The 57,671-nt window shown below is 52.0% G+C and carries 52 protein-coding genes, 6 pseudogenes and 1 CRISPR repeat array (2 of these 59 only partly in view); of the genes and pseudogenes, 50 read left to right on the plus strand and 8 right to left on the minus strand.

The features are described from left to right. The 6 genes in view from cas7i to cas2 are tightly spaced (at most 22 nt apart) and all read left to right on the plus strand, a layout consistent with a single transcriptional unit that may run on beyond the window. Positions 1-362, plus strand: the end of a protein-coding gene (gene cas7i / locus BJQ97_RS07425) for a type I-B CRISPR-associated protein Cas7/Cst2/DevR (RefSeq protein WP_044737285.1). It extends 526 nt beyond the left edge of the window; 362 of the gene's 888 nt are visible here — the last part of the coding sequence; its start codon lies beyond the left edge, outside the window; its stop codon occupies positions 360-362. Positions 363-364: 2 nt separating this feature from the next. Next, complete coding sequence (gene cas5b, locus BJQ97_RS07430; protein WP_160156087.1) at positions 365-1,066, plus strand: type I-B CRISPR-associated protein Cas5b; 702 nt, start codon at positions 365-367, stop codon at positions 1,064-1,066. 22 nt (positions 1,067-1,088) lie between these two features. Beyond that, positions 1,089-3,266, plus strand: coding sequence for a CRISPR-associated helicase Cas3' (gene cas3 / locus BJQ97_RS07435; protein WP_160156088.1), 2,178 nt, complete (start codon positions 1,089-1,091; stop codon positions 3,264-3,266). A 14-nt stretch (positions 3,267-3,280) separates the two neighbouring features. Beyond that, positions 3,281-3,778, plus strand: coding sequence for a CRISPR-associated protein Cas4 (cas4, locus tag BJQ97_RS07440; RefSeq protein ID WP_160156089.1), 498 nt, complete (start codon positions 3,281-3,283; stop codon positions 3,776-3,778). Continuing rightward, positions 3,778-4,761 carry a type I-B CRISPR-associated endonuclease Cas1b gene (cas1b, locus tag BJQ97_RS07445; protein ID WP_160156090.1) on the plus strand — a complete coding sequence of 328 codons (984 nt, stop codon included), beginning with the start codon at positions 3,778-3,780 and terminating at the stop codon, positions 4,759-4,761. Before cas4 ends, cas1b begins: the two co-directional genes overlap by 1 nt. 3 nt (positions 4,762-4,764) lie before the next feature. After that, positions 4,765-5,028 carry a CRISPR-associated endonuclease Cas2 gene (gene cas2, locus BJQ97_RS07450; RefSeq protein ID WP_013144995.1) on the plus strand — a complete coding sequence of 88 codons (264 nt, stop codon included), beginning with the start codon at positions 4,765-4,767 and terminating at the stop codon, positions 5,026-5,028. Between the two features lie 196 nt (positions 5,029-5,224). Beyond that, a CRISPR array of direct repeats spans positions 5,225-9,575; the repeat unit is 29 nt; unit sequence GTTTTATCTGAACGGAGAGGGATTTAAAG. 87 nt (positions 9,576-9,662) lie between these two features. Here cas2 and istB read toward each other — a convergent pair. Next, a complete protein-coding gene (gene istB, locus BJQ97_RS07455; RefSeq protein WP_021322668.1) occupies positions 9,663-10,415 on the minus strand; it encodes an IS21-like element helper ATPase IstB in 753 nt (250 codons plus the stop codon). Continuing rightward, positions 10,412-11,251: pseudogene (locus BJQ97_RS07460) on the minus strand (transposase); the annotation flags it as partial. The pseudogene BJQ97_RS07460 and the gene istB, both read right to left, overlap by 4 nt. Before the next feature lie 153 nt (positions 11,252-11,404). Between BJQ97_RS07460 and BJQ97_RS17645 the strand changes: the two are divergent. The 3 genes and pseudogenes from BJQ97_RS17645 (at position 11,405) to BJQ97_RS07475 (ending at position 14,148) form a co-directional block, all read left to right on the plus strand. Beyond that, positions 11,405-11,950: a DUF6431 domain-containing protein gene (locus BJQ97_RS17645; protein WP_079935676.1), complete on the plus strand. Its 546-nt coding sequence runs from the start codon at positions 11,405-11,407 to the stop codon at positions 11,948-11,950. A 152-nt stretch (positions 11,951-12,102) separates the two neighbouring features. Next, a pseudogene (locus BJQ97_RS07470) lies at positions 12,103-13,355 on the plus strand (IS481 family transposase). Next, complete coding sequence (locus tag BJQ97_RS07475) at positions 13,348-14,148, plus strand: ExeA family protein (protein WP_160155462.1); 801 nt, start codon at positions 13,348-13,350, stop codon at positions 14,146-14,148. Before BJQ97_RS07470 ends, BJQ97_RS07475 begins: the two are co-directional and overlap by 8 nt. 205 nt (positions 14,149-14,353) lie before the next feature. Here the strand turns inward: BJQ97_RS07475 and istA are convergent. Then, positions 14,354-15,021, minus strand: a pseudogene (gene istA, locus BJQ97_RS07480) (IS21 family transposase); the annotation flags it as partial. Between the two features lie 139 nt (positions 15,022-15,160). On the opposite strand from istA, the pseudogene BJQ97_RS07485 reads away from it, so the two are divergent. From BJQ97_RS07485 to BJQ97_RS07585, 20 genes and pseudogenes are all read left to right on the plus strand, one after another. Continuing rightward, positions 15,161-15,364 (plus strand): annotated as a pseudogene (locus BJQ97_RS07485) (ABC-2 family transporter protein); the annotation flags it as partial. 356 nt (positions 15,365-15,720) lie between these two features. After that, positions 15,721-16,110, plus strand: coding sequence for a MerR family transcriptional regulator (locus tag BJQ97_RS07490; protein WP_160156091.1), 390 nt, complete (start codon positions 15,721-15,723; stop codon positions 16,108-16,110). Beyond that, on the plus strand, positions 16,107-17,390 hold the full coding sequence (locus tag BJQ97_RS07495; protein ID WP_236567169.1) for a class I adenylate-forming enzyme family protein: 1,284 nt from the start codon (positions 16,107-16,109) through the stop codon (positions 17,388-17,390). The genes BJQ97_RS07490 and BJQ97_RS07495 overlap by 4 nt, the downstream gene beginning before the upstream one ends. Before the next feature lie 111 nt (positions 17,391-17,501). Then, the gene (locus BJQ97_RS07500; RefSeq protein ID WP_160156092.1) at positions 17,502-18,542 is read left to right on the plus strand and encodes an RNA-guided endonuclease TnpB family protein; all 1,041 of its coding nucleotides are present in this window, start codon (positions 17,502-17,504) and stop codon (positions 18,540-18,542) included. 162 nt (positions 18,543-18,704) lie between these two features. Next, positions 18,705-20,017 (plus strand): annotated as a pseudogene (locus BJQ97_RS07505) (acyl-CoA dehydrogenase family protein); the annotation flags it as partial. A gap of 132 nt (positions 20,018-20,149) precedes the next feature. Beyond that, entirely contained in the window at positions 20,150-21,091 is a 942-nt protein-coding gene (locus BJQ97_RS07510) for an alpha/beta hydrolase (RefSeq protein ID WP_160156093.1), read from the plus strand. A gap of 135 nt (positions 21,092-21,226) precedes the next feature. Continuing rightward, positions 21,227-22,843, plus strand: a complete 1,617-nt coding sequence (locus tag BJQ97_RS07515) for a response regulator (protein ID WP_160156094.1) — start codon at positions 21,227-21,229, stop codon at positions 22,841-22,843. 251 nt (positions 22,844-23,094) lie between these two features. After that, positions 23,095-23,433: a hypothetical protein gene (locus BJQ97_RS07520; RefSeq protein WP_160156095.1), complete on the plus strand. Its 339-nt coding sequence runs from the start codon at positions 23,095-23,097 to the stop codon at positions 23,431-23,433. Between the two features lie 129 nt (positions 23,434-23,562). Further along, entirely contained in the window at positions 23,563-24,585 is a 1,023-nt protein-coding gene (locus tag BJQ97_RS07525; RefSeq protein ID WP_160156096.1) for a histidine kinase dimerization/phospho-acceptor domain-containing protein, read from the plus strand. Next, positions 24,519-25,001, plus strand: a complete 483-nt coding sequence (locus BJQ97_RS07530) for a sensor histidine kinase (RefSeq protein WP_160156097.1) — start codon at positions 24,519-24,521, stop codon at positions 24,999-25,001. Before BJQ97_RS07525 ends, BJQ97_RS07530 begins: the two co-directional genes overlap by 67 nt. Before the next feature lie 432 nt (positions 25,002-25,433). Then, positions 25,434-26,117, plus strand: coding sequence for an SOS response-associated peptidase (locus BJQ97_RS07535; protein ID WP_160156098.1), 684 nt, complete (start codon positions 25,434-25,436; stop codon positions 26,115-26,117). Next, complete coding sequence (locus BJQ97_RS07540; protein WP_160156099.1) at positions 26,117-26,521, plus strand: thiol-disulfide oxidoreductase DCC family protein; 405 nt, start codon at positions 26,117-26,119, stop codon at positions 26,519-26,521. Before BJQ97_RS07535 ends, BJQ97_RS07540 begins: the two co-directional genes overlap by 1 nt. 63 nt (positions 26,522-26,584) lie before the next feature. Continuing rightward, positions 26,585-26,980, plus strand: a complete 396-nt coding sequence (locus BJQ97_RS07545) for a hypothetical protein (protein WP_160156100.1) — start codon at positions 26,585-26,587, stop codon at positions 26,978-26,980. Between the two features lie 345 nt (positions 26,981-27,325). Continuing rightward, complete coding sequence (locus tag BJQ97_RS07555) at positions 27,326-28,846, plus strand: NAD(P)H-hydrate dehydratase (protein WP_160156101.1); 1,521 nt, start codon at positions 27,326-27,328, stop codon at positions 28,844-28,846. A 239-nt stretch (positions 28,847-29,085) separates the two neighbouring features. Beyond that, positions 29,086-29,529 carry a GNAT family N-acetyltransferase gene (locus BJQ97_RS07560; RefSeq protein ID WP_236567171.1) on the plus strand — a complete coding sequence of 148 codons (444 nt, stop codon included), beginning with the start codon at positions 29,086-29,088 and terminating at the stop codon, positions 29,527-29,529. Positions 29,530-29,660: 131 nt separating this feature from the next. Then, complete coding sequence (locus BJQ97_RS07565; protein ID WP_160156103.1) at positions 29,661-30,410, plus strand: IclR family transcriptional regulator; 750 nt, start codon at positions 29,661-29,663, stop codon at positions 30,408-30,410. Then, positions 30,407-31,103, plus strand: a pseudogene (pxpB, locus tag BJQ97_RS07570) (5-oxoprolinase subunit PxpB). The gene BJQ97_RS07565 and the pseudogene pxpB overlap by 4 nt, the downstream one beginning before the upstream one ends. Continuing rightward, positions 31,096-32,067 (plus strand): 5-oxoprolinase subunit C family protein, encoded by a 972-nt coding sequence (locus BJQ97_RS07575; RefSeq protein ID WP_160156104.1) that lies wholly within the window; start codon positions 31,096-31,098, stop codon positions 32,065-32,067. The pseudogene pxpB and the gene BJQ97_RS07575 overlap by 8 nt, the downstream one beginning before the upstream one ends. Next, complete coding sequence (locus BJQ97_RS07580; RefSeq protein ID WP_160156105.1) at positions 32,064-32,834, plus strand: 5-oxoprolinase subunit PxpA; 771 nt, start codon at positions 32,064-32,066, stop codon at positions 32,832-32,834. Before BJQ97_RS07575 ends, BJQ97_RS07580 begins: the two co-directional genes overlap by 4 nt. Before the next feature lie 282 nt (positions 32,835-33,116). Beyond that, the gene (locus tag BJQ97_RS07585; protein WP_160156106.1) at positions 33,117-34,088 is read left to right on the plus strand and encodes a YbgA family protein; all 972 of its coding nucleotides are present in this window, start codon (positions 33,117-33,119) and stop codon (positions 34,086-34,088) included. A gap of 89 nt (positions 34,089-34,177) precedes the next feature. Here BJQ97_RS07585 and BJQ97_RS07590 read toward each other — a convergent pair whose 3' ends face one another. Beyond that, positions 34,178-34,447 carry an excalibur calcium-binding domain-containing protein gene (locus tag BJQ97_RS07590; protein ID WP_044733113.1) on the minus strand — a complete coding sequence of 90 codons (270 nt, stop codon included), beginning with the start codon at positions 34,445-34,447 and terminating at the stop codon, positions 34,178-34,180. A gap of 127 nt (positions 34,448-34,574) precedes the next feature. Here BJQ97_RS07590 and BJQ97_RS17650 point away from each other — a divergent pair, with 127 nt between their 5' ends. From BJQ97_RS17650 to thiE, 8 genes are all read left to right on the plus strand, one after another. Further along, the gene (locus BJQ97_RS17650; RefSeq protein WP_236567174.1) at positions 34,575-34,913 is read left to right on the plus strand and encodes an HAD family hydrolase; all 339 of its coding nucleotides are present in this window, start codon (positions 34,575-34,577) and stop codon (positions 34,911-34,913) included. A 132-nt stretch (positions 34,914-35,045) separates the two neighbouring features. After that, on the plus strand, positions 35,046-36,728 hold the full coding sequence (locus BJQ97_RS07605; RefSeq protein WP_160156107.1) for a long-chain fatty acid--CoA ligase: 1,683 nt from the start codon (positions 35,046-35,048) through the stop codon (positions 36,726-36,728). Then, the gene (locus BJQ97_RS07610) at positions 36,728-37,708 is read left to right on the plus strand and encodes a phosphotriesterase family protein (RefSeq protein WP_160156108.1); all 981 of its coding nucleotides are present in this window, start codon (positions 36,728-36,730) and stop codon (positions 37,706-37,708) included. Before BJQ97_RS07605 ends, BJQ97_RS07610 begins: the two co-directional genes overlap by 1 nt. Before the next feature lie 383 nt (positions 37,709-38,091). Beyond that, entirely contained in the window at positions 38,092-39,771 is a 1,680-nt protein-coding gene (locus BJQ97_RS07615) for a DUF6044 family protein (RefSeq protein ID WP_160156109.1), read from the plus strand. A 1-nt stretch (position 39,772) separates the two neighbouring features. Next, positions 39,773-40,795, plus strand: coding sequence for a glycosyltransferase family 2 protein (locus tag BJQ97_RS07620; RefSeq protein ID WP_160156110.1), 1,023 nt, complete (start codon positions 39,773-39,775; stop codon positions 40,793-40,795). A 172-nt stretch (positions 40,796-40,967) separates the two neighbouring features. After that, a complete protein-coding gene (gene thiM / locus BJQ97_RS07625) occupies positions 40,968-41,777 on the plus strand; it encodes a hydroxyethylthiazole kinase (RefSeq protein WP_160156111.1) in 810 nt (269 codons plus the stop codon). 18 nt (positions 41,778-41,795) lie between these two features. After that, positions 41,796-42,596 (plus strand): bifunctional hydroxymethylpyrimidine kinase/phosphomethylpyrimidine kinase, encoded by an 801-nt coding sequence (thiD, locus tag BJQ97_RS07630; protein ID WP_160156112.1) that lies wholly within the window; start codon positions 41,796-41,798, stop codon positions 42,594-42,596. 5 nt (positions 42,597-42,601) lie between these two features. Next, on the plus strand, positions 42,602-43,267 hold the full coding sequence (gene thiE / locus BJQ97_RS07635; protein WP_160156113.1) for a thiamine phosphate synthase: 666 nt from the start codon (positions 42,602-42,604) through the stop codon (positions 43,265-43,267). Between the two features lie 89 nt (positions 43,268-43,356). Here thiE and BJQ97_RS07640 read toward each other — a convergent pair whose 3' ends face one another. Then, positions 43,357-44,352 (minus strand): acyltransferase family protein, encoded by a 996-nt coding sequence (locus tag BJQ97_RS07640; RefSeq protein WP_160156114.1) that lies wholly within the window; start codon positions 44,350-44,352, stop codon positions 43,357-43,359. Between the two features lie 126 nt (positions 44,353-44,478). Between BJQ97_RS07640 and BJQ97_RS07645 the strand changes: the two genes are divergently transcribed. The 4 genes from BJQ97_RS07645 (at position 44,479) to BJQ97_RS07660 (ending at position 45,842) form a co-directional block, all read left to right on the plus strand. Beyond that, on the plus strand, positions 44,479-44,640 hold the full coding sequence (locus BJQ97_RS07645; RefSeq protein WP_231584422.1) for a hypothetical protein: 162 nt from the start codon (positions 44,479-44,481) through the stop codon (positions 44,638-44,640). Beyond that, positions 44,641-44,820 carry an H-type small acid-soluble spore protein gene (locus BJQ97_RS07650; RefSeq protein ID WP_160156116.1) on the plus strand — a complete coding sequence of 60 codons (180 nt, stop codon included), beginning with the start codon at positions 44,641-44,643 and terminating at the stop codon, positions 44,818-44,820. It abuts the gene before it with no gap. A 108-nt stretch (positions 44,821-44,928) separates the two neighbouring features. Then, positions 44,929-45,099: a twin-arginine translocase TatA/TatE family subunit gene (locus BJQ97_RS07655; protein ID WP_011231011.1), complete on the plus strand. Its 171-nt coding sequence runs from the start codon at positions 44,929-44,931 to the stop codon at positions 45,097-45,099. A gap of 167 nt (positions 45,100-45,266) precedes the next feature. Beyond that, complete coding sequence (locus BJQ97_RS07660; RefSeq protein WP_160157567.1) at positions 45,267-45,842, plus strand: YitT family protein; 576 nt, start codon at positions 45,267-45,269, stop codon at positions 45,840-45,842. Between the two features lie 225 nt (positions 45,843-46,067). On the opposite strand, the gene BJQ97_RS07665 is transcribed toward BJQ97_RS07660, so the two are convergent. The 3 genes from BJQ97_RS07665 to BJQ97_RS07675 all read right to left on the minus strand — a co-directional run bounded on the left by BJQ97_RS07665 (position 46,068) and on the right by BJQ97_RS07675 (position 49,176). Continuing rightward, positions 46,068-47,429: a S8 family peptidase gene (locus BJQ97_RS07665; protein ID WP_160156117.1), complete on the minus strand. Its 1,362-nt coding sequence runs from the start codon at positions 47,427-47,429 to the stop codon at positions 46,068-46,070. Positions 47,430-47,671: 242 nt separating this feature from the next. After that, on the minus strand, positions 47,672-48,028 hold the full coding sequence (locus tag BJQ97_RS07670; RefSeq protein WP_201451669.1) for a hypothetical protein: 357 nt from the start codon (positions 48,026-48,028) through the stop codon (positions 47,672-47,674). Positions 48,029-48,072: 44 nt separating this feature from the next. Beyond that, positions 48,073-49,176, minus strand: coding sequence for a histidine kinase N-terminal domain-containing protein (locus tag BJQ97_RS07675; protein ID WP_160156118.1), 1,104 nt, complete (start codon positions 49,174-49,176; stop codon positions 48,073-48,075). 224 nt (positions 49,177-49,400) lie between these two features. Between BJQ97_RS07675 and cysK the strand changes: the two genes are divergently transcribed. The 9 genes from cysK to BJQ97_RS07720 form a co-directional block, all read left to right on the plus strand. After that, positions 49,401-50,324 carry a cysteine synthase A gene (gene cysK / locus BJQ97_RS07680; RefSeq protein WP_160156119.1) on the plus strand — a complete coding sequence of 308 codons (924 nt, stop codon included), beginning with the start codon at positions 49,401-49,403 and terminating at the stop codon, positions 50,322-50,324. 11 nt (positions 50,325-50,335) lie between these two features. Beyond that, entirely contained in the window at positions 50,336-50,608 is a 273-nt protein-coding gene (locus BJQ97_RS07685; RefSeq protein WP_160156120.1) for a hypothetical protein, read from the plus strand. Between the two features lie 76 nt (positions 50,609-50,684). Further along, on the plus strand, positions 50,685-51,785 hold the full coding sequence (locus BJQ97_RS07690; protein WP_407066451.1) for an AbrB family transcriptional regulator: 1,101 nt from the start codon (positions 50,685-50,687) through the stop codon (positions 51,783-51,785). 48 nt (positions 51,786-51,833) lie between these two features. Then, on the plus strand, positions 51,834-52,472 hold the full coding sequence (locus BJQ97_RS07695) for a Bax inhibitor-1/YccA family protein (RefSeq protein WP_160156121.1): 639 nt from the start codon (positions 51,834-51,836) through the stop codon (positions 52,470-52,472). 182 nt (positions 52,473-52,654) lie between these two features. Further along, positions 52,655-53,452, plus strand: coding sequence for a hydroxypyruvate isomerase (gene hyi, locus BJQ97_RS07700; protein ID WP_160157570.1), 798 nt, complete (start codon positions 52,655-52,657; stop codon positions 53,450-53,452). Further along, complete coding sequence (locus BJQ97_RS07705) at positions 53,452-54,357, plus strand: NAD(P)-dependent oxidoreductase (RefSeq protein ID WP_160157571.1); 906 nt, start codon at positions 53,452-53,454, stop codon at positions 54,355-54,357. Before hyi ends, BJQ97_RS07705 begins: the two co-directional genes overlap by 1 nt. Positions 54,358-54,596: 239 nt before the next feature. Beyond that, positions 54,597-55,919, plus strand: a complete 1,323-nt coding sequence (locus BJQ97_RS07710) for an FAD-binding oxidoreductase (protein ID WP_160156122.1) — start codon at positions 54,597-54,599, stop codon at positions 55,917-55,919. Beyond that, positions 55,919-57,280 carry a (Fe-S)-binding protein gene (locus BJQ97_RS07715; protein WP_160156123.1) on the plus strand — a complete coding sequence of 454 codons (1,362 nt, stop codon included), beginning with the start codon at positions 55,919-55,921 and terminating at the stop codon, positions 57,278-57,280. The genes BJQ97_RS07710 and BJQ97_RS07715 overlap by 1 nt, the downstream gene beginning before the upstream one ends. Further along, positions 57,277-57,671, plus strand: partial view of an FAD-linked oxidase C-terminal domain-containing protein gene (locus BJQ97_RS07720; RefSeq protein WP_160156124.1) — the 5' end (the start) only. The gene runs 1,051 nt beyond the window's last position; the window shows 395 of its 1,446 coding nt (coding positions 1-395); the start codon lies at positions 57,277-57,279; its stop codon lies beyond the right edge, outside the window. Before BJQ97_RS07715 ends, BJQ97_RS07720 begins: the two co-directional genes overlap by 4 nt.

Below are 57,671 nucleotides of genomic sequence, written 5' to 3' on the forward strand. Positions count from 1 at the left end.
GCGTCCAGCAATTGCTTGACATTGTGAAACTGCTCAATCGGAATATTCGCGGTCGCCGTGAAAACTTATCCCCGTTATTCGTCATCGGCGGAGTATATGATGTGGCGAATCCGTTTTTCCTTGGAAAAATTCGCTTAGCCTCTTCGCCGCGAGGGTGGGAAATTGAACTTGCTCCTATTGCGGATACCATGGCGCAAACGTTCGCAGGCAAGCCAGTTGCTGACGAGACGCGCGTCGGCTTAGTAAGCGGAATGTTTGCAAATGAAGAGGAGTTTACCCAACGATTTGCCGAAAAGACCGGATCAGTGGAGCAATTCTTCCGTCATATTGCTGAACAAGTTCAAGCATACTACGGTGAATGACAATGAAAGCGTTGCGTTTAAAGCTATTCCAGGAAACGGCGTGCTATAAAAAACCGTTTGCTTCCAAGGTGGCAGAAACATATCCGCTTCCGCCCTATTCCACAGTTAAGGGAATGATCCACGCGTTGCTTCGCGCGGATCATTTCATCCCCATGCGCTTAAGCGTTCAAGGGGAATATGAGGCGAAACTGCTCGACTATCAGCGGCATTACTTCTTTAAAAAACGCGATGTCGCTGCTTTTCCGTTGATCCTTGATGGGATTCAAGGTGAGTCGTTTTCATACGATGCTAACGAAATTACGACAATGCCCATTTATACTCATTTGTTATACCGAGTTGATTTGTTGATCCACGTCGAGGCAGAAGAAGAAGTTCTTGAACGGGTGATTCATGCCATCGAAACCGGCGAAAGCCATTATAGCTTAGGCAGATGGGAAGATTTAGTCCGAATCGATGAGTATAAACTCGTTCATGTCGATGAATTGGATGAAGAGAAAGATTTACGTTACTACGCTTACATTCCCCGTCACTTGCTCGATATAGACATAAAGCATATCCCATATGAACTCCCTTGGAAATACGAAATCATGAACGGAGTAAGAAAGTGGGAGAAAGTGAATGTGGGATACGTGCGGAAAGGGACGACAGCTCCAGAGGGAGCGTGCGTTGATGAAGATGGGGAACTCGTATTTTTTCATGTATAGGCCTGGGGGGGATAAAACGGCCATGTTTTATGCAAAGTCCGAAACGAAAGAGACGATCCGTGAACATACGGATCGTCTTCTTGATAATTGGAAGTTGTTAAAAGATAGTTATGGAGATCGGTTTGTTCGTGTCAGTGAACGAATGTGGGAATTGCTTCGATTGGCGATCGAGTACCATGACATTGGGAAAGCGAATACGGTGTTTCAAAACAAAATCCGCCGTGCCATTCAAGAAGAACTGCTCGAAACCGATTGCGACGCCAATGTACCGCATAACTATTTGTCCGTCGGCCTTGTTCCATTTGATCAATTTAATTTGACGAAAGAAGAAAGACGACTGTTAACTCATGCCATCGGCTACCATCATGAGCGGGACAAACTTCCTGACAAGGAAGCGATTCGTCATGTATTAGAAAGTGATTTATATGTGCAAAGGGAAGCGATTGCAAAACATATGAATCTGCCTTTGGTGGAGAAGCTATCCTTTCGATTTGTCGATCGTTTATTGCGTCGATACACTATCCATGACGGAGAACCATTTTGGGATTATGTGTTGCTAAAAGGTCTTCTTCAGCGAATCGACCATGCAGCCTCGGCACACCTTCCCGTCGAGTCCGACATTCATCAAAATGTTGGCGTCTATGTACGGCGGTATATGGAGAATAAGTCATTTCATCTAAATGGCCTACAGCGTTTTACAGCAAGTCATACTCATAAAAATGTGATTGTGATTGCGCAAACAGGGATGGGAAAAACGGAATCTGCCTTATTGTGGATCGATCGAGATAAGGCATTTTTCACCTTGCCTCTTCGCGTCAGCATCAACGCGATTTACGAACGGATTCGGCATCAAATGGGGTACGAAGCTGTGGGCCTTTTACATTCCACGAGCGCTTTCTATTTAGCAGAACAAGGAGAAGAAAATTGGGAAGCGATCAAGCAACAATCGCAACAGTTGTCCATGAAATTGCTTTTCACAACAGTTGACCAAATTTTAAAATTTCCCTTTTATTACCGAGGATTTGAAAAAGAATTGGCGAGCATGGCAAACGCCAAAGTGGTGATCGATGAAATCCAAGCGTATGATCCAAAAATTGCTGCGATGCTGATTAAATCATTAGAAATGATTAAAAAAGTAGGCGGTCGATTTATGATTATGACGGCTACATTGCCAACTTTATATTTAGATGAACTCAAGCGACGAAGCATCATCGATGAGGAAGACGCCGTTTTCGGCGAATTTATTGACGACCGAAATCATCGCCATCGCATTCAGTTTCATGATCAGGAAATAACGGAAGGAATAGATGCATTTATAAGGCTGGCGCGTTCATCCCAAGTGTTAGTCATTGTGAACACGGTTCGTCGGGCAATGGAACTGTACGAGCGGTTATCCGAGAAGGCCAGCGATGTACCTGTTCATTTGTTGCACTCACAATTTACGCAGGAAGATCGCCAATGGCTCGAGCGGCAAATTAAAGAGTTCAATGAGGCAAAGACAAATGGGATATGGATTACGACTCAGCTTGTCGAAGCAAGCATTGATATCGATTTTGACTATTTATTCACGGAAATGTCCCCATTAGATAGTTTGTTTCAACGTCTTGGGCGTTGTTATCGCAGAAGGTTTATTGAAGGAGAACAATGCAATATCCATATTTTTACACAAAACGTTTCCGGAGTTCCATCGGTATATGACGAGCATCTCGTTTATGAAAGCATTTGTTTGCTGAATCCATATGATGGAAAAATTCTTGATGAACGAGCGAAAATTGAACTGGTTAGAAAGCTATATGAACGTGAGAGATTAAAAGGAACCTGGTTTTTGCGGGAGTTTGAGGATGCATTATCTATGTTTGATCATTTAGATCCGTATGAAATGAGCAAAAAAGAGGCACAGCGGAAACTGCGCGACATTCAGACCGTTCCAGTTATTCCGCGGCGAATTTACGATGGAATCGCAGAGGTAATAGATGAATACCGCCATTGCCGAGATGGAAGAGAACGGCTTCGCTTGCGGATGGAGATTGAAAAGAAGACGATCAGCGTCCATCGTTTTCTTGCGGAGAAATGTGTCTCAGAACGATTGCCGAAACCGTTTGACCATATATACATTGCAGATGCTGAATATGATTTTGACCGAGAAATGGGGAAAGGAACAGGAATTCGATTCGACACATCATTGTCTGTATTCTATTGAGGAGAGTGCGGCCAATGGCAAGCGGCGTTCAAATTCATTATTACAAAGTGTGCAAGCGGAAATTATGGTTGTTTTCCAAAGGGATTGGAATGGAAGAAGAGCATGAACGAGTGATCGAAGGAAAAATTCTCCATGAAAGGGCGTATCCACGTTTGGATGAGAGGGAAATTCTCATTGATGACACGTTTAAACTAGATGCATTAGAGGAGGAGTACGTTCGCGAAATCAAAATCTCAAGCAAAATGGCCGAAGCAGACCGTTTTCAAATGTTGTACTATCTTTATGAACTGAAAAAACGAGATATTCATAAAAAAGGATTGATCAGCTATACGAAGGAAAGAAAAACAGAAGAAGTCATTTTAACAGAAGAAGATGAACAAAAGATTGAAAAGGCTCTAAAAGACATGTATCAAATTTTGCAACGCCCCTCTCCTCCACCCCTTAAAAAACTATCATATTGCCCAAAGTGTGCATATTACGAATTTTGTTATGCACTGGAAGGTGAAGAGTGATGTTGAAAGATCATTATATTTTTTCAAACGGGCGTCTCAAGCGAAAGGATAATACGATTTATTTTTTGGATGAAAAAGAAAACAAGAGATCGCTTCCTGTGCATCAAATCGAGAATTTATATGTATTTGGAGAAGTGGATTTCAACTCCTCGTTGCTCAATTTGTTAAGCCAGCATGAGGTCCATTTGCATATTTTCAACTATTATGGGTTTTATGCCGGAACGTTCTGTCCTCGAAACAGAAAAGTGTCTGGTTTTACGGTTGTGCAACAGAGCGCTCATTATCTCGATAAAGGAAAACGGTTGTATATAGCAAAAATGTTCTTGGAAAGTGCAGTGCATCATATGTTGCGGAATATCCGCAGACATAAGGAAAAAGCAGAAGTATACATTCAACAAATACAAGAGGAAGAAAGGAAACTAGAAGCAGCAAATACTGTTCAAGAGTTAATGGGGATTGAAGGTCGGATTCGTCAACATTATTATCAATCATTTAATCATATTTTGAGACAGGACTTTACGTTTGAAAAGCGGACAAAGCAGCCTCCGCGTGATCCGCTTAATGCCTTGATCTCATTTGGAAATTCGTTATGTTATACAACTGTTTTGGGAGAAATCTACAAAACACCGCTCGATCCTACGATTAGCTTTTTGCATGAACCATCGACAAGGCGATTTTCGTTAAGTTTGGATTTAGCCGAAATCTTTAAGCCGTTGATCGTCGATCCGGTCATTATCGCTTCCATTAACAATCGGGTCATTACCAATAAACATTTTGATGATATAGATGGAATGATATTTTTAAATGAGGAAGGAAAGAAAAAGTTTATTATTGAGTGGGAGAATAAGTTGGCCACATCTGTCCAGCACCGCAAATTGAAAAGAAAAGTGAGTTATCGGCACTTTATACGATTGGAATGCTACAAGTTAATTAAACATTTCATCGGTGATGAAATATATAAACCATTGAAGGCATGGTGGTGAAACATGTTTGTCATCATTACGTATGATGTTGCTGAAAAACGAGTCAACAAAGTTTGTAAAAAGTTAAAGGAATACCTCACTTGGACGCAAAATAGTGTATTTGAAGGGGAAATTTCGAAAAGTTTGCTGATGAAGTGCATGTATGAATTGGAGATGATTATTGATAAAGAAGAAGACTCCATTTACTTGTATGAAGTAGGAAATCCCAAGAATATAAAAAAGCGGGTATTTGGTCAGGAAAAGAATTTTGATGAGTTGTTCCTTTAAGTTTAAGAATTTGCAGTGAACCGCATTTTAGCGGACAAATGGGAAAAAGCTTGATTTATCAAGGGCAGTGCTTCATTATTTGCGTAACATTAAAAACACGATTACCACTTTACTGCAAAATACGGTATAATTGATGCGTAGGCATTAGCGTAAATTGCTTGCTACATCAATAAATATTATTTTGTAACTGATAGGGGTTTTATCTGAACGGAGAGGGATTTAAAGGAATAAACAAGTGGTGCTATCTTGTCCTCCAGATAATAGTTTTATCTGAACGGAGAGGGATTTAAAGGATATGGATGGAACATTTGGATTGACTGATATGTTTGTTTTATCTGAACGGAGAGGGATTTAAAGTTGTCTTGAATGTGGGTATGCAAGCGGGAATATGCGGTTTTATCTGAACGGAGAGGGATTTAAAGCCCGATCCGGCAGGAGGAACCGCGTGTGGTTGGCTGTTTTATCTGAACGGAGAGGGATTTAAAGTTATGTCACTGAATCCAAGCTGATTTTGCTGAATCGTTTTATCTGAACGGAGAGGGATTTAAAGGGACTTATCGGACATTGCTACTTGGTGCCGTTTAAGGTTTTATCTGAACGGAGAGGGATTTAAAGTATAATTGTGTAAAAAGATCAAGTCCGGGAATTTGTGTGTTTTATCTGAACGGAGAGGGATTTAAAGAGTCTGGAAACGTTCGGCGAAACATGATTATGCGGCAAGTTTTATCTGAACGGAGAGGGATTTAAAGTCCAAGAGGGTCAAGGGGTGCTGGTACAGCACGAAGCGTTTTATCTGAACGGAGAGGGATTTAAAGTACATCGCCTTTCCGTCATAGCATCTTAAAATTTGAGGGTTTTATCTGAACGGAGAGGGATTTAAAGGTTAAAATAGCGATAGCACGGCTGGCTTCATCGACGTTTTATCTGAACGGAGAGGGATTTAAAGGTCGAGGCGTTCAACTTGACCAGACCAATACCAGGTTTTATCTGAACGGAGAGGGATTTAAAGCTCTCCGTCTGCAAGGGAATAATGCGTGGGAACATGGTTTTATCTGAACGGAGAGGGATTTAAAGAGAGCTGTTCAACCATTCCAGCCCTCACATTACGCGTTTTATCTGAACGGAGAGGGATTTAAAGCGTCTTTGGTTTGTTGATAAAAATGATAACCAAACGGTTTTATCTGAACGGAGAGGGATTTAAAGGCGAATCGGTGACCGGAATTAAACTCCGCTCATCGTTTTATCTGAACGGAGAGGGATTTAAAGTATATGGTGACATATATGGAAAAACCTCGTGAACCCTAGTTTTATCTGAACGGAGAGGGATTTAAAGAAACGGGCAAGTGCTTACTGACAGTCTAACGGTTGCGGGTTTTATCTGAACGGAGAGGGATTTAAAGTCGCTTTAAAAATTGAAGTGTACCGTGAGGAGGTGGCTTGTTTTATCTGAACGGAGAGGGATTTAAAGTTGCTTTGATTTGTAGAAACTCAATGGCTATCACTGTTTTATCTGAACGGAGAGGGATTTAAAGCTGTCGTGAGCTTCCGCTTCCCGATCCGGTATCCCTTGTTTTATCTGAACGGAGAGGGATTTAAAGTCGCATTGGCGACCTCGAGTGAAATGACATCATCGCGTTTTATCTGAACGGAGAGGGATTTAAAGCGCAACATACCCGATTTCCTTCAACAGCAACAATCGTTTTATCTGAACGGAGAGGGATTTAAAGTGATTTGATCCAAGAGCATATTTTCCGCTTGTTCCAGGTTTTATCTGAACGGAGAGGGATTTAAAGCGATCGTGATGAACATTCTGCCCATTGCCGTTGTGGGTTTTATCTGAACGGAGAGGGATTTAAAGCTTTCATCGCCCTCCCAGTTTTGTTGTCGTGTGAAACAGGTTTTATCTGAACGGAGAGGGATTTAAAGCTTTCATCGCCCTCCCAGTTTTGTTGTCGTGTGAAACAGGTTTTATCTGAACGGAGAGGGATTTAAAGAAAGGTGGCTTTTGTAATGGTTAATGTATCAGTAGAGCGTTTTATCTGAACGGAGAGGGATTTAAAGAAAGGGGAACGAGGGAACTCGGAAAACCCTAGAGCCACGTTTTATCTGAACGGAGAGGGATTTAAAGCCATTTCTACGAACAAAACTTCGGTCCTATGAGTCGTTTTATCTGAACGGAGAGGGATTTAAAGGTGAAATGCTTGCAAGTCGGGCATACAGCTGGATTGTTTTATCTGAACGGAGAGGGATTTAAAGGTGAAATGCTTGCAAGTCGGGCATACAGCTGGATTGTTTTATCTGAACGGAGAGGGATTTAAAGTTCATAATCAACGTTACGAATTGCGATGCTTTCCGTTGGTTTTATCTGAACGGAGAGGGATTTAAAGCGCTGCTGTCGTTGGATAAAACGGAATAGATACGCGTTTTATCTGAACGGAGAGGGATTTAAAGTTGTACCTGGCAAAGTGATTGTGATTGTCGTTGAGTTTTATCTGAACGGAGAGGGATTTAAAGTTCGGCGAGTGCATCAGTCTGTGAATTGAAGTGAACGTTTTATCTGAACGGAGAGGGATTTAAAGATCCGAGCGATTTCAGACAGCACACTTTGGCAATAGGAGTTTTATCTGAACGGAGAGGGATTTAAAGACGATTGGTAAAATAAAGGTAAAGGAGGGCCGAAAAGTTTTATCTGAACGGAGAGGGATTTAAAGAGGCTTTCATCGATTGGCTGCTAGAAAAAAAGTATATAGTTTTATCTGAACGGAGAGGGATTTAAAGACGATTGGTAAAATAAAGGTAAAGGAGGGCCGAAAGTTTTATCTGAACGGAGAGGGATTTAAAGAGAACAGCACAAGGCTTCTTCGGTCTGCTCGGCATAGTTTTATCTGAACGGAGAGGGATTTAAAGATGCCGTCATAGTCGTTGATAAGTTTCATGTCGTTCGTTTTATCTGAACGGAGAGGGATTTAAAGTGTTTCTCCGCATATACTAGTCCGACGAGCAACACGGTTTTATCTGAACGGAGAGGGATTTAAAGTACAATCAACATTGCAACAGCGTCTTGTTTGACCGATTGTTTTATCTGAACGGAGAGGGATTTAAAGTTAATAATTTTTCTTCCGACTCTGTCCACTTTCGTGTTTTATCTGAACGGAGAGGGATTTAAAGTGAGTTTTCTTTGCCTCTCCCGGTTGGGACTTATGTTTTATCTGAACGGAGAGGGATTTAAAGAAACTTAAAGCCGCGCCATTCTTGACAGAGCTCACCTAACGTTTTATCTGAACGGAGAGGGATTTAAAGGGAAATAAAGCCGTTCGTAAATTAGACGGAAATAAAGTTTTATCTGAACGGAGAGGGATTTAAAGATATTCAGATTTTCGATGGGGCCGGTCAAACGATTTCGTTTTATCTGAACGGAGAGGGATTTAAAGCTGGAAAGCGCCAATAATGTCCTGTTGAGGTTATTTCGTTTTATCTGAACGGAGAGGGATTTAAAGGTGATCGCCCTTTCCGGACAGGTAAAGATCATAAATAGTTTTATCTGAACGGAGAGGGATTTAAAGGAAAAAGTGTCGTAAAAAGACACGGAGGTGTACAAGTTTTATCTGAACGGAGAGGGATTTAAAGGTGGCTGTACGGGGCTGATAGACGACTTCACGAACGAGTTTTATCTGAACGGAGAGGGATTTAAAGTGATTTGGAAGAAATTTTACAGTATTTGGAAGAGATTGTTTTATCTGAACGGAGAGGGATTTAAAGACGAAAGAAAGGGGCGATTTTAGGTGACAGAAAACGTTTTATCTGAACGGAGAGGGATTTAAAGAGGCGACATGAAGCTGGCTGCTGAATTGTACGAATGGTTTTATCTGAACGGAGAGGGATTTAAAGTAAAAATGAGCAGGTCGGATGAGCGTGAGATAATCAATGTTTTATCTGAACGGAGAGGGATTTAAAGCTGCAGGGAACCGTTCTATTGCGAAGGACCGATGGTGGTTTTATCTGAACGGAGAGGGATTTAAAGCTGCAGGGAACCGTTCTATTGCGAAGGACCGATGGTGGTTTTATCTGAACGGAGAGGGATTTAAAGCCGGCAATGTCGGTCAAGGATTTCTGACACTTGCATGCGTTTTATCTGAACGGAGAGGGATTTAAAGTGGCGAAAGTATCGGCGGGGGGAGAAGCAATCTCCCGTTTTATCTGAACGGAGAGGGATTTAAAGTATAGCGTTCCTTCAAAAATTTCTCGGCTGCTGACGGTTTTATCTGAACGGAGAGGGATTTAAAGATGAAGGCGGAACATATAAAATCGAGAAGGAAGGAATGTTTTATCTGAACGGAGAGGGATTTAAAGTATCATAAGATTGTCAAAATCAATTTTGGAGATTGGCGTTTTATCTGAACGGAGAGGGATTTAAAGATCGGTGGATTGAAGAGTACCGACGTTGTCGTCGTGTTTTATCTGAACGGAGAGGGATTTAAAGTACGAATGGTTTGTGGAGCATTGCGAACTGGTGAAATCGTTTTATCTGAACGGAGAGGGATTTAAAGAGTCAATCATGAGCGTCAAGATGTTTTTTGCAAGCAAAAAATGCAGAGAAGTGCAAGAAAAAATACATAGGCTTGCCAGCTCAAGACTTAAGGTTCCAGACCGGGGGAAGAGGACGGCTGGATCGCGGAGAGAGCGTTCCGCAGTCGATAGCTCTCTCCCGTAAAGGCCAGGATGTGGGCATGGTGAACCAAGCGATCCACCAGCGCAGCTGTCAAGCGGTTGTCCCCAAACACCCGATTCCACTGTCCAAATTCCAGATTCGACGTCACGATGACGCTTTTTCGCTCATAACAGTCGGCGATAATATGAAACAACAGCTCCGATCCTTGCTTTTGAAACGGCACATAGCCGAGTTCATCCAATATCAACAGTTCGCACGCATCGATGCTTCGTTTCAGCCGCCCGAGCGTGCCATTTTTCAATGCCTCTTCCAGCTGGGCGACGAGATCCGCGACGCGGAAAAACCGAACCTCATGGCCTTGTTGGCACGCCTGGATGCCGAGCGCTGTGGCGAGATGGGTTTTTCCTGTCCCGGGCGAGCCTAAAAGCAGAACGTTTTGCTTTCGCTCCAAAAAGCGAAGGTCACACAATTCCTTCTTCGATGTCGTGGTCGGCCAGTGGATGTGATCCGACCATTCGTAATCCTTCAGCCATTTCAACTCCCGAAACTTGGCTTTCTTGATCAGCCGGGCCTGTTTCGCCTGCTGGCGGCACGACAGCTCCAGCGCCAATACATCCCGCAAAAACTGCTCTTTCGTTTCGAACATCACCTCCTCGAATCGATCCGCGATATAGGCCAAATGCAGCGCTTTACAAATCTCTTTCACCTCTGCTCTCATCCCTGGACACCCCCTTCCCGAACAGGATGAAGACGTTGATCATACACCGTTAAGTCCGTTTCATAGTCGATCAGGACGGAAGGGGTGTACGATTCTTCCCACTTGGCCGGGTAATGGGATTGCTCGGCTTCCATCAACACCCCGATTTCATGAGGAGCCAAGTCCCATCGCTGACTCTCCTCGAGCCACTGGGCGATTTCATAAAGCGTGCAACGATCCAACAGCGCTCGCAGCCCTTTCAAACGGGCCGCCACCTGGGGCGGGGTGCCAGCCAGATACGTTCGGATCGCTTCCGGCAAGTACGCCCGGTATCGGGAATGCCCGACAACCCGGGGTTTGGTCTCCCACTCAGCGAAAATCTCTTTCCAAGGGATCTCGCGTTTCACGTTCGTATACGGCCTTGGCATCTCAAGATGTATGCCTCCGTCAGGAGAGAGCACAAAGAAACGATCCCACTCTTTTTTCACCAATACCCGGTTGGGGACGGACAGGCCATGGACGACGAACGCCTTCCCATCCACCATCACTTCTCCGTACTTATTCACGTAAGCGTGATCGAGGGAGAAGATCGGAAGATCTTGTTCCGGCAACGCCAACAGCTCCGGCCGCTCTTCCTGCCATAGCTCCTCTATCAACCGCCCCTTTTCATAATGAGGGCGGTTTCGGTCCTCGACCATCTTGCGATGCAGCCACTCCACCAGCTCCGGATCCGACTCGATCAACGGAGCCGGGACGAAACAAAGGTTGCGAGTGTAATAGACTTTTCGCTCCGCATTTCCTTTCTCATGTCCGCTGTATGGATTGCACACTTGTACATCAAACCGATAGTAGAGTTGAATGTAAATTATCACTTTATTTCGGAACAAAAGAGCCATTTTTTTGCACATTCTTTCAGAAAGCCCTCTCCCCTTTTCTGAAAGAATGTGCTAAATTTTTTGTGAATTATTTCGGAAGAGAAAATCCATCGGTTCAGAGGAGGGGAGGAGGACGTGATTCAATTTCATGACTTTGGCATTGACGTCCAAACGTATGCAGAGCGTGGAAAAGAAAACGACTTCCCTCTTCTGACACAGTGTCCGCATTGCCGGGCCAAGCGCCCGTTGCACCGCCACGGTTACTATGAGCGAAACGCATTGACCCCACATGGTGATGATCGCATTTGGATTGTCCGGTATCGCTGTCGGGAATGCTTGAAGACGGTGAGTGTGCTGCCTTCCTTTCTCCTCCCGTATTTTCAGTATACGTTGTCCGCCGTATGGCAAGTTGTGAAAGAACAGTTGGGATTGACCGAGGGGACGAACCAGGCTCCGTTCCTCCCGACAAAGGACGGCATCATCTTTTATGTCCGACGGTTCTACCGAAACCTATCAAACCTTCATAGCTTTTTTGCGAGGCGGTGGAGGATCATAGGCCCTATCGTGAAAAAAGAAAAGGAACGGGCTTCTTGGTGGATCCGGACGTTGGAGGAACACGGTCTCTATTCGGTCATCAGAGAGATGTGGGAGGACGGATTCCGACACCCTTTTGCAAATTAAATGGGATCCTGATTTTACATATATATCCTAAATTGGAAATGATTGAGGTTCCCACAAACCTTTCCTATCGACGGAGAAAAAGCAATTCGGTACGATAAGGGCAGGAGGACCGGAACGGTCCTGATTCCAAGTGAGACCAGGAGGAGATTCGAATGGATGAGTCGATGAGACACGACATTGCCCTGTTTCGGTACGGGCTAATCGCTCCGTTGGTGAATGGGCAGGTGGAACCGAAGACGTATCTGAAAGAGGTGAGCGAGCGAGTGCACCATGTTCCCCACCAGGGCGACAAGCGAATCGCAGCCAAGACGATCCTCGATTGGTGCACCCGATACAAAAAGGGGGCTTTGACGCCTTAAAGCCGAAGCGCCGTTCGGACCGCGGCCACTCAAGGCGTCTGTCGCCCGATGATGAGGATCATATTTTAGCCCTAAGAAAAGAACATCCCACCATGCCCGTGACGGTGTTCTACGAACACCTAATCGAGCAGGGGGAAATCCCAGAAAACCATACCTCTTACTTTACTATATACCGATTATTGAAAAAACACAACCTTGTCGGGAAAGAAATTTTGCCCATGCCGGAGCGAAAACGCTTTGCGTATGACCAGATCAATGAGCTTTGGCAAGGGGACTTATCCCATGGACCAACGATTCGAGTCAATGGGAAAGCCCAGAAAACGTTTTTGATCGCCTATATCGATGACTGCTCGCGGTTGGTGCCGTACGCGCAGTTTTTCCCTTCGGAGAAGTTTGACGGGCTGCGGATCGTCACGAAGGAAGCGGTGCTTCGTTGCGGGAAGCCGAAGCGCATTTACTCGGACAACGGGAAAATTTATCGATCCGAGGTGCTGCAGTATGCGTGCGCCGAGATGGGGATTACGCTCATCCACACCCAGCCGTATGATCCGCAAAGCAAAGGGAAAATCGAACGGTTCTTCCGCACCGTACAGACGCGGTTTTATCCGCTGCTGGAGTTGGATCCCCCGAAGTCGCTCGAAGAGCTGAACGAGCGCTTTTGGAGGTGGCTTGAAGAGGAGTATCATCGAAAACCGCACGCCTCACTGGACGGAAAAACGCCGCATGAGGTGTTTCAATCGCAAGTGCATCTCGTGTCGTTCATCGAAGATGGCGATTGGCTGGATGCGATTTTTCTGAAACGGGAGCACCGCAAGGTCAAAGCCGATGGAACGATCACCTTGAACAAGCAGCTGTATGAAGTGCCGCCCCAGTTCATTGGGCAATCGATTGAACTCCGCTATGATGAACGGGGCGTCTATGTGTACGAAGATGGAAGGAAGGTGGCGGAGGCCGTTCGAGTTCGTTTGGAGGACAACGCCTATGTAAAACGCCATCGGTCCCCGTTTGCGGCGATTCCGGCGAAGGAGGGAGAACACGGTGTATAAATCGTTTTACTCCCTTTCGCGGGAGCCGTTTGCGAAAGAAACAGACCCGTCCAAGGCGTATCAAGGGGCGCCATTTCAGGAAGCGTTGCGGGCGCTGGAGTACGTGAAACGAACCCGGGGGATCGGGCTGTTGATCGGAGAGCCGGGGGCGGGCAAGACGTTCGCCCTTCGGGCGCTGAAAGAGTCATTGAATCCATCATTGTATCATGTCGTCTACTTTCCGTTATCCACCGGAGGCGTGATGGATTTTTACCGTGGACTGGCCTTGGGATTAGGAGAGGAACCGAAGTACCGCAAGGTAGACCTCTTCCGCCAAATCCAGCAGGCGATCGAGCGATTGTATCATGAACGACGGATCACGCCGGTGTTCATTTTGGACGAGATGCATTTAGCAAAGGATGCATTTTTACAGGACATCGCCATCTTGTTCAACTTTGAGATGGATTCGACCAACCCATTTGTCTTGATTTTGGCCGGGCTGCCCCATTTACAGGGGAAGCTGCGGCTCAATCAGCACCGCCCTCTCGATCAGCGGATCATCATGCGATACCGGATGGGGCCGCTGGAGAAGGAAGAGGTGGCGGGCTACATCGAGCATCGGATGAAACAGGCCGGGGCGAAGCATCCGATCTTCACTCCATCGGCGTTAGAGGCGATTGCCCTGCAGTCGCGGGGATGGCCTCGGGTGATCAACACGTTGGCCACGACGTGCCTGTTATACGGGTATCAGCTGAAAAAGGACGCCATTGACGAAGAAGTGGTGCGCATGGCCGCAGAGGAAATGGGGTATTAGCACGAAAGGGGCCGAATCGGCCTCTTTTGTGCTTTCTCTTTTCCATCGGTCCATCAGGCGCGCTGGAAATCTTCATCTGAAAGAGCGTGCAAACGTTCCGAAAGAATGTGCAAAATCCGGAACAATCCGCAAAAATTTTGCACATTATTTCCGAATCCGCCTGAAATAATTTGAAAAAGGGATTCTGAAATAATGTGCTAATTTACAGTTGAAATTTCTCAAAAGCCTCGGTGAATTGGCGTTCTCCCCCTTTTCGAATCGACACGATGGCCGCGGACAAATTGTCAATGCGCAATGCCTTTGGCACTCCCCCAGCCTGACGAAACAGCTGCGTCAACCCATGGAGGAAGCATTCACTGTTTTCCGCCGGCAGCGGATAAGCAAACGCAGCGTTGCTATACGGGAAGCTTACGATCAAAACCGATCGTTCTTCTTCCTTCCCCTCCTTCGTCACCACCGTCATCTTCCCGAAATCCACCTGCGCCTCGCCTGGCGGGTGCTCAAGTCGTTCATAGCGCTGTTCTTTCTCGAGTTTGAGCTGCGGTCTTCGTTTTTGCACGTACGCGCAAACGGTGCGATACGAGCCTTGAAATCCATGGTCACGACAAAGCGCTTCAAACATCGTCTTGTTCGTTCGCCGTTGTTTTCTCGGCAGCTTGGCATCCTCCTCCAACCAGTCATCAATGATTTGCCCGTATCCTTCTTCCTCCATCATCCCCTTTTTGCGTTTGATGGTTGGTTGGACAGAAATGCCGCCGCGTATTTCTTGACCGTTCTCCAGTTATATCCCGTTTCGCGGGAAATTTCCGCAATCGATAACCCTTTCTTTTCACGCAGTTTTCTGATACGATTCATTTCGGGCATTGCCAGCATCCTTTCGCTCCTCCACTGTTTGGTTTATGTGTTCACAACTTCCACAGTAGAGGAAATGTTAGGGGCTGGCAAGCCTTTTTTCTTTGCCTTAGGCTCTGCACGTTTCGTTGCAGAACTCTGTATTTTTATTTTGCACTAAACAATGTACCGCGGCGCCGTGCGCTTCGTCATTACATACGTCCTGCCGGCGGTGTTGATCACGAACACGCCGGCTTTGGCGCTGCTTGGGAAATGGAGCGTTCCGGCGGCGCTTGCGGCTTTGGCTGTGGCCATGTTCTTTTTATGGCTTGCCCGGCGCTTTTGGCGGTTTGCCTTGCGCTTTTACACCGGGGCGGGCGGGTGAGGAAACGGCTCCTTAGACAGGAGCTTTTTTCTTTTGTCATGGTGATTTTAGCCAAGAAATCAGCGGCGCGTATATCGTCCCATGCCGTCCGATTCGCTTCTGGCCGCCATGAATAATGGAAAAGCGTTTCAGTGCTGATGACATGTGCGTTCGGTCGACTGTCTCTTTCTTTGCATTGGCTTAGTCTCCTTTTGCTGACGGCTCCCACCGTCATTTTTTATGTTGATGGTTGGGCGTCGGAAAGAATGGAACAGAGAAGAGGGGATGATGGTTTCTTTACGTTCCTGCTCGTTGACTTTTACGTCAACGTCAATTAAAATAAAATTCAGAATATTACTTCTAGAAAAGGGATGGCTATGCACTATTTCACCATTTCCGATTTGGCGCACGAGTTTGATGTGAGCACACGGACGATCCGCTATTATGAAGAACGCGGATTGCTCTCCCCGATTCGGACCGAGTCAGGGCAGCGGCTGTATACGAAAAAGGAGCGGGCGAAGCTCAAGCTCATTTTGCGCGGCAAACGGTTCGGCTTTTCGCTTGACGAAATCCATGAGATGATTTCGCTGTTTGATGAGGACCGAACGGGGAAGAAACAGCTGGAAAAAACGGTCGAATACGGGCGGCGGAAATTGAAGGAGGTGAACGAGCGGATTGAGGATTTGCAGCAGCTGAAGGCGGAGATGGAAGCGATGCTTTCTGACTTTGAGAGGCGATTGCGAGAATGGGAGGAATCAGACGGATGAACATTTCAGAACTGCTCGCCCGCAATGCGAGGAAATTTCCCGACAAGACGGCGATTATCGATGGGGAAACGGAGCTTTCTTACGCCGAAGTCAACCGAACGGTCAACCGTCTGGCGTCAGCGCTCGCGCGGCTTGGCGTCGGACGCGGCGATAAAGTCGCGCTGTATATGCCCAATACCAAGGAGTTTGCCGTTTCGTACTTTGCCGTTTTGCGCCTTGGCGCGGTTGTTGTGCCGATCAACGCCCGTCTTACGGCGTCGGAAGTGCAGTACATTCTCAGCCATAACGAGACGAAGGGGCTTATCGCTCATGATTCGGTGCATCAAGTGCTCGCCCCGCTTGTCGGTGGAAGCGATGGAATCTGGGTGAAGACGGGGAAGGCGGAAGGCGGCTGGCTGTCGCTCGAGGAGTTGATTGATTCGGGTGATCCAGAAGAGATCGTCTGCCGAGCCAAAGGAGATGATGAGGCGACGATTTTGTATACGTCGGGGACAACGGGGCGGCCGAAAGGAGTTTTGTTCACCCATCGCAATGTCATCACGGTCGCGGATATGATCGTGATCGAAACGAAAATCGACCGTCAAAGCCGCCTGCTGCATCTCATGCCGCTCAGCCACTCGGCGCCGCTTCATTTGTTTTTCATAGGCGGCACATATGTCGGTGCGACCCATGTCCTGGCTCCTTCCTTTTCTCCGGATGTCTTGCTTGAACTCGTTGAGCGCCATAAGATCACCCACTTTTTCGGCGCGCCAGTGGCATATTTATTGACGGCGAAGCACCCGCGTTTTGAGGACTACGACCTTTCTTCGGTCTGCTGTTGGATGTACGGCGGGGCGCCGTTGTCGCGCGAGGAAGTGCGGTTTGTCGCCAGCCGCTTTGGCGCTAGGCGGATGATGTGTTTATACGGTTTGACCGAAGCCGGCCCGAACGGCACGTACTTGGCTCCTGAGGAGCACGCTGAAAAAGCGGGAAGCGTCGGCAAATATGCCGCCCTCCATTGTGAGGTGGCCATTGTCGACGAGCAAGGAAATGAAGTCGCGCCCGGCGAGGTCGGGGAGATCGTGCTGCGCGGGGAGAGCGTGATGAAAGGATATTACAAAGACGAGGAAAAAACGAACGAAGCGATCAAAAATGGATGGCTATATACAGGCGATTTGGCGCGCCGCGATGAAGACGGCTACATTTGGATCGTCGACCGAAAAAAAGATGTCATTATTTCCGGCGGCGTGAATATTTACAGAAATCCCGCGCGAAAGCCCACTCCTTTAGGGGTGGGATGAAGCGCGTTGCAGTTCATTCATCGAACTGATATAGTCATGAGTACAGCAGGAAATGTATCAAGCGAAACCATCAAACGTTATGTGGAATCTCAAAAGAAAAGGGGTGAATCCATGCCCACGATCACACTAAGGCTGGAACTGCACAACCCAACGAAAGTCAAACAAGACATGTATGAACGGATGACAGAAGTGAATACCGCCTTTGCGAATTGGCTGTTGAATCAAGCGACGAGCAAACTGTTTAAAGAGTTTTCGTCGCAGCGGTTCCCTTCCGCCGTCGTGAATCAAACGATTCGAGAAGTGAAGTCCCAAAAGAAAAAACAAAAGGCAAAGAAGTTCCGAACATTTTGGTGTTGCTTTAACAATCAAAACATAAAGGTGGAAAAGAAAGGAGCGTTCTACACGGTTTCCTTCCCCACACTGGAGAAACGAATTGGCGTGCCTGTCGTCACGCGTCCCTATCAAGAGGCATGGCTGGATCGGCTGATCCATGGAACCGCCAAACAAGGGGCGGCCAAGCTCTACAAAAAGCGAAAGAAATGGTGCTTGGCGATCGCGATCACATTTGAAGTCAAGCCGCGGCACGAAACAAAGGTGATGGGGGTTGACGTTGGGCTTCGCTATATCGCCGTTGCCAGCGTGGGGACGAAATCGTGGTTTTTCAAAGGGAACCAATGCGCCTTTGTGCGCCGACGATATGCGGCTTTGCGGCGAACGTTGGGCCAAGCGAAGAAGCTTCATATGATTCGCAAAATCGGCCGTAAAGAGTCCCGCTGGATGAAGGATATGAACCATAAAATCAGCCGTCAAATCGTCCGTTTTGCCCTTGCCAACGGTGTTGGCGTGATTCGGATGGAAGATTTGGCGGGGATTCGGAAACGAGCCGCTTCGGCCAAAGAAGCAGGACGAAATCTTCATTCGTGGGCGTTCCATCAACTGCAAACGATGATTGCCTACAAAGCCGAAATGGCGGGCATTCGGGTCGAGTGGGTGAATCCGACCTACACCAGTCAAACTTGTCGTTGTGGCTATCGAGATAAAGGAAACCGGAACGGCATCCACTTCCGATGCCAAAAGTGCGGATACACCATCCACGCCGACTTGAATGGCGCGATCAACATCGCCAAAGCGATTTCGGGCCTCGCCGCCTAACCTCGCGCACTGGTCACAGGTGCGCCGCCCATTGGGGTACAACTTAACCCAATGGGACGGGGTGATGACACACCCCTGAACTTGGGCGTTGTCTGAACCAGAAATGGATGAGGACGCGAACGACCCAAGAATCCCACGCCCTTTAGGCGTGTGGAGTGTCAATGCCCGGTGACGCTGACGATGGCGACCGCCTATGTGCTTGAGCATTTTGCCGATGAAAAGTTGAAAGCTCGGTATTTGCCCCATGCCATCTCAACGGGCGAAGTCGAGCTCTACGAAGGGGCGACGTTTTTAACCGAGCGCCAAGACGGGTCGGACGTCGGCGCCAACGCGGTGCGCGCCGTGCCGTGCGGCGATCATTATAGGCTATACGGAGAAAAATATTTTGCCAGCAACGCCGGCCGATGCGGTGTGGCGCTTGTGTTGGCGCGCATCGATGGGAGCGGCCCGGGGACGAAAGGGCTGAGCTTGTTTCTCGTTCCGTGGCGCCGGGCGGATGGGACGTTAAACGGCATCTCCATTCGCCGCCTAAAAGATAAATTGGGTGTGCGCGCCGTGCCGTCAGCCGAAGTTGTGTTTGACGGGGCGGAAGCGTATGTCGTCGGCGATCCGACGAAAGGTTTCTATTATATGATGGAAGCGCTCAATTTATCGCGCGTCTGCAATGCGGTCGCCTCTGTCGGCATTATGAAACGGGCGCTCGAGGAAGCGAAACAATACGCCGAGCGGCGCACGGCCTTTGGCCATCAACTGACCGATTACCCGATGGTGCGCCATACGCTGGCCGACTTGACGGCAAGACAAGAGGTGGAAACGAGCGCCTGCTTTGCGATGATCTCTTTGTTTGACCGCGTCATGACCGCGCCGCATGAAGCGGACGAGGCGGAGAAAGCATGGCTGCGGTTGCTGATCGCCTTGCTCAAAATGCGCACGGCGGAAGAGGCGATCGCGTTTAGTCATGAGGCAATTGAAATGCACGGGGCAACGGGTATATTGAAGATTTCGTCACGCCGCGCCTGTTGCGCGATGCGCAGGTGCTGACGGTCTGGGAAGGGACGGCGAACATTTTGGCGCTCGAGGTGCTGCGTTTGATGCGCAAATATCGCATCCATGAACGGTTTGCCGCCGAGATGAAGGAGCGGCTTGAGAGCTTGACGGCCGCGGTGAAACCGCTCGCCCTCCCAGTTGAAGAAGGGCTTAAGGAATTGGTGTCAGCGCTTGCCCGTCTTAGCGGACAAGCGGAAGAGGTGCAGACGTTTCATGCTAAGACGATTGCCAATCGGATGTGTGATTTGTATTTGAGCGTTATTGCTCTTGAGCGCGGGCAAGAAAACGAGCGGAATCGGCTGATTGCTGAGCTGTTTTTGCGCCGCGTCTGGGAGCGCGGGCTCGTGGACGAACAGATGGCGTCGGTGCGCGAGTTTGACTTGATCGTCAGATGTAAAGGAGCGTCTGCGCCGCTTGCCCATTCGTAAGCAGGCGTTATGAAGCATACCGTTGACGAAAGAGATGTTCGTTTTTTTGCGGACATCTCTTTTTTGATTGCCAAATGAGCACTTCGACAAGTAGGATGAAAGAAAGGAAAAAGAAAGAAGGGGGAAACGTGCATGGAACTGATGCGCACGCCGCGCAGGACAACGCGGCGCGTTTGGATTTCTGCAGCCATTGGCGTTGTCATTTTAGGGTTGCTCGCTTGCGTTGGTTTGTCCGTTTATGTCGGCTGGCAGCTGACGCATAAACCGCGCGAGCCAATCACCGTAACGCCGAAAGACTACGGCATGGCGTATGAAAACGCGATATTCACGAGCAAAGATGGAAAAACAGCGCTCAAAGGCTGGGTCATTCCACCGCAAGGAACAGCGAAGATGACGGTCATTTTTGCCCATGGGTATGCCGGCAACCGGATTCAGAAAAACGTGCCGTTTTTGCCGCTCGCCAAGCGGCTTGTTGACAAAGGGTATCGAGTTATCTTGTTTGACTTTCGTGCGAGCGGCGAGTCGGAAGGGGATATGATTACGATCGGCGTCAAAGAGAAGGTCGATCTGCTCGGGGTCATTGATTATGCGAAGAAGCATTTCCATGAACCGATTGCGCTTTACGGTGTTTCGATGGGAGCAGCGACATCGATCTTGGCGGCGGCAGAGGACAACGATGTTCGCGGGGTGGTTGCAGACAGTCCGTTCAGCGACTTGGAATCGTATTTGCGCGCCAATATGTCAGTATGGACGCATCTGCCTAACGTGCCGTTTACGTATCTCATTTTGGCGATCATCCCGGCGCTTGCTGATTTGGATTTGGGGATGTCTTCCCCCATCCATGCGGTCGATCGTGTCGCGCCAAGGCCGATTTTGTTCATCCACAGCAAAGACGACCGATCCATCCCGTATGAAGAAAGCGTGAAATTGTACGAAACCCATCCGGATGTCTTTCAACTATGGCTGACGGAAAAAGCGGATCATGTGAAAAGTTTCTCGCTGTATGGGGGTCAATACGTGAATCGCATGCTCTCCTTTTTGCGGTCGTTCGAGCAACAGCAACCAAAGAAATAAGTATTTGGTCCTATACAGCACATGAAAAGCCATATATAATGTAAGGGGAGTGGAACGGCTTCGGCGGTTCCTTCTTTTTTGCGCCCGCTGACTTAGTGGATGGAGGCTGAGAAAACGGGAGGGTCGGGTTCGGTCATGGACAAATACAAAGAGCATTTTTGGCGCAATATTCGTGCCAAATTGGAACAGTGGGAGCAAGAAGACGCGATTACGTATGAAGATGTATATGGGTTTTTTCATAACATCGCTGGAACGGCGGCTGTCATTGGGATGGAAGAGTTGGGGAAAAGAGCATGCCGGCTGATGAAGCGGCTTGAGGCGGAAAACGGGAAACGGTGGACGCCAGCCGAGTTGAAAGAGCACGTATATGAGTTGATGCATTGGTATTATGACGAAACGCACCGCGATGTTCCTACTCATTTTTCTTTTTCGCCGGCGGATGCCGACGAAGTGCCGCTTATCTTGCTTGTCGATGATGATGCGCTCTTTTTAATGTATATGAAAGAGCAAATCGAGAAAGTGGGTTGGCAGATTGTCACCGTTGCCCAACCGGAAAAGGCGGTGACACAATTGTATGAGGTGAAGCCGGATTGCGTTGTCATCGACGTGCATATGAACGGAACAGACGGTTTGACGGTGTTCAAGGAATTGAAGGCGGCGCTCGGCCAACAATTTGTTCCAACTGTGGTCATCAGCGCCGATGATCGCGAAGAGGTGCGTCTGCAAAGTTACGCGTCCGGTGCTGATGATTTTATGGTAAAACCGTTTGCCTTACGGGAATTTATCATTCGAGTGCATCGGTTGTTGGAGCGTAAAAAACAGTTGGAAGGGCTTCTGCTTGTCGATGAGCTCACTCGGTTATACAATCGCAAATATTTGCCTGAGGCCTACCGCCAGCTCGAAAGCGAGCGGGAGCGGCTTGGGGAGCCGTACTGCATCGCATTGCTCGACCTAGATCATTTTAAGCAGATTAACGATCAGTACGGTCATTTAGTTGGAGATGAGGTGTTGCGTGAATTTGCGGTGCTCCTGCGGCATGGAACACGGCCGAACGATTTAGCCTTCCGCTTCGGGGGAGAAGAGTTTCTTCTTTTTTTGTCGAAAACGATGCAACAAGATGCGTTTGAAATTATTGAACGGATTCGTAATCAATTTCGTTCCCGCTCATTTTCCGGAGGAGGAACGGCATTTCGTTGCACGTTTTCTTGCGGAATCGTGGAGGTGGACGAGGGAGGTGCGCCGCTTGAATATTGGCTTGAGCGGGCGGACGGGGCGTTGTATGCGGCAAAAAACGGCGGGCGGGATCGGACAGTGGTTGCCGAAAAGATAGAAAAGATAGATGACATGCGACAGCGAAAAACGGTGAAAATGGCCGTCGTTGACGATGATGTGATCGTTCGCACGGTTGTCGCTGATCTTCTCGAACACATTGCCCGAGATCGGAAAGAGCAGTGTGAAGTGCGGTCCTTTGCCGATGGGGTATCGTTCATCGAATCGTCATGGCACGAAGGCCATTCCCTGTGCCTTGTCATTCTTGATGGGATCATGCCGAAAATGGACGGAATTGAAGTGTTGCGCCGTCTTCGCAGCCGCCGTGATGAGTCTCGTTATAAAATTATTATGTTAACAATGCGCCGGAATGAAGAAGATATTGTACAGGCGCTTCAGTTAGGGGCGGATGATTATATAACGAAACCGTTTAAACGGCTTGAGCTTGAAGCGCGGGTCAGCCGATTGTTGAAACGGATGTAGTGAGGGAAGGAAAGCTCATTGAAAAAGACTTTGCTTGTGAAAGATGAAGAAGTGTTATATTTGGTTTTAAAAGTCAAGTACATCTTTTGGTGATGAACCAGTATTGATAGAAATGGAACCGTTGGCTGTCCATCCGGAAGACGAGCGGTTTCTTCGCGATGTTCACGACTTTTTCATCCGATATTTCGAACAGCTTGTGTCGAAAGCCATAGAGGCTTTTGAGCGCGCCGACCGACGGGAAGTAGCGTTGATTGAGGGGGTTCGAGCGAAAACAGCTATACGGGCAAGCTACATTTATCGCTTTTATCGCGCTGATGTTGTTTTTATTGCAGCAGCTTATGCGTTTGGCAGCAAGACAAATCGGCTGCCCGCTCCAACAGTTTGCCGCCGCTGCGGAACAGTTTGCCAAACAAGGTGCCACTGTCGAATGGCCAACATTTGACGATCAGGAAGATGAAATTGACAAACTATCAAAAGCGTTTATGATGATGGAGAGCATTCGCAAAAAAAGGAGCATCTGTTGGCGCAAAACGAAGAACTTCTCGCCCAGCAAAGAAGAGCTAGAGGCCCAGCAAGCCGAGCTGGAGTAAGCGTTAGCCATGGCCGAGCGCCGCGATGCAGGAGCTGGCGCGCCGCAACGACCTCATTTAAAGGCATGGATCAGTCTCTTGACAAGCAGAAAGTGTTAAAATAGTGTCATCCGCCATTTATGCGTCATCATGGAGGCGGAACGGGGCATCATCGTCGTTGCCGATGAAGAGCGAGCGCATGCTTCGTTCGGTTTATCACCGATGAGCGTGCATCGGTTTTTGCAGCAACTGTATAACGGCCTCGAACACCGCTTGCTCGAGACGAAGCAGGCATTCACCATCCGCCGCGAACTGCCGGGGGTTGAGCGCGGTTGCCATTACGAACCGCTATATTCATACGATCTGTTCGTCCCTGTGTTGTCGCCAAGTGATGATGTGGAGGCGGTCATCGTCTTAAGCCGGTTCGGAGCAGCGTTCACGGATGATGAAGCGGTCGAGGCCGAACAGCTTGGCAAGCATATTTCGATTTCCTTGCAAAAATTTGCCTTATACGAGGAAGCGGAAAAAGATCGGCGTCTGACGGAAGATATTTTCAACCATTTGCCCGAAGGCATTCAGCTCGTCGACCTTCATGGAACGAACAAGCTAATGAACGGGCGGATGAAGGGATGGTTCGCCGCAACGGCAGACGGATGGCAAGAGGCGCCGGAGTGGAAACAGCGGCTGTGCGCATTGGCCGCCGATGAGCAGGCGCTTAGCGTCTTGCTCGATCAGGCCGTTTTTGGTCCGGCGGATGAGTTATCCGTGATGGCGTATGAGCTCAAAGAGAATCGGATCGTTATGGAAGTTTATGCCGAACTGCTTTACGGAGGGGGAACAAAATTTGGCACGATTTTCGTCCATCCCGTTGTGACAAAGCAGGTAGAAGTTGATCGGATGAAGTCGAAGTTGGTCAGCACGGTCAGCCACGAATTGCGGACGCCGCTCGTGGGTATTCTCGGTTTGGCGGAGCTGTTGCGCAACAAACCGCTTGCGCTTGAGCGACAATACAAATATTTGACGGCCATTTATCAAGAAGCCGAGCGGCTGACCGCTTTAATTAACGATTTTCTAGATGTGCAGAGCGCATGGAAGCCGCTCGGCAAATGTATCATTGGGAGCCGATTGACCTCGTTCCAGTCGTTGAAAAAGTCGTTGAAACAGAAAAACTAGGAACGGATATCCATACGTTTTCAGTCTCCATCGAGACAAAGCGGACGGTGATCCGCGGCGACAGGGAACGGCTGCGGCAGCTGTTTACGAATTTAGCTCATAATGCGGTGAAATATTCTCCAGACGGTGGGACCGTTGCGATCCGGCTTTATGAGCATAGCGGCCGCTTGTGCGTCGATGTGCGGGATGAAGGGCTTGGCATCCTGGCTGAGGCGCTACCGCATATTTTCGAGAAGTTTTACCGCGTTGATAATTCCGACCGCCGCCGCATCGGCGGAACAGGACTCGGCCTGACGATCGTCAAAGAGATTGTGAAAGCGCACGGCGGCGAGGTGGACGTCGTCTCGGAAGAGAAAAAAGGGAGAACCTTTACTGTTCGTTTTCCTATGGCGTCGATCACGCAAGAGATCAACTGAAGCTTCTTTTCATCAAGTGGCCGGATTTCCCTCTCGGCCGCTTTTTTGTAAACTGATAAAGAAAGGAATGGGATCATCTATATAGATGCAATTTGAAGCTTTACCATTTGTAGTTTTTCCCAAGTATTTGATCGACTGTCGGGCGACCGAACAACGCCACTTCCAGACCCATATATGGGTCTGTGAAGCAGGCGGTTGTTCGGTCTTCCGTCACGCCAAGGCGTGACGGAGGCAAGCCTGTGGCTTGCCTCCGACAGTCGAAAATGGGCAAACCTCTTTTCCGTCAAGGATATGTTAAACTTCTTCGTTGCATCTATATAGAAACACTTACCTTTTCATCACATGAGTGAACATGGGGAGAGTTTTGTTGGAAATTTTATGGTATAAGATCGTTTTCTTCCTTGAAGCTAACGAGAAGAAGGGGGAAGAGGCATGTGCGGTCGGTTTACCTTAACGGTTGATTTGTTGGCGTTGCAGGAGCGGTTTCACTTCCGTTATGAAGGTTCGCTTGCTCCACGGTTCAACATCGCCCCGGGCCAGGAGGTGTTGGCGGTCATTGTGGAAGAAGGGGAGCGAATCGGCAAAATGATGCGCTGGGGGCTTGTGCCGTTTTGGGCGAAAGATGTCCGCATCGGTGCGAAGATGATCAACGCCCGGGCGGAAACGATCGATGAAAAGGCGAGTTTTCGCCATGCGTTCAAGCGGCGGCGCTGTTTAATTTTAGCCGATGGATTTTTCGAATGGAAAAAGGAAGGAACGAAAAAAGTGCCGTACCGGTTTACCCTCAAAACCGGCGAGCCGTTTGCGTTCGCTGGGTTGTGGGAGCGCTGGGATGGGCCAAGCGGGCTGCTTGAGACGTGCACGATCATTACGACGAGGGCGAACGAGCTCATCGCCCCCATCCACGACCGGATGCCGGTCATACTGCCGCCTGAACGACATGAAGACTGGCTAGATCTGCGTTTGGACGACAGCGAGTATTTGAAGTCGTTGTTGTTGCCGTATCCGAGCGGCGAGATGTGCATGTACGAAGTGGTGCCGCTCGTCAACTCGCCGAAAAATGATGTGAGCGCTTGCATTGAACCCGTCAACAGCCGGTCGATGGAGGGAATGTGATGCATCCTATCATCTTATTTGATGGCGATTGCTTGTTTTGCCATGCGAGTGTGCATTGGATTGCCGCCCGCGACCGCCAGGCGGTGTTCCGCTTTGCGTCGCAACAAAGCGCTGTTGGTCAAGCATTGTTGGCAAATGAGGAGACAGTGGCGAAAGACAGTGTCGTCCTCATCGAGAACGGGTGCTGTTATGTCAAATCCGACGCTGCTTTGCGCATCGGTCGGCGTCTAGCTTGGCCGTGGAATTGGTTGGCAGCGGTTGGATTTCTCGTTCCGCGGCTGTTGCGTGATCATATGTATGACACGATCGCCAATCGTCGGCATCGTCTCGCTGCGAAGCGTGATTGTTGTCAGCTGCCGCCGCCTGAGTTGCGATCTCGTTTTCTTGACAAATTGCCGCGGTGAAGAAGGAAAATATGCCTGTTTGTCGTATTGAGAAGGGAAAGAAACGAGGGAGGGGAAATGGGCATGACAAACGAAACAAAACGGTGGCTCGAACAATGTACCGTTGCGGCGCTTGAGCAGTTTGCCGATGATTTGACGGTTGAAGCGGAACAAAGTGAGGAAGAGGCCCGCCGTCGATTTTATGAAGGCATGGCAGTGGCGGCAAAGCTCGTGGCATTGCGGTGGGAAGGAAAATGTACGTACATCGACGGCGACTTGATTGACAACGTATATGAAGCGCTTGCGGTCTTTTCTCTTGAAAAACTGGAAGAGGAATTGACGCTCGAAACGCAAGCTGACTCCAGCGGCCGTTGCTCGTTTTGCCTCAAAGAAAAACCGAGGCTGGCTAAAGGTCCACTGGCGGCGATTTGTGACGATTGCCTGCAGTTTGGGCTGCAAGTCATCGCCAAGCAGCCTTGACCAAGATGGCGGTCATCGTGAAGGCGATGGCCGTCGTTTTTCTGCATAGCGGATAAGCGGGTAGGATAAAGCGAGCAACACGGCGATAAAGGCGATGACGCCGCTCCAATGAAAATGCGCCCAGACGTAGCCGCCGGCTGTTCCGGCAAGGCTTGATCCTAAATCATACATTGATGATGGGAAGGCGCGCGGCAGGGAATGTCAAACGTTTCATGAACGCTCCATAAAGACCGCTCCATCGGGCATCGTGGTTCGTTCTCGAAGCCTGATTCTCCCATGGCCAACATGTGTAAAAGATGGAGCGTCAAAGGGGACGGAGGTCAAAAGAAACGAGGAGGAAGGAGAATGATTCCGATCGTAACATCTGATGAAATGTATGCCATCGACCGAGAAGTGACGGAGAGGATCGGCATTAGCGCTGATTCATTGATGGAAAACGCCGGGCAGGCGCTGTTTTCAGCGCTGAAAGAACGCATTTCACGCGCTGCTAACGTGGCGGTGCTTGCCGGGGCGGGCAACAACGGCGGGGATGGGTTTGTCGTTGCCCGCATGTTGAAAAGCTACGGCTACGAAACCGATGTATGGCTCGTTCCACCAAAGGAAAAGGTGAAAGGAGCGGCGCGTACCGCGCTTGAGGTGTACGAGCGGTCCGGCTATTCGTGGAACGCTTATGAGGGGAATGAGCGGGCGTTTGCGGCGCGCGTGCCGCATTATGATGTCATCATCGACGCACTGCTTGGCATTGGCGTCAAGGGGGAAGTTCGTTCTCCGTATCAAGAAATCATTGAACAAGTGAACCGTTCACGGGCTGTTGTGTATGCGATTGATGTGCCAAGCGGGGTGCCGGCCGATGGCGGTGATGTCGCCGCGGCCGTTCGCGCGGATGTGACGCTCACCATTCACTGTCCGAAGCTTGGGGCGTACACGTTTCCAGCGGCCGATTATTACGGGGAGCTTGCTGTTGTGGATATCGGCATTCCGCCGCTCGTGGTCAAAACGAATGCAGTCCGTCGGTTTGTGTGGGAACGAAGCGATGTTATGCGGACGATGCCAAAACGGAAGCGGTCTTCGCATAAAGGAACGCACGGCAAACTGCTTGTCGTCGGTGGATCGAAAGCCATGACAGGAGCGGTGACGCTCGCCGCTAAAGCGGCGCTGCGAAGCGGGGCCGGACTTGTGACCATGGCTGTTCCGGAAACGGTGTACGAGGCGGTCGCCAACCGAGTGCCGGAGGCGATGTGTCGGCCGTGGCAGGCCGATGGCGGGGCATTTGCCGGCGCGGTCGATTGGGACGGGCTTGATGTGGATGCAATGGCGGTCGGTCCCGGGCTGGGGCGGACGGAAGGGGTGCGCCGTCTTGTTGGGGAGTTGGTGCGAAAGCCGGTGTCCCTTATCCTCGATGCCGATGCCCTGTTTTTCTGGGATGATTACGCTGAACAGGTGCGCCGCCGAAGCGTGCCGACGGTCATCACTCCGCATCCGGGGGAAATGGCGCGCATCGTCCATCGCTCCATTCGCGAGGTGGAGCACGACCGCTTTGGGGTATCCAAGCGGTTGGCGATGGAATATGGCGTGTATGTCGTGTTGAAAGGGCCGTATACGATTGTTACGGCGCCGGATGGAGCGCAATATGTCAACACGACCGGCAACCCGGCTTTGGCGAAAGGCGGCAGCGGTGACGTCTTGACGGGCATCGTAGCGGCGTTTTTGCTGCAGCACGAGGCGGTGCAGCCGGCGGTGAGCAATGCGGTGTTCGTGCATGGAAAGGCTGCTGATTGGCTTGTGCAAAACGGCCATTCGGTTTGGGATGTATTGGCGTCGGACGTTGTCGATGCCTTGCCGGCTGTGCTCGCTTTCTTGACATGATCAACCGGCCTATTGAAAGGAGCGCTGGGGACGAAAACGATCCAGTTGGCTTGTATTTCTGATTCCATTTTCAACGCTGAGGCTGTATTTGCGGCTGCAGCTGTAATCGTTGGCTGATCAGCCGAGATTGCTGGGCTGCGCCCTTCGCGCGCCTGAATCGGGAGCCTTCTTTCGAAACGATGATAAACGTTACAGAAAGGCGGAAGTCTCATTATCATGAATGTATAAACAGAAGGGAGATGGGAATCGTGCCGCAATTTGTTTGGCTCGAAACGGAGGAGGAAGTGAGAAGCGCCTTTCCGGTCATGCGCGAGCTGCGCACCCATTTGGATGAGGAAACATACGTGGCACTTGTGCGTGAAGCGCAAGAAAAAGAAGGGTATCAGCTTGCGGCGTTATATGATCAGGACAAAATGGTTGCCGTTGTCGGATTCATGCCGATGATTACGCTCTATAACGGTCGCTTTATTTGGGTGTGTGATTTGGTTACCGCTTCGAGCGAACGTTCGAAAGGATATGGAAAAGCGTTGCTGTCGCATGTGCACGAATGGGCGAAAGAGCACGGCTACGGGATTGTCTCGCTGTCATCCGGCCTGCAGCGGGTTGACGCCCATCGCTTCTATGAGGAAAAAATGGAATATCAAAAAACGAGTTATGTGTTTTTGAAACGCTTGTCGATTTAAATCCAATGGCGTCCGTTCAGCGGGCGCTTTTCATTTTGTGGTAGAAAGTTGTTCCACTTTTCATTATAATAAAAAATACATAACTCGTATTTTGGAATTAATATTCTGATATTCGGAACAGAGGGGCAATGATGAATAAAACGGTCTTAAAAACAAAAGAACTGCTTGATTTGTTTCTCGATTGCGAACGGTTGACGCTGCCGGAAATGGTCGAGCGGCTTCGGATGCCGAAAACGTCGGTGTACCGGATGGCGCAGTCGCTTGTTGCCCTCGGCTTTTTGCAAAAACGAGGCGATCACTATGAGCTCGGTTTCGCCTTCTTGACGTTTGGCGCGCTCGTCGCCGAGCGGCTCGATATTCGCCGGGCGGCGCTGCCAGTGATGAAGCGGCTGAAAGAGGAGACGAACGAAGCGGTCAATTTAGTCATTCGCGACGGCGACGAGGCGCTGTATATTGAAAAAGTCGAGACCTCTGAGCCGGTGCGCGTCTATACGAAAGTCGGGCGGCGCGCTCCGCTGTACGCCGGTGCGTGTCCGCGCGTCCTGCTGGCGTTTATGGCCAAGGAGGAGCAGGAACGCTATTTGGAACAGGTGGAGCTTGTGAAAATCGCCAAACATACGGTTACGGACAAACAAGCATTGCGCCGGTTGTTAGAAGAAGACCGGAAACGCGGTTATACTGTCAGTTATTCCGAACTGGAAAACTATTCGGCCGCCGTTGCGGTGCCGATTTTCAACCATGAAGGCGCGGCGGTCGCCGGGCTGAGCGTTGCCGGACCGGAACAACGCTTTTCATCAGATGATGTGGCGCGCATCGTCCCGCTGTTGAAGAAGGCGGCGATGGATATTTCATGGGAACTTGGCTTTCAGGGGAAGGGATGACGGTGGAGTATACGTTGTTTCCATTATGCGAATATGCGGTGACGATCCGGTTTTCAGACCGCATTGACGAGGACGTGAATGACATCGTCCACCACACGGCCGCCCGGCTTCAGGCCGAGCGAAAAGAAGGCATCGAGGAAATCGCGCCGGCGTTTTCGTCGCTCACCGTTTATTACGATCCGCTCGTTGCCGGGAGCTATGCCGATGTATGCGCCTGGCTGCACGAGAACATCGGGCGGTCTGAACAAGCGGTGCGGAGTTCGGCGCGGACGATCGTCATTCCCGTCTGTTACGGTGGCGAGTTTGGGCCGGATTTGCCGGACGTCGCCCGCTTTCACGGGATATCGGAAGATGAGGTGGTTAAGCTTCATTCGGCTGGACGCTACCGTGTCTATATGATCGGATTTTCTCCAGGGTTTGCTTATTTGGGGGGCTTGTCGCCCCGTTTGGCCACGCCAAGGAGGGCGGTGCCGCGAACAAAAGTGCCGGCCGGTTCGGTCGGCATCGCCGGCGGCCAGACGGGTGTCTATCCGCTCGCGACGCCGGGCGGCTGGCAGCTGATCGGCCGGACGCCGCTTCGGTTATTTGATCCGCGTCGGGAGGAACCAAGTTTGCTTGCGGCTGGCGACATCGTGGAATTTCGGCCGATTGGGGCTCGTGAATTTGCACGTTTGGAGAGAGGAACATGATTGACGTCATCGAGGGTGGGTTGTTTACAACCGTGCAAGACGGCGGGCGTTTCGGCTACCGGCATGCCGGGGTGCCGGTGGGCGGGGCGATGGATAGGTGGGCGTATCGCCTGGCTAATGCGCTTGTCGGCAACAATGGGGATGAGGCGGTGCTTGAGGCGACGATGGCCGGGCCGACGCTTCGGTTTCACGTTGAGGCCGTCGTTGCGGTATGTGGCGGCGATTTCCCGTGTACGCTCAATGGGCGGCCGTTTGCACTTTGGAAGCCGATGGCTGTCGAGCCGGGCGATGTGCTCGAAGTTGGGGTGTGTCGGACGGGGTTTCGGGCGTATATCGCCGTATCAGGAGGCATCGATGTCCCGCCCGTGATGGGGAGCCGTTCCACGTACGTTCCAGCGCAGCTTGGCGGTTTCACTGGTCGGCCGTTGCGGTGCGGCGATGCGCTGCCACTCGGCGCCGCCCATGGGAGGCGTGTAGCCGAACCGCTACGTTGGGGTCTTGCTTCAGTCGCCCGCCGCTATATTGGTGGGAAAACGAAAACGGTGCGCGCGGTTCCCGGCCCGGAGTATGACGAATTTACGCCGGCGAGCCGCCGCCAGTTTTTCGCCGCCCGCTATGAGGTGACGACGCAGTCCGATCGGATCGGCTATCGCCTTTCCGGTCCAGCGTTGGTGCTTGTGCGTGAGCGGGAGATGGTGTCGGAAGCGGTCGTGTTCGGCACGGTGCAAGTACCCGCGTCCGCCCAGCCGATCGTATTGATGGCGGACAGCCAAACAACCGGCGGCTATCCCCGCATCGCCCAAGTGGCGGCTGTGGATTTGCCGATTCTGGCGCAGGCTCGCCCGGGCGACCTTATCCAATTTCAGCCGATCAGGCCGGAAGAAGCGGCGCGGCTTTATACGGAACAAGAGCGGCAGTTGGCTGGGTGGATTTCCGCCATTCGCCGTCAATGGGAGGAAGAACGGTGAGGATAATTGATTTGAACTGTGATTTTGGCGAAAGCTTTGGGGTGTATAGGCTTGGACGGGAAGGGATTTTGCCGTATGTCACGTCTGTCAACATCGCCTGCGGGTTTCACGCCGGCGACCCGCTCGTCATGCGGCGGACGGTGCAGCTTGCGATCCATCATGGCGTTGCCATCGGCGCCCACCCGGGATTTCCGGATTTGCTTGGCTTCGGACGGCGGGTGATGGCCGTTTCGCCGGAGGAAGTGTATGCGTACGTCGTCTACCAAATTGGTGCGCTGGCTGCGTTTGTGAAGGCGGAAGGCGGGACGATGACGCACGTCAAGCCGCACGGCGCCTTGTACAATATGGCAGCGAAAGACGCGGCGTTGGCGGAAGCGATCGCCAAAGCGGTGCATGATGTCGATCCGATGCTTGTCTTATACGGTTTGTCGGGAAGTGAGCTGATCCGCGCGGGCCGCGCCTATGGCTTGCGGACGGCGAGCGAAGTGTTCGCTGACCGGACATATCAGGCGGATGGTTCGCTCACCCCAAGAAGCGATCCGCGCGCCATCATCGCGGATGAAGACGAAGCGGTCACGCAAGTGCTCATGATGATCCGCGACCGGCGCGTCCGCTCGGTGCAAGGGACGGACGTGGCGATTGAAGCCGACACCATTTGCCTGCATGGCGACAGCGAGCAGGCAGTGCGATTTGCCCAACGGCTCTATGAAGCGTTGCGAAATGAAGGCATCGCCATTCAGGCGGTGCGTCGGGAGGAGAGACGATGAAAAAAGAAAGCAGGCTCAGCGTGTTTGGCGCTATCATCGTCTTGATGGCGTATGGGCGTCTATACCGCCATGCAGCAGCTGCCGCAACCGTTCCGCTAAAGAACAAAGCGTCCTAAGCAGGAAAGCCGCTTAGGGCGCTGTTTGCATTTGGAGCTGTTTATGGCTTCTTCTAACTTATACCGATTTTTTCACTTGCTCAATGAAATCGGCATTCATGACAGTCACTCATTCGATTGGTTACAATAACAAAGAGAGATGACGGAACGAGAAAGGAGAAGAAAGATGCATTACGCCATTCCAACAGTGGTGGTCAGCGAGTGCCTCGGGTTTTCCGCTTGCCGGTATAACGGCGACATCATTCACAATTCGTTTATATCTCGTTTAGCCACGTTTGCCCGGCTTGTTCCTGTATGCCCTGAAGTGGCCATTGGTCTTGGGGTTCCGCGGGAGACGGTTCGGCTTGTGAAACAAGGGGAAGAAAAGCGGCTTGTGCAGCCGTCGACGAACCGAGATTGGACGAAGGAAATGAAAGCATTTGCCACCTCCTTCTTCGACCAAATCGAAGAAATCGATGGATTTATTTTAAAAAGCCGTTCTCCGACGTGTGGCATCAAAGATGTAAAAGTGTACGGCGATGCTCACAGCAGCATGGTCATCGAGAAAGGAGCAGGGCTGTTCGCCGATCATGTATTTCAACGCTTTCCCCAAGCGGTTATTGAGGAAGAAGGACGCTTGACGAATGCAGCCATTCGCGAACACTTTTTGACCAAGTTGTTTTCGCTCGCCTTATTTCGTGAAGTGAAAGCGGAGCGGTCCATGAAAGCGCTCGTGCAATTCCATTCTGAGCATAAATATTTATTTATGGCGTACAGTCAAACGAGGTTGAAGGAGCTTGGTCGCTTGGTGGCGAACCGTGAACGCCTTCCGGTTGAGCAGGTGCTGAAGTTGTATGAGCAGGGATTGCATGCCTTATTTGCCCGCGCTCCGCAACGCCGTTCCCATATCAATGTTTGCCAACATTTGATGGGCTATTTCAAAAAGGAGATGTCAGCGAAAGAAAAGCAATATATATTGGAACTGTTGGCGCAATATCGGGCGCAGCAGCTCCCGCTCAGCAGTGTGACAAGCGTCTTGAAATCGTGGGCCATTCGCGAAGAAAACGATTATTTGTTGCAGCAGCGGTATTTCGCCCCGTATCCGCCTGCTCTCTTAGATGTCCGCGATTCGGGCAAAGGAAGGGAAACGGCGGTGTGAGCGATCGCACATTTGAAGAAAATAAAAGCCAAAGGGCGATTCGGTTGGCCCTTTGGCTTTGAACAAGATGGAGAACAAAGGGCGAAAGACTATCGTTCGCAGGCGATCCCATCTTTATCTCGATCCAGTCGTTGATTGGCATCGTATAATGCTTTCGATACATAAGGCTTATATTTGGTTTTTCCTCCTTTGTTTTTGACAGAGGAGGAGCGGGCTACGCCCCCTGGATAATCTTTGTTCAGCGCGGTGCAGTTTGGATACGTTTTGATTTTGGCTGCCGCTTCGGCCAGGCGGAGTGAGTCAAAGGAAAAGCTGGCTGCGAGTGCCAGGGAAAGGACAAGCGAGATCACGAATCTCATCATGTGTTACCCCCTCTTTGCAACATGATGGCAAGCTTTTCTAGAATCATATTTTGCCATATTTGCGTTCGTTCATCAACCAAAAGCGGACAAGCAAACGATGACGGGCCAAGAAAGGGGAAACAGTATGCACGGAGCAGACATTAAAGTGATCGTCTTTGATTTGGACGGAACACTATACGAGGAAACAAGTCATTTTGACTATTACGCCGAGCAGGTGGCCAAACGGCTTTGTGAAACAGACCGACCGCGGTTTTGGAACGATTACCGCGCGGTGCTCGCCGGACGCCATCCGCTTCGCATCGGCGTTATGTACGATACAAAGGAAGGTTGGTCGACACCTATCGCTTGGCGAAACAAGGGGATGCAGATTTCATCGTCGCTTCGACGTCGGCGTGTGTGCCGGTTCTGCGCCGCCTGTTGTAGGCGGTGTATTTTTTATTTTGTATATTCGGAAAATTATTGAAAATATAAATGAAAGCGTGTACAATAAAAAACAGCCGGCTATATACCAACTGGTCAGTAAAAAAACTGTTCAATGCTGCTTGCGCGGCGGTTGCCGCATTGAACGATCGCGTGAAAAGGAGGAGGGGGCGGAATGAATACGAGACATTACCCGTATTGGCCGAAACGGCTCTCGAAAACGCTGGCTGTGCCGGAGACGACGCTGGTCGACCATTTGGAAACAACGGCAAAGCGCTACCCGAACAAAACGGCGATCTATTATTACGGAGCTGCGTACTCGTACAAAGAGCTGCTTGATGACGTCAACGCGTTGGCCGGCTATTTGCAGCAAAAGCTGTCCGTCAAGCCGGGCGACCGCGTGCTCTTGTACATGCAAAATTCTCCGCAGTTTGTCATCTCCTACTATGCCATTTTGCGTGCTGAAGCGATCGTCGTGCCGATCAATCCGATGAACACCTCAGAGGAGCTTTCCTTTTACGTCAATGATTGCGAAACGAGAGTCGCCATCGTTGGGCAGGAGCTGCTTGACAAAGCGGCCCCGCTCCTTGATCGGACGCCGTTGGAACAAATCATCGTCGCCGCTTATTCCGATTATGCTTCCGATGAATCGCCGGTTTCGCTTCCGGCGGAAGTGGCGGCGCCGCGCCGGGCCATTGGGGATGAGCGCGTTCTTTTATGGGCGGACTGCCTCGGCGCCCAATTGCCGCCGCTTCCATACAACGGCCATGTTGATGACATCGCCGTCTTGCCGTACACGTCCGGGACGACCGGGGTGCCCAAAGGCTGCATCCACCCGCACCGGACGGTGAACGCCAACATCGTCGGCGCCTACCACTGGGGCGATGTGACGAGCGATTCGGTCGCGTTGGCGACGCTGCCGTTTTTCCATGTCACGGGGATGGTCCATAGCATGCATACGCCGATTTTCGCCGGCGCCGCCATGGTGTTGATGACGCGCTGGGATCGGGACGCGGCCGCCCGGCTGATTGAATTGCACCGCTGCACGCATTGGGTGAACATCAGCACGATGCTCATCGACTTTTTGGCCAACCCGGCGCTTGGCCGGTATGACATTTCCTCGCTTTCGAGCATTTCCGGCGGCGGAGCGGCGCTTCCGGAAGCGGTTGGGGAAAAATTGTTCCAGCTCACCGGCGTCCGTTATTTTGAAGGCTACGGGCTGACGGAGACGATTTCGCAGACGCATTTCAATCCGCCGGACCGGCCGAAATTGCAATGTCTCGGCGTCCCGTCGTTTGACGTCGATGCGCGCATCATCGACCCGGGGACGGGGAGGGAGCTTGGCGTCGGCGAAGTCGGGGAGATCGTCGTCCATGGCCCGCAAGTGTTCCGCGGCTATTACCGGCGTGAAAAAGAAACGGAAGAGGCGTTCATCGAACTCGACGGCAAGCGGTTTTTCCGCACCGGCGACATCGGGCGGATGGATGAAGAAGGCTACTTTTTCATCGTTGACCGCGTCAAACGAATGATCAACGCCTCTGGGTACAAAGTGTGGCCGACGGAAGTCGAGTCGCTTTTGTACAAACACCCGGCCGTCCAGCAGGCGTGCGTCGTCGGCGCGCCGGACCCGCGCCGCGGCGAAACGGTGAAGGCGTTTATCGTCCTTCATGACGAGTATGTCGGCAAAGTGACGGAACAGGAGATCATCGAATGGGCGAAAACGCAAATGGCGGCGTACAAATATCCGCGCCTCGTTGAATTCCGCAAATCGTTGCCGATGACGTCAAGCGGCAAATTGCTTTGGCGGAAATTGCAGGAAGAAGAATATGAAAAAGCGGGGAAAGGGGCGAACGCCTAATGGCAAAGACGGTCGAAACCGTTCTTGGCCCGGTGCCGGTGGAACGGCTTGGCAAAACGCTCATCCACGAGCATTTCCTTTTCGGCTACCCGGGATTTCAAGGCGATGTGACGCGCGGCCCGTTCCGCGAAGACGAGGCGCTTCGCGTCGCAGTCGAGGCGGCGGAAAAGATGAAGCGGCACGGCATCCAAACGGTCGTTGATCCGACGCCGAACGACTGCGGGCGCAACCCGGCGTTTTTGCGGCGAGTCGCTGAAGAGACGGGGCTGAACATCATTTGCGCCACCGGCTATTACTACGAAGGGGAAGGGGCGCCGCCGTATTTCAAATTCCGCCAGCTGCTCGGGACGGCGGAAGACGACATTTACCACATGTTTATGGCTGAGCTGACCGAGGGCATTGCCGATACCGGAATCAAGGCGGGTGTCATCAAGCTCGCTTCGAGCAAAGGGCGCATCACCGAGTATGAGAAACTGTTTTTCCGCGCCGCCGCCCGCGCGCAAAAAGAGACGGGCGCAGTCATCATCACTCATACGCAAGAAGGGACGATGGGGCCGGAACAAGCCGCTTATTTGCTTGAGCACGGCGCCGATCCGAAAAAGATCGTCATCGGCCATATGTGCGGCAACACCGACCCGGACTACCATCGCCGGACGCTTGCTTACGGCGTTTACATCGCCTTTGACCGCTTCGGCATCCAAGGGATGGTCGGCGCGCCGACCGATGAGGAGCGGGTGCGGACGCTCCTTGCCCTGCTTCGCGGCGGATATGCGGATCGAATTATGCTTTCGCATGATACGGTCAACCTTTGGCTCGGCCGTCCGTTTGAACTGCCTGGGCCGTTTGCCGAGATGATGAAAAACTGGCATGTCGAGCATTTGTTTGTGAACATCATCCCCGTGCTGAAATACGAAGGAATCAGTGACGAAGTGCTTGAGCAAATGTTTATTGGCAATCCGGCGGCGTTGTTCTCGGCTTGACGCCGTTTATACGGTCGGTAAAAACCGCGCTTTCTTCAAAATCGTTGTTGCGAACGCGCGGAAAAGCGGTTGTTTATCATCCTAAACCGAGAAGACCTCTACTTCCACGCGTGAGCGTAGGTGGGAGAGCGTTCAAGAGCGAAATCTTCATAGTCCGAACGTTTTTCGTTCCATCACCAGCTTTTTGGGCAACGTTGTGTTGCATGCAAAAGGCTGATCGAAAGGTGAATAGACGAATAGAAAATCGCCGTCATCCGGCTTCATCCGGCCGACGGCGGTTTTTTGTTTGGATTGGAGTCCGTTTTTCTCCATTCCCATGAATAATTTTCCTGTTTGGTTGAACAATAAAGAAAGACAAGAGCCGGGCGAAAGGAGGAGAAAAGGTGCCGGCCATCGAAAAGCGACTCCTGATCTTCTCTTTCGTTGTCATCGCCTTGTACGTGTCGCCGTATTTTGTGCTTGGCGAGGATGCGCATATGCGCGTCCACGACAATTTGGATTCAAACATCGCCTGGTATAAGGTGCTCACTCGAAGCGGTGAGCTGTTCGGACCGGTCGATGGCGTCATCCCGCAAATCATCAACGGCCTGCCGCGCAACGCGTTCGGCACAGAATTCAGCGGCATCGTTTGGCTTCACGCCCTGTTTCCATCCATTTACGCCTATGGGCTCAGTCAAGCCGCAACCCGCGTATTGGCGTTCATCGGCATGTATTTGCTGCTGCGAAAACATGTGCTACCGGGCGAGCGCTGGGGATGGATTCGCATCGGCGCTTCGTTGACGTTTGCCTTGACGCCGTTTTGGCCATCGGGAATGTTAAGTACGCTCGGGATGCCGCTTGCGCTTTGGGCGTTTTTAAACATTCGGGGCGGCGAGCGTTCATGGGTGAACTGGGCGGTGTTGACGCTCTTGCCGCTCTATTCAAGCTTCGTGCTTGGATTTTTCTTTTTCTTGAGTGCGCTTGGGATTTGGTGGCTCATTGATGTCATCCGCGGCAAGGGTTGGAATTGGCGGTTTTTGGCGGCCATCGTCTATATGACGATGCTCTATTTGGTGGTCGATTACCGGTTTGTCCATTCGCTCTTGTTTTCCAATGAGCCGACAAGCCGCGACGAATATTTCCACGCCCGTCTGCCGATTTGGCGCGTCATCCGGCTGACGTTCAAAAACTATGTGCTCGGCCACACCCACGTCATGACCGTGCATGGGCTCATCATTTTACCGATGACGCTCGTTGCCTTGTACGTTGTATGGAAGCGGAAAAGCTGGCGGCGGGAGAAACTGTTTTTGCTTTTGCACGGGTTGAACTTTGCGTTGTCCACATGGTATGCGTTTTGGTTTTACAAAGGATGGCTGCCGCTCACCGAACGGTTTGATTTGCTTGATAAGTTCAATTTCGCCCGCTACCATTTTTTGCGGCCAATGGTGATTTACGTCTTGTTTGCACTGGCGCTGAAAATTTTTTGGCAGGAAGGCCGAAGGTGGCGGGCGGTCGGCGCGGCGGCCATTGTCTTGCAGATTGTCGTGCTTGCTTTATGCAATGAGGAAATCGTCTACCGCGACAAGCCGTCGTTTCGCGAGTTTTACGCGGAAAAACAGTTTGCCGCCATTCGCCGCTATATCGGCCGCCCGGTGCATACATACCGTGTCGCCAGTATCGGCATCCACCCGGCGATCGCTCAATACAACGGCTTTTACACGCTCGATACGTACAACAACTTTTATCCGCTCGAATACAAGCATCGGTTTCGCCGCATCATCGCCAAGGAGCTCGCGAAAAACAAAAAACTGCGCCAGTATTTCGATGAATGGGGCGGGCGCTGCTATTTGTTCGTCGATGAGCTGGGCAAGCGGTATATGTTTCAGAAAAACTCGAAGCGGACGATTCGCAACTTGGAATTGAACACAAACGTGTTTTATGACATGGGTGGGCGCTATATTTTCTCGGCGCTGCCAATTGAAAATGCCAGCGAAAACGCTTTGAGCCTTGAGCGGGTGTTCCGTTCCAAAGAGTCCGCGTGGACCATCTATTTATACAAAGTCGTGCAAGAGGGAGGAAGGTGACATGTTCGAACCGACGCTGGCCATTGTTGTGCCGTGTTACAACGAAGAAGAGGTGCTGCCGGAGACGATCCGCCGCTTGCGGGAGCTGCGCGAACAATTGATCGAAGAGCAGCTCATTTCATCCAACAGCGCGCTTTTGTTCGTCGATGACGGCAGCCGTGATGACACATGGAAGATCATATACAAAGCGAGTTTGCGCCACCCGGAAGTGAAAGGGCTGAAACTGGCGCATAACGCGGGGCATCAAAACGCACTGCTTGCCGGGCTGTTTGCCGCAAAAAGGCATGCCGATTGCCTCGTTTCGATCGACGCCGATTTGCAGGATGATGTAACGGCGATTCGGGAATTTGTGCAAAAGTTTCACGAAGGGTATGACATCGTCTACGGCGTGCGCCGGCGGCGCGATGCCGATACATGGTTCAAGCGCCATACGGCGCAGTGGTTTTACCGGCTGATGAAAGCGTTTGGCGTCGACCTCGTTTACAATCACGCCGACTATCGCCTTATGAGCCGGCGCGCTGTGGACGCGCTTGAACAGTTCGGGGAAGTGAACTTGTTTTTGCGCGGCATCGTCCCGCTTTTGGGCTTTCGGTCGGCGACGGTTTATTATGACCGAAAAGAGCGGCTGGCCGGGAAAACGAAATATCCGCTGAAAAAAATGATCGCCTTTGCGCTTGACGGCGTGACGTCGTTCAGCGTCACCCCGATCCGTTTCATTTCGCTTGTTGGGTTTCTCTCGTTTGCCGTCAGCTTGATGTTTGGCGTCTATTTTCTTTTTCTCAAATGGGTCGGGCATACGGAAACGGGTTGGACGTCGCTCATTACGTCCATCTGGCTGTTAGGGGGCTTGCAGCTGATGGCGCTCGGGCTGATTGGTGAATATATTGGAAAAATTTACAAAGAAACGAAACGAAGGCCGCGCTATATCATCGATTTGGATTTATGGAATTGGCCGCTGCCGCAGCGGCTGTCGCCGGCGGCGCCGTCCGAAGAGGGAGGGGCGGCCGAATGGACGCGTTCGTAATGGAACAAAAAGGGAGGTGCGCTTTGGCGGCCGCCTTTTTTCTTTGTCTTGCAATTCAAAAAAAGAAAGAGTAGACTGATGGATGGGGAGAATGAATCATTCCATTGGTCGAAAATACGGCGAAAGTCACGGTATGGCCGGCGAAAAGGCCTGGAAAGGGGAGAAACCGGAAATGGCCAATTGGCATGAATGGGCGGAACTGCTCGAGCGGGTAAGAGAGGAGAATCCGCTCGTCCATAATATCACGAATGTCGTTGTGACGAATTTTACGGCAAATGGGCTGCTTGCGCTTGGCGCTTCGCCGGTGATGGCGTATGCGAAAGAGGAAGTGGGCGAGATGGCGAAACTCGCTGGAGCGCTTGTCCTCAATATTGGGACGTTGAATGACAAAGAGGTAGAAGCGATGCTTGTCGCCGGCCAGGCGGCCAATGAAGCCGGGGTGCCGGTCATTTTCGATCCGGTCGGGGCCGGGGCCACGCGCTACCGGACGGAGACGGCGCGCCGCATCGCGGAAAAAGTCAAGCTCGCCGTGATCCGTGGCAATGCGGCGGAGATCGCCAACACGATTGGTGAAGCGTGGGCGATTAAAGGAGTCGACGCCGGCGAAGGAAGCGGCGATCGAGTGGCGTTGGCCAAACGGGCGGCGGAGCAGCTCGGCGCCGTTGTCGCGATTACTGGAAAAGAGGACGTCGTTGCGGACGGACAGACGACGTATCTCATTCAGAACGGCCATCCGTTGCTGACGAAAGTGACCGGGGCGGGCTGTTTGCTGACATCGGTCGTCGGAGCGTTTGCGGCCGTTGAGCGCGATGCGGCGAAGGCGGCGGTGGCAGCGCTCACGTATTATGGCGTTGCGGCCGAACAGGCGGCGGCCAAAGCCGGGGAGTGCGGACCGGGCAGCTTCCAGACGGCGTTTTTGGACGCGTTGGCGTATACAAGCGTCGATGATGTCAAACGGTATGGCCGGGTGGAACAACGGTAAAAGGGGAGGAAAAACACGATGGTGTACAAAGCGTTGACGATTGCCGGGTCGGACAGCGGCGGCGGCGCCGGCATCCAAGCCGATCTCAAAACGTTCCAGGAGCTCGGCGTCTTTGGCATGTCAGCGATCACGGCGGTGACGGCGCAAAACACACTTGGCGTGCAAGGCGTCTACCCGCTGTCGGCGGAAGCAGTCGCCGCCCAGATCGAATCGGTGGCCGCCGATTTAGGCGCGGATGCGGTGAAAACCGGCATGCTCTTTAGTGCCGAGATCATTTGTGCGGTTGCTGAACAAGTGAAAAAACAGAAATGGGAGCGGCTGGTCGTCGACCCGGTGATGATCGCCAAAGGCGGTGCTCCGCTGTTGCAAGAGGAAGCGGTGGCCGCTTTGAAAGAAGAGTTGCTGCCGTTGGCGCTCGTTATTACACCGAACATTCCGGAGGCGGAAGCATTGACGGGCGTTGTCATCCGCACGATGGATGACCGCCGCGAAGCCGCGCGCCTCCTCCACCGGATGGGCGCCCGCTATGTCGTCGTAAAAGGCGGCCATGACGATGATGGCGAAGAAACCGTCGACTTGCTGTATAACGGCAGCGAATTTTCCTATTTTAAAAGCAAGCGAATTGACACGCGTCATACGCACGGAACCGGCTGTACGTTTGCCGCGGCGATCGCCGCTGAGCTGGCGAAAGGACGGCAGGTCGTCGATGCAGTCGCAACGGCGAAATCGTTCGTGCAGGCGGCGATCTCCCATCCGCTCGGCATCGGCCAAGGCCATGGGCCGACGAACCATTGGGCGTACCGCCAATACGGAGAGTGAGAACGATGGCGCGCATCGCGAGCGGTGAAATGAAGGAGCGGCTGGCTGTTTACTTCATTATGGGAAGCCAAAACAGCGAACGTCCGGCCGCCGGTGTGCTGAAAGAAGCACTTGACGGCGGTGTGACGTTGTTTCAATTCCGCGAAAAAGGGCCGGGCGCTTTAAAAGGAGCGGACAAAGAGGAGCTCGCCCGGCAGTTGCAACGCCTTTGCCGCGCTTATGGGGTGCCGTTTATCGTCAACGATGACGTTGAGCTGGCTCTCGCCATTGATGCCGACGGCGTCCATGTCGGTCAAGACGATGAGGACGCGCGGCGCGTGCGGGAAAAAATCGGCGATAAAATTTTGGGCGTCTCAGCGCACAACATCGAAGAAGCAATGGCGGCCGTTGAGGCGGGCGCCGATTACCTTGGCGTCGGTCCGATTTACCCGACCAGTTCGAAAGAGGATGCAAAGGAAGCGCAAGGACCGGATGTTCTCCGCCGCTTGCGCGAAGCCGGCATCACCATTCCAATTGTCGCCATTGGCGGCATTACGGCTGCGAACGCCAAAATCGTTGTGGAAGCCGGGGCGGATGGGGTGTCCGTCATCAGTGCCATCGCTTCGGTTCCGTCGCCAAAGGCGGCGGCCGCCGCCTTGGTGGAAGCGGTGCGGGCAGCCCGCGCGCGCTGAATGGAAAAGTTGATTTCCATTTTAAGGAAAATGCCCATCATGGAAAAAGGTGTCCCGTTGATATTTCGGAACACCTTCTTTTTGGACTGCTAGGTCATTGTCTGCCGCCAGTTCGGCCATCGCCATTCCAACAGCGGCCGCACGAGCCGGACGACCGGCTTGCTTCCAAGGATGAGCATCATGGCGACCGACAGTGCAAGCAGAAGCGGATAGCCGTGCACATCCATAATAAAGTCTGGGAATGGCGTCTCGTGCAAATATTTTAAAATAAACCCGTGCAAGATATAGATGTAAAACGTGCGCGCCCCGAGCACAGAAAAGGAGAAGCGACGGCTCGGGATGAGCGACAAAAAGCCGAACATCATGAGCAGGCTCGCCCCATAAATGGCGAGGCGGCTCGCAATGCCGGCTGATTCCGAGACGCCGAGCGTATCGTACGATTTCGAGCCGTACAGCCAATCTTGCGGCAAATCGGGAAACCCGAAATGGATGGCGAAAAACATGCTAACGAGCACCGCAAGCGAAACAAGGCGCACTGGGGCGGCAAACAAGCGCTCGATCACCGATTTTTTCGTGAAAAACCCGAGCAAAAAGAACGGGAAAAACGTGAGCGTCCGCGACAAGCTCAGCCATTTTTCCGCTTCCATCATTCCGCCCGCCAAGCCGAGAAGAAGCGCCAGCGGCAGCGCGATCCGCTTTGGCAGCCGGCCGAACCATAACAGCAGCACGTTCCAGCTGAACAGGCTGAGCAAAAACCATAAACTCCAATGCGGGGTCAATAAGTCAAGTTCCAGCGACTGTTTGTCATACAGGAAGAAGTAGTAGATCGAATACAGCAGCTGGAACAGAACGTACGGGATGAGCAATTTTTTCGTGATCTTTTGCAAGTAGCCGTGCTCGTGGAATTTTTTTGCAAAATAGCCGGAAGTGAAAATGAACGCCGGCATGTGGAAAAAGAAAATCCACGTATACAAGCTGTGCACCCATAAGACGCCGTCAATGTACGGGCGCAGAAAGTGGCCAAACACGACGAGGAGCATGAGCGCGCATTTTGCGTTGTCAAAATAATAGTCTCGCTCCTTCATAGTGTTTCCTCCTTTCTTGTACACACCAATTCGAATCATACTCCTTCTTTTTGAGGGAGTCAACGCAGGAAACGAAGCGATGGGATGTCCGCTGTCATCAGTTTGCCAAAGAAAGGTGATGGTTTGGTGAAAAACGATCGGCGCGAAATGGACGATATGACGCAGTTGCTTGAAATCATCAACACCAAAGGAGATGAAGGAGAGCTTCGCGAGATTGTCTGCAACGACGAGTTGTTTTGGAAAAGCTTGCGGGCGCAGGCGGAGGACAGTGCGAAAGGAGGGGGATAAATGGAACTGTTGCGGGCGAAGCGAATTGCTGAAGCTGGGGAGATCGTTCCGGTGATGTACAAAGGGAAACAAGTGGTGATTCAGCACGTCGACGATGAGCGCGAAATGGCTCGCGTTTATTTCATCGATGAATCGGAACACGAACAAGACGCACCGGTGCGACTGCTTGAGGAACAATGAGAGTTGTGCAAATTGTCGCCGTTTTGTCAAGGGAAAGACGATGACACCGTCCGTTCTTCTATGGTATAATGTTTCAAGAAACGACGCTTGAACATTGGAGTGACAAACATGAACATCGGCTTTGGAGAAATTGCGCTCATCGTTTTTTTCGCTTTGCTCATTTTCGGGCCGAAAAAGCTGCCGGAGTTAGGACAAGCGGCCGGGAAAACGTTGCGCGAATTTAAGAATGCGACAAAGGGCATCATCGACGATGACGAGACGACAAAAGCGCAAAAATAAGAGGTTGGGCATAGAGGCCTGGCCTCTTATTTTTGTGTTTCGTTCGCGATGAGCCATTTTCTCCGCCACGCGGCAAAAAAGAGACAAGCTCTGTCAAGGGGCGCCATATACATATATATGGAGGCATGTTGGCTCATTGGGATAAGCCGTGGCGGAGGGGTTTCGTGATGATCAAAAAAATGGCGGCGGTGATTGTCGGCGGTCTGCTTCTTGGCGTCGGCATCAATGTCTTTTTCGTCCCTCACCATTTGCTTGATGGAGGGATGATCGGGCTCGGGCTGATTGCCAAATACGTGTGGCATGTTCAGGCTGGGTTGACGGTGATCGTCTTAAGCGTTCCGCTTTATGCAGTGGCATGGTTTTACTACCGCCCGTTTTTTTGCAACAGCTTGCACGGACTTTTATTTTCCTCATGGATGATTGACGTATTGTCCGTTTTGCGCGGCGTGATCGTGTTGGATCCGCTTCCAAGCGCGGTCATCGGCGGCGTGCTGGTCGGCGCGGGCATCGGCTTGATGTTGCGCGAGGAGACGAGCACGGGCGGAACCGATCTGCTCGCCCAGTTGATCGCTAGATGGACGAATTGGAACGTCGGGATCATCATTTTTGTCATTGACGCCGGCATTATTTCAGCTGGAAGCGTGATCATCGATTCCGTGCCGTTTGTCCACTCGCTTGTCGTTGTCACGGTCGTCGGGGCGGTGACGACGATGTTGACGCGCGAAAAAACGATGGGGGTATAGCCTGAATCCCCATCGTTTTTCGTTTCAGCAGATAGGCGCTCCTCTATAGGAATGAGGCACTGCTTGCCGACGCGGACTGCTCGTCACGGAAGGCGCCGTTTCCAGCTGTTTGCTGATTTGATGCTGTGGGGGGGTTAACGTCGTCCCCACAGGGGGTGAGAATCTTGTCCGTTTGATCTTTCCCAGCGATGGGTTCCCCAATGCCATCGGCGGAAGGAGCGTCGGTTATCGCTTAGCCAGCTCGAGCGCGCGATAGACATTGATGAGCCCGTAGCCATAATACGGATCTTTTCCTCTCTCGCCCAAATCGTCAGCGCTTTCGAGAATAATGTCGCGCACTTCATCGTTCGAAAGCCGCGGGTTGATGGAGCGGATCAAGGCGGCGAGCGCGGTGACGTGCGGCGCGGCCATCGATGTGCCGGAAAGCGCGGCGTACCGGTGGCCGGCAAACGTGCTGGCGATGTTTGTTCCAGGCGCGACGACGTCTACATAGTCGCCGTAGTTGGAATAAAGCGCATAGGAAAGATCAGGGTTGACAGCCCCAACGCTGATCACTTCTGGATAGGCGGCTGGGAAGCTCGCCTGGGATGTGCTGTCATTGCCGGAAGCGGCGACAAGCACGACATCATGAGCATCGGCGTAGCGGATCGCTTCTTCGAGCACCGAGGACGGTTGGTAGTTGCCAAGGCTTAAGTTGATGACTTTTGCCCCGTGGTCGACCGCCCAGCGGATTCCTTTCGCTACATCAATGCTCGTTCCGTAGCCGTCGGCGTTCAATGCTTTGACTGCCATGATCGGGTTGAACCATGTCATGCCGGCGACCCCTTCGCCGTTGTTCGGCTGTGAGGCGATGATGCCAGCGACATGGGTGCCATGGCCGTTTTCGTCAAGGGGAGAACGGTTGTCTGCCAACACGTTATATCCGGTGATCAGGCGCCGGGCTAAATCGGGATGGGTCAAATCAACTCCGCTGTCGATGATGGCGACAGCTACATTCCGCTTGCCGCGCGACAGCGTCCACCCCTCTTCCGTATGAATGGCCGGCAAGTTCCACTGGTAGCGGGTGTAAAACGAATCGTTCGGCAACAACGCTGGCTTGTTCCACTCATTTTGCATGTAAATGTAGTGCGGTTCGCAATAATCGACCATTGGAAGAGAGCGGAAATAGCGGCGCATCTCTTCGTACGTTTGCCCGCGCGAACGAAATACAAACACGTGATCGACCTGCTTGATGAGCTGGCCGGCGATGGCTGCCTCCATTTGTTTCAAGCGGCTTTCGGACGGCAATGCCTGAAAGCGGACAGCGATCTCATTTGAAAAATAATGACTTCGATCGCCGCGGCGATTATGGAGGATTTCCCGAATGCGCGGGTGCTCGTTCAGCTGCTGTTTCAGCTGCTCGCCTGCACTTAGGCTGTCCAATGCGACAACGGTTGGATGGGCGGGCGCGTCTTCGGTGTCAAACGGCTTCAGCCGCGGCGGAGCCGGGGCGTTTTTTTCTAGAGCCGGTCGCCCCAAGGCGGCTGCGGCGACGAGTAGAGCAACAACCGCGCTGGCCGCGGCCCATATTCGATATCGGCGTTTCACGCTGTTCACCTCCTTCGTTGTTAGGATGAGCGAATGGCGGGCAAATCATGAAAAATGGGATTCCCTTGCAGAGGACGAATCCCGTTTATACGCTCAGCGGCCGACCGATTGCATACAGATGCAATTTGAAGTTTTTAACAATAATAGCTGCAGGGCATGAAAGGTTGACTTTTCTTCCAGCTTTCGTTTCGCTCGGAAGCGGGGCTTTTTCGCGAAATGATGATGAAAAAACCGCACCGTGGTCAAACCGGTGCGGTTTTTTGGGACAGCGGCGGAGTGGCGATGATGTCCGCCAAATCGCCGTCTTCGTCATAGGTGCGGTAGACAGCGGCTTTCGTATGCGGAGCATGGACCGATAAAAAGAGAATGCGCTCTTTGCCTTCGCGGGCGACTTTCGTTTCCATTTTCAATGACACTTTGTTTATCGTGAGCGAGTAGAACCGGTACGTCAAGCCAAGCCACGTGCGTTCTGACCGAACGGTATCCGGATGATGGCGGATGAACGCAGCGAGTTCGGCGAACGAATGCATTTCCCACTCGAGCCATTCACGGATGGCGTTTGCCGCCTGCTCCAACCAACTTTTCCAAGACGTTTTCATCGGCATCACCTTTTTTCATCCATCATCCCCATTTCCGCTGTTCATTATACAGGAAGGCGAATGGAAAACGTCGTCACGTTGTCATCGGAAAAACAGCAGATGTCTCCACCGTGATCTTCGATGACTTTTTTGCAAATGTATAAGCCGATGCCGGTTCCAAGCTTTTTCGTCGTAAAAAACGGCTCGAAAATTGTTTCCACAATGTCGGCCGGAATCGACGGACCGTTGTTGGCGATTTCGATGATGATGCTTCCGTCTTGGCAACGGGCGGCGATGTTGATCCGCCGTGGTTTTTCCTTCTCTTTCACAGCTTCGATCGAGTTGAGCAAAATGTTTACCAGCACTTGGCGCAGCTGATCTTTATAGGCAAATATATGTATAGATTCATCGATCGCCACCGAAAGGTCGACATCACTGTCGACGATCGTGGCGTATAAAAACTCGATAATTTCCTCCAACAGCTGGCGCAACGAAAACATTTCTTTTTCGCTTTCAACAATTTCTTTGCGTGAGGCATGCAAAAATTGTGAAATGCGAAATTTCAGCTGCTGCAACTCATGGTCGATAATGTCTAAATAAGGAAGATGCGGATATTCAAATTTCAATAATTGAATAAAACCGATAATAGCCGTAAGCGGGTTGCGAAACTCATGGACAAAACTCGATGACATTTGCCCAAGCAACGTCAGCCTGTCTTGATGAGACTTGGCGATGAGCGTGTTTTTTTCATGCAATTCTTTTTCTTTTAGCTCATTGTATTTTGTGACCGCATGAAACAAAAATTGGTCAAACAGCTCGTTCAAATGGTCGATGAGCGGGGCCAACTCTGTGACCGACAGCGGCGCGGCCAGCGCGTGGTTGATGACGAGCCGCCGCCCGAGGTTGACGTTGTAGACGAGGGCGCCGATGCCGGCGTTCATTTCCGCCCGCTCTTTGGCGATTTTGTTGGCTAACCGTTCGATCGTCTCGCTAGATAGCGACCGCAACAGGGCTCCTTTGACGAGTTCAAATACTGCTAAGCCGTTTTGTTCGACGCAGTCAATGTATTTGTCATCGTCGGCAATTTTCATATGCTGCCGCCAATAGGCGAGAAAGTTCGGCAAATGGGCTTCTAAATGGGTGACGAGCTGCTGTGCCGCAGATGCCAAAAAAGCCACCTCGCTTTCCATCGTTTATCTTTTATTATAAGGGGGAAGATCGGACGAGAACAGGGGAAAAATCGCAATCGGTCCGGCCGAACGAACGTCCTTTTGCAAAAAACGATCCAAAAACACCTGGTGTTGCGGGCGGGACAGACTGTTTGAACGAAAAAAGAAAAATCATTTATAATGAATGAGGCAAACAAATATTTTGCAAAAGGTTGGGGACGATCGTGAAATTGTATGACTCGATTTTAGATTTGATCGGCGGCACGCCGATTGTCAAGTTGCAACGTCTTCCTGACCCGGACGGCGCGGATGTGTATATGAAGCTTGAATCGTTCAACCCGGGCGGCAGCGTCAAAGACCGGCCCGCTTGGGAAATGATCCGCCGTGCGGAGGCGGAAGGGAAAATTACGCCTGGAAAAAGCACGATCATCGAACCGACGTCCGGCAACACCGGCATCGGCCTGGCGATGGTGTGCGCCGCCAGGGGCTACCGTTGCATCATTACGATGCCTGACAACGCGACGGTCGAACGGGTGAAAATTTTAAAGGCGTACGGGGCTGAGGTGCATTTGACGCCGGCGGAGAAGCGGATGCAAGGGGCGATTGATGAGGCAAACCGGCTTGCTAGTGAAATCCCTGACAGCTTTATCCCGATGCAGTTTGAAAACCCGGCCAATCCGGATGCGCATCGGCATACAACAGCGGTGGAAATTTACGAAGCGTTTGACGGGCGGCTCGATGCGTTCGTGTTAACCGCCGGCACCGGCGGGACGGTGACCGGAACAGGAGAGGAGCTGAAAAAGCGCATTCCGAATTTGCGCATTTACGTCGTCGAGCCGTACGGCTCGCCCGTCTTGTCGGGCGGCAAGCCGGGGCCGCACAAAATTCCTGGCACCGGTCCTGGGTTTATTCCGAAAATTTTAAACCGCTCGATTTACGACGACATTTTTTTGATTAAAGATGAAGACGCCCAGCAGATGGCCCGCCAGCTCGCGGCGAAGGAAGGCATTTTCGTCGGCGCTTCGGCCGCTGCCAGTGCCTATTACGCCATCAAAGTGGCGAAACAGCTTCCCAAAGGCGCCCGCGTCCTTTGCATGGCGCCTGATTCCGGTGAGCGGTATTTGTCATCTGATTTATTCGCTGATTAAGCGGACGGCTCATGGGCGAAAAAAAGCGAGCTGCTGGCTGCACTGTCCGCCCTTTGCCATGCATGGGAAGGCAAGCATTCCTCTCCGCCAAAAAGGAGAGGAATGTTTTTTTGTTTGGGTATTTCTTAGCTTGCAGAAAGCGGATAGTAGAGCAAAAGCTGCCGCTCCTTCCTGCCTTCGCGCCGCCGTCCGCGATCGATAAAACCGGCCGCCAAGTACAGCCGCTGCAACAATTGATTGTTGAAGGCGAAAGGATTGTTCAACGGACGGAAGCAGTTCACTAAATTCGGAGAGGAAGTGTTCGGCTTGGCTTTGGAAGGACGACAAGGATGGAGCTGCGTTGTGCGCATTGCTTTAACGATGGCGATTGCGTCATTTGGAGGATGGATGTTTGCATTGCTCGGTGTTCCGCTTCATTGGGTGCTGGGCCCCGCTGCGGCGATCCTCACAGCGGGACGCTTTTTGAAAGGAACATTGTATTGGCCGATTTCGATCCGGAACGCTGGGCTTATTCCGATCGGCTATACGTTAGGGACATCGATGACGGCGGAGACATTGATGGAGATGGGACGGCAGCTGCCGGCAATGTTGCTGGCGACGGTGTTGATTTTGTTGTTCAGCTTCCTCGTTTCTTGCCTTGTGGCAAGATGGACGGGGATTCCGCTCCGTTCGATCGTCACCGGCAGCATCCCCGGCGGATTGTCGCAAATGCTTGTGTTGGGCGAGGAGCTCGACGGTGTCGATGCAACGATCGTCGCGTTTTTTCAAGTGATGCGCCTGATGGGCGTCGTGTTTCTCGTCCCGCTCATCGCCTTAAGCCCGTTCTTTTCCGGCGGCGCCGGGGCGGGGGCGGGCTTCGGAAGCGGACAAGAGCCGGATTGGAGCGTCGGTCTTGTTTGCCTGTATTTGGTCGTCATGGTCGCCAGCGCGTTCATCGGAAGGCGCATCAAACTGCCGACCGCCTATTTGCTCGGCCCGATCATCGGAACATCGGCCCTGGTCATGACCGGGGCGCCGGCGCCGCATTTGCCGGCGCCGCTGTTGGACATGGCGCAAATCGCGATGGGGGCTTACCTCGGTTTAATGCTTAAGCCAGTTCGCATCGCAGAAAAGGGAAGAGTCATGCTGGGGGCTGTGGCAACCGGGTTGGCGCTCATTTTGTTTTCCATGGCTTCGGCGTTTGTGTTAACGGCTCTGCACGGTGTGCCGTATTTGACAGCGTTCATCGCCTTGGCGCCGGGCGGCATGGATCAAATGGGAATTTTGGCGAAGGAAGCAACTGCCGACCTTGCCGTTGTGATAAGTTATCAAATGTTCCGCATTTTTTTCATTTTGCTTGTCGTCCCGCCGGTGTTGAAAAAACTGTTTGCCGCCCGCTGGTTTCGATGGATCGAACGACGGACCATACATCGAGGCGGACGGTCCATGCAGTCTGCGTCAATCAAAAAGAAAGGGCTGTGACAAGAAACAAATATATGTTAAACTAGAAAGAAAAAGGAGGGGGTTGCCATGAACCATTCGACCGTTTATCGTCCGCATAGCCCAGTGGCAAAATTGGCGGTTTCCTTTTTAGCGGCGCTGGCCGTCGCGACGGCGGGGCTGTATGCTGGGCAATGGGTGCCGGCTGGCCTGTATTTGCCCCTTTACGTGCTTGAACTTGTGCTGCTGTTGGTCATGATGTTCGCCCGCGTGAAAAAAGCGGTCGGCTATCCGCTTATGTTTGCGTTTATGTTTGTCTCGGGGGCGACGCTCTATCCGCTCATCGGCTATTACATGTCCGTCATCGGCGCGGCGGCGGTGTTCAAAGCGTTTGCGCTGGCCGTCGTGTCGTTTTCTGGCGTTGCGATTTACGCGGCGAGAACGAAAGAAGATTTTTCGTTCCTCGGCGGGTTTTTAATGCTCGGAGCGTTTGCGCTCATTGGCTTGCTCATCATCCAGTGGTTCATTCCGTTCTCCAGCGTCGGGCAAATGGGAGTGGCGGCGTTAGGGATTTTGATTTTCCTTGGCTTTACGATTTACGACATCAACCGTTTGGCCCGCTATGGCTTTACGGAAGCGGACATCCCGATGATTGTCGTCAATATTTACCTTGATTTCATCAATTTGTTTGTCTACATTTTGCGTTTTTTCGCCAGCGATGAGGACTGAGCGTCAAAAAGGGCTGCCCCAAAGGAGCAGCCCTTTTTCCATGACAGAGGCATGGATCAAAGCGGCAAGTCGAAATGGTGCGGCTGTTTTTTTACGGCATTAAAGGTGAAACGCGGTGAGGCAGGAATCGGCAAAGGGGGGCGCGAATAAGAGAAAGAAATGGAGAAGAAAGGAGCCTCATGATGAAGTTTGCCGTCAATGTCTCAACGATTTTCACCGAAGCGCCGTTTCTCGCCCGGTTTGCCAAGGCGAAGCAGCACGGGTTTTCGCTCGTCGAGTGCCAGTTTCCGTACGCGGCGGCGCCTGAGGCGATCGTCGGTGAGCTTGAAGAATGCGGGCTGTCCCTTGTTTCGATCAACTTGCCGGCCGGCGATTGGGAGAAGGGGGAGCGCGGGCTCGCCATCTTTCCTAACCGTCATGATGAATTTCGGCGTGCACTAGAGGAAGGAGTGCGTTATGCGCTCGCGCTCGGTGCACCGCATCTTCATTGCATGGCGGGAGTGTTGCCAAGGGACTTGCCGCGCGAGCGGGCGAAGGAGACGTATATGCGCCGCATTGACGAAGCGGCGGCAACGCTTGCTGTTCATGGCTTGACGCTGACGATTGAACCAATCAATCCGTTCGATATGCCCGGCTACTTTTTAACTGACATCGACGAAGCCGCGACGATCATTCGCGAGCTTGGCAGGACGAATGTGAAATTGCAATATGACGTCTATCATATGGCTCGGCTTGGGCGCGATGTGACGGCGACGTTTGCCGCCTACGCACCGCTCATCGCGCATGTGCAATTCGCTGACGCCCCCGGGCGGCATGAGCCGGGGACGGGAGAGCTTCCGTATCGCGAGATTTTCGTATTTTTGCAACAGTGCGGCTACAATGGAGCGATTGGCCTTGAGTACATTCCGTCAGGGGAAAGCAGCGAAAGCTTTTCTTGGTATGATGAATATCGGAGCGGCACGAAAGGAGGTGACCGATGATGACCCGAATCGGCTTTATTGGGTTGGGGGTAATGGGCTCGCGCATGGCGAGCCGGTTGCTTGAAGCGGGATTCAACGTCACGGTGTACAACCGCACGCCGGAAAAAGCAGCGCCGCTTCTCGAACTCGGCGCTCGGCAGGCGGAGACAGTTGCGGAGCTGGCCGGCGAATCTGACGTCATTTGCACGTGTTTATCAATGCCGGATGATGTGATCGAGGTATATACGGGAGAAGGAGGCGTCCTTAGCGCGGCCCGTCCGGGGACGATTTGCCTTGATTTTACGACCGTCGGTCCGAAAACAAGCCGGTTTGTCGCTCGGCGCGCCGACGAGCACGGCGTCGATTATTTGGACACGCCGGTGAGCGGCGGCCCGGAAGGGGCAGAGCAAGGGGCGCTGACGATCATGGTCGGCGGAGCGAAAGAAGCGTGGGAGCGGGTGCGTCCGCTGCTTAGCGTGTTAGGAAAAACGGTTGAGTATTTAGGGGAAAGCGGCGCGGGCAGTGCGGCAAAAGTAATTAACCAATATTTGGTCGCCGTTCATTCTGTCGCTGCAGCGGAAGCGATGGTCGCTGGCGTTGCTTACGGGCTTCATGCCGGGAAGCTGTATCGGCTGTTAAAAGAAAGCTATGGAGACAGCCGGATGCTGCGCCGCCATATGGAGCAGTTCGTCTTGCCGCGTCGATTCGCTCCCGGCGGGGCGGTCAAGTATGTACATAAAGATGTGCGCTTGGCGAACGAATTGATGGATGAAATCGGCCTTGGCCGCCGTCTTGGCGTTCAAGCGGAAAAAGCGTTTGCCGAAGCGATCGCTGCAGGCCTTGCCGATTTGGATATGTCAGCGGTGATCCAACCGCTTGAGCAGCAGGCCGGAGTGGCGGTGAAAGAGACGGAATGGACAAAATGATCGATAAATTCTAAAAATTCGTTGAAAAAATGGGTGAGCGATGGTTTAATAGAAGTAGCAGGGAGGGTTGGCCCTAAAGGGGGTTTTGGGCTAAACCAATGTATATATGACGCTGATCAGAAAAGGTGTCCCGATTCTTTTGGGGCACCCTCCGCCTGAAGAAAACGGTTCGAGCGGTTCGCTTTTTTTGAAGATAAAAAGAAACATCGTTTCTTATTACGAAACGAAGGAGGGCGCTCATGCTTTCATTGACATGGATGGAGGAGCTGCAGGCGTTTTTGCATCCCGAACAAATCAAACGGAATGAATCGTTCCACCCCCTCGGCAATGATGGGGCGGTGACCGTCTATCCGCAAACAGAGGAAGAAATCGCTGCGGTGCTCCGCTATGCCGACCGCCATGGCAAAAAAGTCGTCATCGCTGGACGCGGCACAAAGCGGGGATTCGGCGGGCAGCGGGAACGGGCGGACATCTTGCTGTCGTTGGAACGCTATGCCGGCATTGTCGAACATGCGGCTGCCGATATGACCGTTACCGTCAAAGCGGGGACGGTGTTGGGCGATTTGCAGCGCGCGCTTGCTCCGTATCGGCAAAAGGTCGCCTTGGACCCGTTTTGGCCGGACGAAGCGACGATCGGCGGGGTCATTGCGGCGAACGACAGCGGGCCGAAGCGGCTTGGCTACGGGTCGGCGCGCGATTCGGTCATCGGCTTGCGCATCGTCTATCCGAACGGGACCGTCATCCGCTCCGGCGGCAAAGTGGTGAAAAACGTCGCCGGCTACGATATGAACAAGCTGTTCATTGGGGCGATGGGGACGCTTGGGGTGCTGAGCGAGATTACGTTAAAACTCCGGCCGCTGGCGAAATATGAAAGCGTTGTGTTGCTGTCGTTCCCAAGCGGCGATCTTCATGACATCCGTTCTTTTGCTGTTTCGTTCCTTGACACGATGATGGAGCCGGTTTGTTTTGAACTGCTCAATCCGGCGCTTTCCGAGCGGCTGACGGGGCGGCCGGTTTATACGCTTGTGATTGGGTTTGAAGATGTGGAAAACGCCGTCCATTACCAAGAGCATTGGGTCGAACGGCTGCGGCCGAAAGCGGCCGAGATGGCCGTCTTAGCTGGGGAAGAGGCGGCGGCGTTTTGGCGGACGTTTAATACGGTTGCGCCGAACGGGCGTCTGGCGCAGGCGGAAAACGGGATTGAAGCAGCGGTGAAAATCGGCGTCGTCAACCTGGATGTGCTCTCCATCTTGCGTGAAAGTGTTTTAATTGCTGACCGTTGCCATATCCGCATCGAGGCGCACGGCGGGTTGGGCCACGGTCTTTGCCAGGCGTATGTGCACGGCAGCGAAGAGGGGGTGTTGACCGCGATCGAAGAGCTGCGCCAAACGGCGGTTCGCTTGGGCGGCTACGCCATCGTGAAACATTTGCCGTTTTCGCTCCGCCAGCGTGTCGACGTCTGGGGCGGAAAGCCGTCGTACTTTTTCTTGCTCGAAGGCATTAAGCGGAAAATCGATCCGAACAAAACGGTCAACGATCAACGTTTTATTGGGGGGATTTAATGATGAGCATGATGACCAATGAACGGGCGGACAACCCAGCGTGTGCGACCGTAAGTCTTGGCAACTATCGTTTTCCCGATTTGCCGGACCCGAGCAAGTGGGCGGATTGCGTTCATTGCGGCATGTGTTTGGAATCATGCCCGACGTACGAACAGACGGGTGAAGAACAGCACTCCCCGCGCGGCCGCGTTCATCTCATGAAGTCAGTCGGCGAGGGGAAGCTTGAGTTGACGCCTGATTTGCTCGATCCGATTTTTACATGCTTGGATTGCCGCGCCTGCACAACGGCTTGCCCGGCCGATGTCGATGTCGGCGGGCTCATTGAACAAGTGCGCGGCCAGCTTCGCCAGGCGGTGCCGCTTGCCGGTTGGAAAGCGCTTGTCAGCGACGTTTTCTTAAAAGGCATTTTTCCGCATCCGTCGCGCCTCGATTGGCTCGGCCGCTTGCTGAAACTGTACCAAAAAAGCGGTTTGCAGACGCTAGCGCGCAAAACCGGACTGCTGCGGATGATGCCTGATCACCTGGCTGAAATGGAAGCGATTTTGCCTTCGGTTGGCACGCCGGTGCGGAGAAAGTATAAACATCAGCCGCTCATTAAGGCGAAGGGGGAAACGAAACGGACAGTCGCCATTTTGACCGGCTGCGTCATGGACGTGATGTTTTCCGACATCAACGAAGCGACGATCCGCGTATTGACCCATAACGGCAACGATGTCGTCATCGTGCCGAACCAAACGTGCTGCGGCGCGCTTCACGTTCACGCCGGCGACCGCGAAACGGGCCGGAAGCTCGCCAAGCAGAATATCGAGGCGTTTCAAGATGTTGACTATATCATCGTCAATGCCGCCGGCTGCGGCTGCATGTTGAAAGAATATCCGGAACTGTTCCGCCACGATCCGGAATGGCATGAAAAAGCGGAGCGATTTGCCGCGAAGGTCGAGGATGTGTCGAAATTTTTGCATGACACCGGCTTCAAACCGCCGAAAGTGGAATTGAACGTGCGCCTGACGTATCATGATGCGTGTCACCTGGTCCACGGTCAAGGCATCCGCAAAGAACCGCGCGCTTTGATCGAAAGCATTCCGGGGGTGGAAATGGTCGCCATGCCAAACGCAGACCGTTGCTGCGGCAGCGCGGGGATTTACAACCTCACCCATCCAGAGATGGCGCAAGCCGTTTTAGAGAGCAAAATGCAAAACGTGCCGCAAGAGGTGGAGCTCATTTCGATGGGCAATCCGGGCTGCATGCTGCAAATGGCGCTTGGCGTCATGAAACATGGACGAAACCAGAAAATCGTCCATACGGTGCAGCTGTTGGATTGGGCGTACCAAAAAGAAGAAGGGAAGGACGTGCGCATATGAGAAAACGGTCCATTGCAACGAACGACCCGCACATTCAGGCGCTCGCCCGCATCGTCGGGGAACGGGCGATTTTATACCGGAAAGAAGATTTGATGGCGTATGACTGCGACGGCTTTACCGTCCATCGCCATTTGCCAAGGGCGGTTGTATTTCCAAACAGCACGGAGCAAGTGGCGGCGGTCGTCCGATATTGCCATGAACATGATTTGCCGTTTCTCGCCCGCGGCGCCGGCACAGGGTTAAGCGGCGGGGCGATTCCGTTGAATGGCGAAGTCGTCATCAGCTTAACAAGGATGAAGCGGCTGTTGCACGTCGATCTCGAAAACCGACGCGCTGTCGTCGAGCCGGGGTTTGTCAACTTGAAGCTGACGAACTCCGTCTCCCACCGCGG

Origin of the sequence: Geobacillus sp. TFV-3, from assembly GCF_009901865.1 — a bacterium.
In the GTDB taxonomy this organism is placed as follows: domain Bacteria; phylum Bacillota; class Bacilli; order Bacillales; family Anoxybacillaceae; genus Geobacillus; species Geobacillus thermoleovorans_A.

Excerpts from the sequence above, each read along its gene's own strand:
- BJQ97_RS07500 (WP_160156092.1), top strand. The coding sequence starts at position 17,502 with ATGCCCACGATCACACTAAGGCTGGAACTGCACAACCCAACGAAAGTC.
- BJQ97_RS07510 (WP_160156093.1), top strand. The coding sequence starts at position 20,150 with ATGGAACTGATGCGCACGCCGCGCAGGACAACGCGGCGCGTTTGGATT.
- BJQ97_RS07545 (WP_160156100.1), top strand. The coding sequence starts at position 26,585 with ATGACAAACGAAACAAAACGGTGGCTCGAACAATGTACCGTTGCGGCG.
- istB (WP_021322668.1), bottom strand. The coding sequence starts at position 10,415 with ATGAGAGCAGAGGTGAAAGAGATTTGTAAAGCGCTGCATTTGGCCTAT.
- BJQ97_RS07705 (WP_160157571.1), top strand. The coding sequence starts at position 53,452 with ATGACCCGAATCGGCTTTATTGGGTTGGGGGTAATGGGCTCGCGCATG.
- cas4 (WP_160156089.1), top strand. The coding sequence starts at position 3,281 with ATGGCAAGCGGCGTTCAAATTCATTATTACAAAGTGTGCAAGCGGAAA.
- thiM (WP_160156111.1), top strand. The coding sequence starts at position 40,968 with ATGGCCAATTGGCATGAATGGGCGGAACTGCTCGAGCGGGTAAGAGAG.
- BJQ97_RS07710 (WP_160156122.1), top strand. The coding sequence starts at position 54,597 with ATGCTTTCATTGACATGGATGGAGGAGCTGCAGGCGTTTTTGCATCCC.
- hyi (WP_160157570.1), top strand. The coding sequence starts at position 52,655 with ATGAAGTTTGCCGTCAATGTCTCAACGATTTTCACCGAAGCGCCGTTT.
- BJQ97_RS07575 (WP_160156104.1), top strand. The coding sequence starts at position 31,096 with ATGATTGACGTCATCGAGGGTGGGTTGTTTACAACCGTGCAAGACGGC.
- BJQ97_RS07610 (WP_160156108.1), top strand. The coding sequence starts at position 36,728 with ATGGCAAAGACGGTCGAAACCGTTCTTGGCCCGGTGCCGGTGGAACGG.
- BJQ97_RS07650 (WP_160156116.1), top strand. The coding sequence starts at position 44,641 with ATGGAACTGTTGCGGGCGAAGCGAATTGCTGAAGCTGGGGAGATCGTT.
- cas3 (WP_160156088.1), top strand. The coding sequence starts at position 1,089 with ATGTTTTATGCAAAGTCCGAAACGAAAGAGACGATCCGTGAACATACG.
- BJQ97_RS07685 (WP_160156120.1), top strand. The coding sequence starts at position 50,336 with ATGGGCGAAAAAAAGCGAGCTGCTGGCTGCACTGTCCGCCCTTTGCCA.
- BJQ97_RS07495 (WP_236567169.1), top strand. The coding sequence starts at position 16,107 with ATGAACATTTCAGAACTGCTCGCCCGCAATGCGAGGAAATTTCCCGAC.
- BJQ97_RS07490 (WP_160156091.1), top strand. The coding sequence starts at position 15,721 with ATGCACTATTTCACCATTTCCGATTTGGCGCACGAGTTTGATGTGAGC.
- BJQ97_RS07555 (WP_160156101.1), top strand. The coding sequence starts at position 27,326 with ATGATTCCGATCGTAACATCTGATGAAATGTATGCCATCGACCGAGAA.
- BJQ97_RS07530 (WP_160156097.1), top strand. The coding sequence starts at position 24,519 with ATGTATCATTGGGAGCCGATTGACCTCGTTCCAGTCGTTGAAAAAGTC.
- BJQ97_RS07585 (WP_160156106.1), top strand. The coding sequence starts at position 33,117 with ATGCATTACGCCATTCCAACAGTGGTGGTCAGCGAGTGCCTCGGGTTT.
- BJQ97_RS07540 (WP_160156099.1), top strand. The coding sequence starts at position 26,117 with ATGCATCCTATCATCTTATTTGATGGCGATTGCTTGTTTTGCCATGCG.
- BJQ97_RS07660 (WP_160157567.1), top strand. The coding sequence starts at position 45,267 with ATGATCAAAAAAATGGCGGCGGTGATTGTCGGCGGTCTGCTTCTTGGC.
- cas1b (WP_160156090.1), top strand. The coding sequence starts at position 3,778 with ATGTTGAAAGATCATTATATTTTTTCAAACGGGCGTCTCAAGCGAAAG.
- BJQ97_RS07605 (WP_160156107.1), top strand. The coding sequence starts at position 35,046 with ATGAATACGAGACATTACCCGTATTGGCCGAAACGGCTCTCGAAAACG.
- BJQ97_RS07715 (WP_160156123.1), top strand. The coding sequence starts at position 55,919 with ATGATGAGCATGATGACCAATGAACGGGCGGACAACCCAGCGTGTGCG.
- BJQ97_RS07690 (WP_407066451.1), top strand. The coding sequence starts at position 50,685 with ATGGCGATTGCGTCATTTGGAGGATGGATGTTTGCATTGCTCGGTGTT.
- BJQ97_RS07655 (WP_011231011.1), top strand. The coding sequence starts at position 44,929 with ATGAACATCGGCTTTGGAGAAATTGCGCTCATCGTTTTTTTCGCTTTG.
- BJQ97_RS07640 (WP_160156114.1), bottom strand. The coding sequence starts at position 44,352 with ATGAAGGAGCGAGACTATTATTTTGACAACGCAAAATGCGCGCTCATG.
- BJQ97_RS07620 (WP_160156110.1), top strand. The coding sequence starts at position 39,773 with ATGTTCGAACCGACGCTGGCCATTGTTGTGCCGTGTTACAACGAAGAA.
- BJQ97_RS07590 (WP_044733113.1), bottom strand. The coding sequence starts at position 34,447 with ATGAGATTCGTGATCTCGCTTGTCCTTTCCCTGGCACTCGCAGCCAGC.
- BJQ97_RS07515 (WP_160156094.1), top strand. The coding sequence starts at position 21,227 with ATGGACAAATACAAAGAGCATTTTTGGCGCAATATTCGTGCCAAATTG.
- BJQ97_RS07565 (WP_160156103.1), top strand. The coding sequence starts at position 29,661 with ATGAATAAAACGGTCTTAAAAACAAAAGAACTGCTTGATTTGTTTCTC.
- thiE (WP_160156113.1), top strand. The coding sequence starts at position 42,602 with ATGGCGCGCATCGCGAGCGGTGAAATGAAGGAGCGGCTGGCTGTTTAC.
- BJQ97_RS07560 (WP_236567171.1), top strand. The coding sequence starts at position 29,086 with ATGGGAATCGTGCCGCAATTTGTTTGGCTCGAAACGGAGGAGGAAGTG.
- BJQ97_RS07695 (WP_160156121.1), top strand. The coding sequence starts at position 51,834 with ATGAACCATTCGACCGTTTATCGTCCGCATAGCCCAGTGGCAAAATTG.
- BJQ97_RS17650 (WP_236567174.1), top strand. The coding sequence starts at position 34,575 with ATGCACGGAGCAGACATTAAAGTGATCGTCTTTGATTTGGACGGAACA.
- thiD (WP_160156112.1), top strand. The coding sequence starts at position 41,796 with ATGGTGTACAAAGCGTTGACGATTGCCGGGTCGGACAGCGGCGGCGGC.
- BJQ97_RS07670 (WP_201451669.1), bottom strand. The coding sequence starts at position 48,028 with ATGAAAACGTCTTGGAAAAGTTGGTTGGAGCAGGCGGCAAACGCCATC.
- BJQ97_RS07535 (WP_160156098.1), top strand. The coding sequence starts at position 25,434 with ATGTGCGGTCGGTTTACCTTAACGGTTGATTTGTTGGCGTTGCAGGAG.
- BJQ97_RS07525 (WP_160156096.1), top strand. The coding sequence starts at position 23,563 with ATGGAGGCGGAACGGGGCATCATCGTCGTTGCCGATGAAGAGCGAGCG.
- cas2 (WP_013144995.1), top strand. The coding sequence starts at position 4,765 with ATGTTTGTCATCATTACGTATGATGTTGCTGAAAAACGAGTCAACAAA.
- cas5b (WP_160156087.1), top strand. The coding sequence starts at position 365 with ATGAAAGCGTTGCGTTTAAAGCTATTCCAGGAAACGGCGTGCTATAAA.